The sequence below is a fragment of the Actinopolyspora mortivallis genome (assembly GCF_003001495.1).
GTDB lineage: Bacteria > Actinomycetota > Actinomycetes > Mycobacteriales > Pseudonocardiaceae > Actinopolyspora > Actinopolyspora mortivallis_A.
Window position 1 is genome coordinate 1 of sequence record NZ_PVSR01000029.1, and the last position, 52,445, is coordinate 52,445.

Here is a 52,445-nt window from a genome sequence, read left to right on the forward strand (position 1 = left end):
GGACGGGAGGGTTTCCGGTGCTCCCCGGACACCTCGTTCGCCGAGCTGCGTGCCGGCCAGCTCGACGCCCTCGGTGACATGGTCGAGCGGCACCTGGACACCGCGGCGCTCCTGCGGTTGCTGGACGAGGGGGTTCCCCGGGGGCTGCCGAGGCTGTCCACGCATCCGGTGCGTGCGGAAACTCCTCGGAGCGGCTCCTGAAGCCACGGCCGGTGTGCTCCGCGCCCGATCTCGGGAGCTCGTCGAGCAGCGACCGGCCACGTGTCCCGCGCTCGGCGAGGTCCTGCGACCACGTGTCGGCCACCCGAGCCCTGCGGCGGAACCGCGTCCGGGCTCCCGGCCCGTGCGTGCGGGTGGGACACGTGTGCGGACCGGGGAAACACGTGTCCGGTCGTTCGCCCCGATGTCCGCGTGGCTCGGTTCAGGTTTCCCGGGCGGAGGTGTCGGTTTCGGGGAGTCCTTCGACGTCCGCCAACAGCTCGTCGAGGAATCCCCCCGCCTCGGCCGCGGCGCGTTCCGGATTCCCGTCACGGACGGCTTCGAACAGCTCCGTGTGTGACACGGTGCGCTCCGGGGGCACGGTGGGGTCGAAGGTGGTGGCGACGCTGGAGAGCACCGCCTCGCTGATGCCCTGGTAGAGCTGTATGAGAACCGGGTTGTGCGAGGCCTGGACCAGCCGGAGGTGGAAACTGCTGTCGGTGTGGGCCACCCTCTCCGGGTCGCGTTCGCCGATGGCCGCGTCCCGTTCCCGCAGGGCCACCTCCAGCTCGGCCACGTCGGTGTCGGTGCGTGCCGTGGCGGCCAGACGCGCGCTTTCGACCTCCAGGGCCCGGCGTACTTCGAGGACCTGACGCAGCTCCGTGGTGCAGAGCTTGCCGACCGCCCCCGATATCTCGCTGGTGGCCCGCACGAAGGTCCCGTCGCCCTGACGCACCTCGAGCAGTCCCGCGTGGGCCAGGGCCCGGACGGCCTCGCGGACCGTGTTCCTGCCGACGCCGAGGGCCTGCACGAGTTCCGCCTCCGGGGGAATCCGTTGTCCGATCGGCCATTCCCCCGAGGCGACGAGCTGGCGCATCTGGGCGATGACCTGTTCCACCAGGCCGGTCCGTGTGGTCGTGACCAAAGGCACAGGGTGGTCCTTTCATCCAAACATCCTACGTTTGCGATACTAGTACGCGATGTCTTACGAGTCGCATACAGAAGCCGTTTCCGACCGGCTGACCGTTCAGGATGCCAGTTCCACGGTGGGCCACCCCAGAAACGATGCGACTTCGCAAGCCAATGAACGCAGGACCGAGACCGTGGGGGACGGCCGCGTCTCCGCCGTGGGCGGTGGCCTGCTGCTGGCGGGAGTGGCGCTGGCCGCCGCGAACATGCGCCCCGCCGTCACCAGTCTGTCCTCGATCCTGGGGGGCGTGCGGGAGTCGCTCGGGGCGAGTGCCACCTGGGCCAGCATGCTGACCTCGGTGCCGACCCTGTGCTTCGGGGTCGCCGGGATCAGCGCTCCCGTGCTGGCGCGCCGCTGGGGGATGCAGCGCGTCGTCGGAGTGGCGCTCGGACTGCTGACGGCGGCGATGGTGGTGCGCGTCACGGGGGCGGCCACCACGGTACTGGCCGGAACGGTGGTCGCCTGTGCCGCCATCGCGATGTGCAACGTGCTCATCCCGGTGGTCGTCAAGGAGTCCTTCCCGAACCGGGTGGGCATGGCCACCGGGCTCTACACCACGGCCATGGCCGCCGGTGGTTCCGCCGGGTCCGCCTTCACTCCGTGGCTGCGTGCCGAGCTGGGGGGATGGCGACTGGCGCTGGCCACCTGGGCCGTGCTGGCGCTGGCCGCCTTCGCGGTCTGGGTTCCGGCCAGTCGCGGACACGGGAGCAACACGGCACCGAGCGCGCCCGGCAGCTCGGCGGAGTCGGGCAGGTCGCTGCTGCGCAGTCCGCTCGCGTGGGCGGTGACCGGCTACTTCGGCCTGCAGTCCCTGGTGGCCTACGTGATCATGGGGTGGCTGCCCGAGGTGTTCAAGTCCGCCGGGACCAGCGCCTCGACGGCGGGAGCGCTGGTCGGACTGGTGCTGTTGATCGGCGTGCCCGTCAGTATGGTGCTGCCACCCCTGGTCACGAGGACCGAGGGACAGTCCGCGTGGACGGTGGGACTGGCCGCCACGGCGATAACGGGTTTTCTGGGTGTGCTGGTGGCTCCGCTGGCCGCCCCGCTGCTCTGGTCCCTGTTGATCGGCGTCGGTATGAGCGCCTTTCCTCTGGCGCTGGTGCTGATCTCGTTGCGTACCCGCAACGCGGCCGAGACGAGCAGGCTGTCCGGGATGGCCCAGAGCGTGGGGTACCTGATCGCCTCCACGGGCCCCTTCCTGTTCGGGATGCTGCACACCGTGACCGGATCCTGGCAGGCCTCCCTGCTCGTGCTCATCGGTGTGCTCACCGCCCAGGGACTGCTCGGAGTGTTCGCCGGACGTCCACGCACCGTCTGACGGGCGTGGCGCGTGCGAGCGGAGCCCGCGAAGACGAGGACGTCGCCTGCGGGCTCCAACCGCGCGTCAGGGAGGACGGACGCCGGGAGGGGTGCGGTCTCGTGCCGTCCCCGTCAGTCCAGCTCCAACCCGAGCAGGGCGTTCTCCACCAGTTCGGGCATGGCCGGGTGTATCCAGTACTGCCCCCGGGGCAGGGATCGGGCGTCGAGTCCGAAGGACATCGCCTGCACCAGTGGTTGGATCAGAGTGGGAGCCTGGGGACCGATGATGTGGGCACCCAACAATCGCCCGGAGGCGGGATCGGCCAGCAGCTTGGCGAAGCCGGTCCGGTCCTCCATGGCCCATCCGTAGGCAATGCCCGCGTAGTCCTGTACCGAGCTGGTGTAGGTGATCCCCCGCTCCCGCGCCTGCTGTTCGGTGAGGCCGACCGAGGCTATCTGCGGTGCGGTGAACACCGCGTGCGGGACGAACCTGTGGTCGCTTTCGACCGGATCGTCCGGGTGCAGCAGGTTGTGCTGGACCACCCGTTCCTCGTGGTTGGCGACGTGTTTGAGTTCGTGCTCGCTGCTGATGTCGCCGAGTGCCCACACGCCCTCCACCGAGGTCCGCTGTGTGGAGTCCACCCGGACCTTGCCGTTCTCGGCGGTGGCGATCCCGCCCGCGGCGGTGTCGAGCAGATCGGAGTTGGGTCGTCTTCCGGTGGCCACCAGCAGGGTCTGGGCGTGCACGGTCTCGGTGCCGTCCGGCCCTTCCAGCACGAGTTCGACACCGTCCCCGCTCGGGGCGACCTTCGTCTGGGTGCGGTTGAGGCGTAGGTCCCACCGACGAGCGGCCGTTTCGGTGAAGCGTTCCGAGACGTCCACGTCCTCCCCGCGCAGCACCCGCCCGGAGCGGCCGACCATCGTCACGCTCACCCCGAGGGACGAGAAGATGTGCGCGAACTCGGCTCCGATGAAGCCCGTTCCCAGGATGATCATGCTCTCGGGGAGCCGTTCGAGACGCATCACGCTGTCGCTGGTGTGGTAGTCGACGTCGTCGATGCCGGGGATGTCGGGGATGAGGGGGCGCCCGCCCGCAGCCACCACCACACGGTCGGCGCTGATGGCCTCCTGGCCGGTGCCGGTGTCGACCACGAGTTGGCGCACTCCGGTGAACCTGGCCACGCCCTCGTAGAGGGTCACGTTCGGGTTCTGCTCCGCCCGGAAACGCCGGCCGCTCTCGGCGATCGTGTCGATACGTCCGAAGATCCGGTCCCGGATCTCCTCCCAGCGCACCTCGGTGCGACGCAGGCCGACCCCGAGCGTCTCCCCGGCGGAGGGGGAGTCGGCCACGTCGGCGGTGTGCACGAACATCTTGGTCGGTATGCACCCGACGTTCAGGCATGTCCCCCCGTAGGAGGAGGCGCTGCCGACGCCCTTCTCCACGACGGCCACGTCCCAGTCGGAGAACCGGTCGTCCAGGATCGCGTTGCCCGAACCGGTGCCGATGATGATCAGATCGAAGTGTCGCACGTGTCCATCCCGTCTCGGTTGTGTTGCCGGAACGTACAACCAGCGGGAGAACGGCGGCATTCCTCCGCGCTGTTCCGGGCGGGAGGGGGTCCGGGTGGCCACGGAACCTCGTTCGGTCTCCCTCTCGGAGTCGTTCGTGGGGAACTTGAGCGAAAAATGGCGAATTGTTATTCGTTCGTTCCGAATTCGGAACGATTTTCCCGAAGGTTTTTACGGGTGGTGTGACCAGGTTTTTCCCCGGTTCAGCGGTGCGTTCGTGCGCTGTAACGCGACATGAAAAAGCTTCGAAAAATGGGGACGGGATCTCGGTTCACTCCGGCGACGGAACGGCGCTGCGCGCTCGGGTCGTCGGCGGCGTGTCACGGATGAGTGGAGTTCGTATGCGGATGTCTCGGCCACGGCCGTGGGAGGACACCGAAGAACCGCACGACACCCCGTCCTTCCGGCACGAGGCTGCTGACGAGGACGACAGGGGGGACGGCGGCGGACCGACCGCGACAGGGGGGATGCGATGGGAACGGCTGTACCGACTCGCTGTGGCGGGAAGCGACACGGGCGCCGCGCTGCTGTGCGTGGGCGGCGGGGCCGTGTTGCTCGACCGCCCCGGGGGAACTCGGGGGCTGCTCCTCCTCGTCGGGGTGGCCGCCGCGTTGGTGGTTCCGCTGGTTCCCTCCTGGGACCAGCGGATTCTCGGCCAGGGGACCGAGGAGTTCCGCAGACTGGGTCGAGCACTACTGACCACGGCCGTGGTCCTGGCCTTCGCGGCTGTGGCCTCCGGGGCCACGTCACTGCGTGACTGGATCTTCGGCGTGTTGCCCTGCACGGCGCTGCTGTGCCTGTTACAGCGCTACACGCTGCGCAAGATACTGCACCGGTACAGGGCCGCAGGCTTCTGCCTGCTCCCGGTGATCGCCGCGGGACATCCGGACGCCCTGGAGGACCTGATAGCGCGGACCCGCCGCGAGTCACACCTCGGCTGGCAGATACGCGCCGTGTGCACCTCGGGAAGGTCCGGCGACGGCCGGGCCCCGGACCGGATCGGCTCGGTGCCCGTGGTCGGGGGGTTCGAGGACGTGGCCACGAAGGCGCGGCTCGGCGGTTACCGGGTGGTGATGATCAGCGCCGACCGGTACTGGACCCGTACCAGGATGCAGCGGCTGTGCTGGGACCTGGAGGGAACCCCCACCGAGATGGTGGTGGCCCCCGTGCTGATGGACATCGCGGGTCCCCGGGTGCACGTCTCGGAAGTGCTCGGTATGCCGCTGCTGCGGCTGAGCGAACCGGTCTTCACCGGACCCCGGTTGTTCGTGAAGTCCCTGGTGGACAGGATGGGAGCACTGCTTCTGTTGGTGTTGTTGTCCCCCCTGCTGGGAGTGATCGCCGCCTGCGTCAAGGCGGACAGCGCGGGCCCCGTGCTGTACCGGCAGCGCAGGGTCGGCCACCACGGTGAGCCCTTCGTGATGCTGAAGTTCCGCACCATGGTCGAAGGAGCCGACTCCCTCCGGGAGGGACTCACCCACGACGAGGGAGCCGGACCGCTCTTCAAACTCCGTGACGACCCCAGGACCACCGCTGTCGGGAGCTGGCTGCGCGGCTACTCGCTGGACGAGCTTCCCCAGTTGGTCAACGTCCTGCGCGGGGAGATGTCCCTGGTCGGCCCCCGCCCCTCGCTGCCGGGGGAGGCCGCCCGCTACGAACCGGAAATGCGCAGGCGTTTCCTGGTGCGGCCGGGAATGACGGGGCTGTGGCAGGTCAGCGGCCGCAGTGACCTCTCCTGGTCCGAGAGCGTGCGCCTCGACCTGCGCTACGTCGAGAACTGGTCGTTGACCCTGGACGCGATGATCCTCTGGAAGACGGTGCGTGCCGTGCTGGGAAGACAGGGAGCCTACTAGTGCGCTCCCCTGCCCCGCTGCCGAGAACGGCCGAACGCCCGGAGGGGACTCCGACCGCTGTCGGCGGGACGGGTTCACGGGAACTCCCGTGTTCCTTCGTCCACACCGACCACTCGCCGAACACGGTGGCGATAACGTCGCGGGGAGAACAGCTCAGCCGCCTCGGCGCGGGCGGAGCGGGCCAGCGACGTCGCGGTCTCCCAGTCGTCGAGCAGCTCCGCCGTCCGGTCGGCCAGGGCCCGCGGATCGTCGGCGGGGACCACGTGGCCCCTTCGACCCCGGTCGACGGTTTCGGGCAGTCCCTGGGCGTCGGTGACGATCACCGGACGCATCGCCAGCTGCGCCTCCACGGCGGTGTTGCCGAACGGCTCCGTACGCGAGGGGACCAGGGCTATGTCGGCGGCGGCGTAGTGCGCCCACACGTCGTCGGTGAAGCCGTGCGTGGTCACGACGTGTTCGAGGCCGTGCCGGTGCACCAGCTCCTCCAGCTCCCGTTCGAACCACTCGTAACCGGGAAACGTCGAGCCCACCAGGTCCAGGCTCACCCGATACCCCCGGGCGTGGAGCAGCGCCACCGCACGCACCGCGACGTCGGTGCCCTTGCGGGGGGAGAGCCTGCCCACCACGAGGAGCCGTCGCGGCCTCCGCTCCGGAGGAGGCGGTTCCGGAGTCCGCTGCGGTCCCCGCACCCCGTTGCGCAGCACCCGGACGCGTTCCTCACGCAGCACCGGCAGACTGCCCGAGAGCACCTCCTTCGCGGCGTGACTGTTGACCAACACCGTGTGGCAGCACAACAAAGGGGCGTTCAGACCGAGTCGCACGGGCGACGGGGCGTCCTGTTCCGCCTCGTGCACGTGGGCCACCACCCGATGACCCAGCAGCCGGGCCAGCGGCGGCCACAGCGGAACGGTCACCGTGTTCACGTAGACCGTCTCGGGTCGGTACCGCAGCAGCAGCCGCAGTGCGGGGAGCACACCGAGCAGGCAGTCCCGCAGGACGGTGAGCAGTCCGCGTGGCCGCAGGGCGCTCTTGCGGAGCACGGGAGTGCGACAGCGCAGCACCCGCGCCCCCGCCGCGTGCAGTCGTCGGACCAAGGGGCCGCCCGTGGGCAGCACCACCAGGACGACACGCCCCGCCTCGGTCAGCGCGCGCACCGACTCCAGGAACATCCTGTCGGAACCGTAGAGCTCCGCCGAGGGGTGAACGAACAGGACGGGACGAACCATGACCACCTTCCGACCTCGTCTCCGTGGGGCACGTGTCTAGGGGCCGCCCCGGCCGGCCCTCACGGGGGAACCGACCGGGAGACGGCGGCGTGCGGGGGGAGGTGTCCCGCCGGTCCGTTCCCCGGTGCCGCGCCCGCCGCCCGGGAAGCGGAGCATCTCCGCCCAGGCCGCGAGCACGAACAGCCACACGGCCGCCACGTTCGTCGGAGCCCCGAGCGACTCCGCGAACATCGAGTTGGCCAGCATACCGATCAGCAGGGAGTGGACGAGTATCCGCTCCGGGTGGGAGCCGGGGGAGGAACGCGCCGAGCGTGCCGTGTTGACGAAGATCCCGACCACCAGGGCCGACCACGCGGCCAGCCCGAGCAGCCCGGAGTTCACCAGCAGGTTGACCACGGCGTTGTGCCCGCCTCCGAGCCCGATCTCGTCCAGGAACAGACCACGGGTGGCGCTCTGGCCGTGTCCGTAGAGCGGTCTGGTGGCGAACTCCTCGAGGGCGTATCCCCACAGCTCCGTGCGGGAGTTGAGGGTCAGCAGCCGCGTCGTCGAGTGACCCCGAGTGAAGAACGCGACGATCGCGGGCGCCGCCAGCAGGAACACCGCCAGCATCCCGACGGAGAGGAAGGCCGCGATCTCCACACGACGTGCCCCGCGCCACCGGATCCACAGGGCGACCAACGACCCCACGGCCGCACCGAAGGCCGCTCCACGGGTGTTGGTGGCCATCAGGCCTCCCGCGCAGACGAGGAGCATGCCGAGATACACCGGGAACGGCCACCGGGATCCCCCGTGGCCGTGCCTGCTGCCGAGCAGGTAGGCGAGCAGGACGACAACCGCGATGGCCAGGAACTGGCCCGCCGTGACGGGGTGCAGGTACAACCAGGTGAACCGGTCCGGCTGGCTCTCGCGCCGGGGGAACGGAACCAGCACTCCGAACACCACGGAGGCGGTGACCAGAACGCAGTAGGCGTGCGCGAAACGGTGCATCGTCGGACGACCGGTGTGCCGGACCACCGCACGTGTCAGGGCGAGCAGGACGACCATCTGCCACGAACGCACCAGCGCCATCTCCGGGTACGGCGTGTAGGCCGTGGACAGGCACAGGACAGCCACGTAACCGTAGGCGGCCAGTGTGGTCCAGTGCGCGGTGCGAAGTCGCGGCGTGGGACGGAACCGCAGGAACAGCCACGCGGCGACCAGGGCGTAGACGGCGATCTCCAACAGTACGAACAGGTCCGGGTTTCCCGACACGGACTGGTCCTGTTCGCGGATCCGGAACTTGTACTCGCTGGATACGATCAACGCCAGCAGACAGGCGGCCAGTGTCCAGCTGTCGGTGTCCGGACGGGGCTCGGACGAGTTCCAGAGGAAACGGCGTGAGTCGGGCACGGGATTCCTTCGCGGAAGGGTGCTGCCCCCGCGGTGGCGGAGGAGGGCTGTCGGCGAATCGGGACCACCCTAGAAAGTGCGAGCGACGTTCGGGGAGGGTGTCGGTACACGAACACACGAACCCCACCGTGCGGCGGCAGAGCGGCCACGCGAACGTCCGGCGACTTCCGCTCACCGCCGCCCCGAACGCGGAGAGGGACCACCCGGACGGACACGGGAATGGATGGCGATGCGCATAGCGATGTTCGGCACGCGCGGAGTTCCCGCGCGCTACGGCGGATTCGAGACCTGTGTCGAGGAGGTGGGACGGCGACTGGTCCGGATGGGACACGAGGTCACGGTGTACTGCAGGCACGGCAATGACCCACGGGGGGAGGCCGGTGAGCACCTGGGGATGCGCCTGGTGCACCTGCCCGCCCTGCGCAGGAAGTCCCTCGAGACGTTTAGCCACACCGCCCTGTCGGTGGGGCACGGGATGCGTCGCCCACCGGATTCGGCCTTCGTGTTCAACGCGGCGAACGCGCCGTTCCTGCCGTTGTTACGGGCTCGTGGTGTTCCCACCGTCACCCATGTGGACGGACTCGAGTGGCAGCGGGCGAAATGGGGCGGAGCGGGCAAGCACTACTACCGGGCGGCGGAGGCGATGTCCGTACGCTGGTCCGACGCGTTGATAGCCGACTCACGCGGAATACAGGACTACTACTCGCACCGTTTCGGCGTCGACACCGACTACATTCCCTACGGCGCTCCGGTGCTGCGGGCGGCCGGATCGGACACCCTGTCCGAGTACGGACTCCGTGCCGGGCACTACCACCTGCTGGTGGCCCGTTTCGAGCCGGAGAACAACATCCACCTCGCCGTGGAGGGCTATCTCGCCAGCGGGGCACGTCACCCCCTGGTGCTGGTGGGCGCGGCTCCCTACGCGGACTCCTACACCGCTCTGGTACGCCGACGGGCCTCACGCGGCCACGGCGTCCTGTTCGCCGGGCCCGTGTGGGACCAGCGTGTTCTCGACCAGCTCTACGCCAACGCACTGTCCTACGTGCACGGGCACTCCGTGGGAGGGACGAATCCCTCGTTGCTACGTGCCATGGGAGCGGCCACCGCGGTCTCCGCCTACGACGTGAGTTTCAACCGGGAGGTGCTCGGTCCCTACGGGGCCTATTTCTCCGACGCCACGGAGCTGGCCGAGTGCTTCGACGCCGCCGAGCGGGCACCGCACCGGACGGCGGAGCGCGGCAGGCTCCAGCTGACCAGGCTGACCCAGTACTACGACTGGGACCGCGTGGCGCGGGACTACGCGGACCTCGCCGAGCGGGTCCGCCATACCGGCCCCTCCCCGCGTGCGGGGAGGAGACCGTCGTTGTTCGCGGGGTTGCGCGCGGGCACGACGGAGGAACAACGGGAGCAACGGGCGAAGAGGGAGTGAACTGGTGACCCGAAGCCGAAGAATCGGGGCTGCACTGGCCGGTGCCGTCCTGTTCGGAGTGTTGACGCCCCCGGCAGTGGGGGCCGCCGAGGAGTCCCCGCGGCCGGTGACGGCGGGTGCCCTGCCGACCCCGCAGACCGACGGGATCGTGCTGTCCGTGGAGATCGTGGGCGACACCGTCTACGCGGGAGGGCACTTCGACAAGGCCCGTCCGGCGGGAGTGTCCCCAGGAGGGGCCGGGGAGGTTCCCCGGGACAACCTGATGGCGTTCGACCTGCGTACCGGGGAGATCCTCCCCTGGTCCCCCTCGGTGACCGCCACCGAGTTCGAGTCCTCCACCGATCCGGGGGCGTTGTGCGACTCGGTGGGTACCGACCGCTGGCGTTGCGACAGCGTGTTCGACATCACCGCGGGACCGGACGGGAAGCGCGTCTACGTCGGAGGCGACTTCGACAGGATCGACGGTGCGTGGCGATCCCGGGTGGCGGCTTTCGACGCGGCGGAACGAACACTCGTCGACGACTTCGCCCCCCGGGTGGCGGGGCGGGTGCGCGCCGTCTCGGCCACCCGCGAGGCGGTCTATCTCGGCGGGGCCTTCGACGCGGTCGACGGAGTGGAACGCACCAGGCTGGCTGCTGTCTCCCCCACCGGGGGACTGCTGGACTGGACCCCGGAGGCCGACGCCACGGTGCACAGCCTGCGGGCCGTGCCCTCCCACGGGCGGGTTCTGCTCGGCGGGGCCTTCGACACGGTGAACGGACAACGGCGGGTCGCCCTGAGTGCCGTGGACACCGACTCCGGGGCGAACGTCTCCTGGCAGTGGCAGGCCCCGTCCGTCGAGGACGTGGTGACCGACATCGTCACCGACGAGAAGGGCAACGCCTACTTCGGTTCCTACAACTGGCACGGCACGAACCCCCGCTTCGAGGGACGCGGGGCGGTGCGGATCGACGACGGATCCACCGTCTGGATGGACGGCTGTTACGGGGACACCCAGTCGGTGGCGGTCGCGGACGGGGTGGTCTACGCCGCCTCCCACACGCACTCCTGCGCCGCGCTGGACGCGATCCCCGAGGACGGTTCCATCGACTACCAACGGTTGACCGCGGAAACCGCGGCCGTGGGAGGCAGCGCCGTCAGGGACACCAACCACGTCAGCGAGGGCGACCCCGTGCCCGAACTGTTGCCGTGGTTGCCGAACACCAACGGGGGGCCGCAGGACAGCCCCTGGAAGAACGGTCCGTGGGCGATCGACGCGAACTCGGAGTACGTGGTGGTGGGCGGCGAGTTCACCACCGTGAACGGGCAGCCCCAGCAGTCGTTGACCCGGTTCGCCGCGCGGTCGGTGCCGGGGGCGGTCCATAACGGCCCGCAGGTCCCCTTCGGTGCGCCCGAGGTACGGCGGAACTGGATCAGTCGTGACGTGACGATCGAATGGCAGGGAACCTGGGACGCGCAGAACAGCGCGATCCGTTACGAGGTGATCCGGGTGGGCACCTCGGAGCCGATCCACACGGTGACCAGGGAGTCGTGGCCCTGGGAGATCCCGAGCATGAGCTTCACCGACACCGACGCCCCCAGCGGGGACACCGAGTACTGGATCCGGGCCGTGGACGCCGACGGGGCCTCCATCGGTTCCCCCAGAGGCAGCACCGGTTGGTGACTCCCCGCCCGGGCCCGCGCCCCACGGGATCCCGCGCGGGCCCGGGCGGGTCCTTCTCCGCCTCCGCGCTGCGGGAAGGGTTGGGTCGCTGGTCAGGCCCGTCCGGGCGGAACCAGCAGCCCCACGTCGGGGTGCCGCCGCGGCGGCACCCCGAGCCTCTCGGCCGTTTCCGGAGGGGTCGGACGCCCCGCGCCCTTGCCCGGAACACCGTCACGCAACAGGTGGTTTCCCCGCTCCGGGGCGCGGAAGGGGGTCCCGGGAAATCGGGTGTGGACACTGTGTTCGCCGTGACCGGTCCTCTCGGTGAGCTCGGACAGGTCCTCGATCCGCTCGGTGACTCCCGATCCGAGATACCAGTCCCCCAGGTGTTCCTCCTCGCCCCGGAGATAGACGTTCCCGTCACTGTGCGAGACGAACTCCGGTGTCGGTACGCTCTTCGGTTTGTGGTCGGCTGCGGAGAAGAAGGGATGCCGCCCGGCGGTGCCCGCGAAGTAGTTGTTCACGAGCCTCGTCTCGCCGGTGATCCAGCTCAACCCGCGAGCGGCGCTGTAACGGTCCGACTCCGGCGGACGCGGATCGTTGTACAGGCCGAGGGACCCGTGGTTGCCCGTGAAGGTGTTGTGGACCAGGCGCACCCGGTCGGAGCTGGACAGTTTCACGCCGAACCCGTCGTTGTCCGCGATCAGGTTGGAGGCGAGCAGCGCCGCCGAGGAGACCTCGTAGAACAGGCCGTGCTTGAGGTTTCCCCGGGTGACGTTGCCCAGTACCAGCGCGTTCGTGCATCCCAGGTCGCACCACCATCCCGTGCCGAGGTTGTCCAGGAAGGAGTTCCGCCGCACCACGGGATGGTCGGTCCGGGTGATCTTCATCCCGGCGGCCCCGATGGCCGGTCCGCTCAGGGCGAAGCGCTCGCGGTTGTTGCGGGCGGCAAGATTGCCGGAGAGTCGTATCCGGTGCGCCTTGTTGGCCATCAGTCCGACGAGACCGTTGTCGCTGAAAACGTTGTCGACGACCTTCGCCTCGGGGGCGAACACGGCGGTTCCGCTGGAGGCGGACCACACGAACGCGTTGCCCTCCAGGGTGACCCCGGGTGAGTTGACCACCACCATGGCTCCCCGGCGCCCGTATTCCTGGCGTGAGGCGTAATGGGCCACCCCGATCCCCCGCAGACTGCTCCCCGCCGCTGCGGGGCCGTCGAACTGGAGCAGCCAGGGGCGGGTCGAGACCTCGACGGTGGCGCCGTTCGGGTCGCTGCCGAGCAGCAGCACCCCCGCCGAGGGGTCGGAGAGGAACGTGCCGGGTTCCAGCTCCCGGCGGGTGCCGACCTGACGCAGTGGCGTGCCGTCGCGGAAAACCATCTCGGGCAGCCCTGCGTGCGGGTGGGCGGGGTCGATGATGGCCGGAAGGAAACAGTCCCGGCAGAAGTCCGGGTTCCATCCCGTGTGGGCCCATCCCCCGGACGTCCTGGTCCAGTCGGTGACGATCCGACTGCCCTTGAACCAGACCCGTTCTCCGGGAAACGACCTGATGTGCAACCGCTTCCGGACGATGCCCACGCTCTGCCGGTAGGTGCCCTCGCGCAGCACCACGGTGGTTCCGGACTCCGCCCTGCGGACCGCTTCGTTCAACGTGCGCAGCGGGTCCGTCCGCCCGCCCGTCGCGTGATCCGCGCCGTGCGGGGAGACGAAGAGCGCCGTGGAGGGTACGGGCGTGTCGGTTCCCGGAACGCGGGGCAGCGAGTTCTCGAACGGTGGAACTCCTCCCGGGTCGGAACTGCCCGGTCGAGGGGGAGCGGCGGAGAACAGCAGGAACACGCACAGCACCGCCGTCGCCAGCACCGCGGGGACACGGCGCCACACCCGTCGCCGCCCTGGTCCCATGTGTCGGTCCACCTTTCACGGGTCGGGGCTTTCCCGTCCTCGACGGACCGCGATGTTCACTCGGTCACGGACAGCCGCCTACGCAACAGTGTGCTCGAAACACTGTCGGTGTAGGGAAAGTACACGACCCGGACCCCGACCCTCGCGAGTTTGGCCTCCAGTTCGCGTCCCCGCGTGGTGCCTCGCCAGTCGTCGCCCTTGAACAGCACGTGGAAACCGATCCGTTGCCAGGTCAGGTACTTGTCGACGTGCGGGTCCGGCACGGCCTGGTCCACGTAGCGGATGCTGGAGACGATCTCCAGCCGTTCCTCGAAGGGAATCACGGGCGGGCGTTCCTTGGCGCTGGAGACCACGTCGTCGGTGGCCACCCCCGCGACGAGCAGGTCGCACTCCGAACGCGCCCGTTCCAACACCCGAAGATGGCCGACGTGGAACATGTCGTAGGCACCCGGCGCGTAACCGACCACAGGTCTGTTCACGGTTGTCCACCCCCGATGGTCAACCGTCGCATACGCAGGAACCAGGCGGGCAGTGCCGCACAGGCGAACAGCGCGTGGGCGAGGAACAGGGCGGTGTAGACCGTCCGGAACACCATCGGGAAGCCGAGCAGCGCGAAGGACAGGCAGAGCACTCCGTAGTCGGTGGGAGCGACCAGCAGGGAACGCCACACCGAGGAGGCCTGCGCGGGGCCCGTTCTGCCGCCGTGCACCCGCCGGAGCTGGTCGTTCAGGATCATGCCGAAGAAGAGGACACTTTCCACCACGGCGAAGCCGAGCGGAACCAGCGACCAGCCGACGGGCTGTTCCACGAAGGAGTACCAGGACACGAGCACGGCCACGTGCACCAGGGGGATCTTGGCGCTGTCGACCACGTGGTCCAGCCACTCACCGGCGGGCCCGCCACCTCCACGGAGCCTGGCCAGCTGCCCGTCGGCGGAGTCCAGGGCATAGCCGAGCAGCAGGGCGAGACACACCGCCACTCCCTGGGCCGGTGAGGGGGGAAGCAGTGCCACGGCCAGCACACCGAGGAAGGTGCACAGTGCACTCACTCCGGTCACCTGGTTGGGAGTCCGCCCCCACAGGTGGGCCAGCGCGGCCAGCAGACCTCCCGCCCTGCGGTTGACGAAACGGGAGTACGCGGGGGCTCCCCGTGCGGACTTCTGCACGTCCGGCAACCGGGCGAGCGTGGCTTTCCATCCCGCATCGGCGGACCGGTTGTCTCTCGTCGACGGGGAACCGAGCACGGAATCTCCTTGGTGTGCCGCGTCGCCTCACATGGAGGACCTTCGTGAGGTCCCTGCCGGGACCACGTCCGAAGATCGTCCGAAAGGCCCTGTTCGTTACAACGTTGGTGGGATCGACGTGTTCGCCGACGGTGACCCGTTCCGTGACATGATCCCCCCGGTGGGGGACTGCCGGAACTGCCGACCGTGGGACCGTTACCCTCCCGTGGGCACCTGGCGGCGGGCTCTCGTGCCGTGCCGCGTGCTGAAGGGACCGTGGATGGAGCCGCGATGAACGAACTGCTGCCCGCCCCGAACATCATCGGTGCCCTGTGGCGGTACAGGTGGAGTTCGTCGCTCGTGGTTCTGGGCACCGTGCTGGTGAGCGTGCTCGTCGCTCTCACCGTGGGCGGAGCGGGCTCGGCGCAGGCGCGGATCGTGCTGAAGTCCCCGGACTCCGTGCAGGCCCTGGGGTTCGAGGTGAACAGCGAGTCCGGGTTCGTGCGTTACGTCAACCAGCGGGCGCTGTTCGTCACCTCGGACCGGGTGCTCGGTGCCGCCCGTGAACGGCTCGACGACCCGGAGAGCATCGAGGAGCTGCGCGACTCGGTGCGGGCACGGGCTTCGGACAACGGGGACTCGGTGACGGTGGAGGTCGATCTCGGGGACGCGGCCCGTTCGGCCGAGGTGGCCAACGCCGTCGTGGCCGCCTACCAGCGTGAGTCGGCCGCTGAGGTGCGCAAGGCCGCGGAGGAGGCCCTGAACGCTCTGCGGTCGCGTCGTGCGGAACTGGCCGAGCAGCTCGAACAGGCCGGAAGTGCCACCTCCACGGCGGCCGAGCGCACGGTCAGCGAACTCGACCAGCGGATCACCGAGATCGACATCTCCTCGGAGCAGTTCGGCGACGGGGTGGCCTTCGTGGACAAGGCCGTCACGGACTCCTCGGGTGTGCTCGCCCTGTTGCTCCGCAACACGGCCGCCGGCCTCGCCGTGGGCTTGGTGCTGGCCGCCACCATCGCCTGGGTGCGGGCCGACCGGAACCGCAGGGTCCGCAACGCGACGGATCTGACCCGGCTCGCCGAGGAGCCCCTGCTGGGTGAGATCGAGGCCCTCGGGGAGGAGGAGTCCGCCCGGCTGCACAATCTCGTGGTGCCCCCGCTCGGTTCCTACCGCCTGGTCGCCTCCGTGCTGCGGAACACCGTGCGGGGCGGGCTGGTCGCCGTCACCGGAGTGAGCGTCGGTGACGGGGCGACCACGACCGTGTTGCAGGTGGCCGGAGCGGCGGCCCGGGACGGTCTGCGCGTGCTGGTGGTCGACGCCGCCGTGCGTACCAAGGAACTCTCCCACAGCGTGGCCTTGCAGAACGACTGGTACGGGATGGCCCCCATAGCCGCGGGAGCCGCCACCCTGCACACCTCCACTCGCACCATCGAGGTGAACCCCGGTATCCAGTTCCGGGTTGTTCCCGCCGGACGTGCGGGGGAGGGCGCTCCCGACTACTTCCGCTCCTCGTTGCTGCGCAGGGCCATGGCCGAGGCCAGGGCGGGCTACGATCTCGTGCTCGTGGACCTGCCTCCCCTGGAGAGCGTTCCGGAGATGAGCGCGCTGATACCGGCCGCGGACGGCGTCGTGCTCACCGTGCGCCGGGAGGGTTCGGTGGCCGCCTGGCACAGGGCACGGGAGAGGATCGAACTGCTGGGAGGACGGGTCGCCGGGCACGTGTTCACCTTCGCCCAGCCCGTGGCCTCCGAGGGAACGCGGGAACAGCCGGAGACACGTGGCGGTGTGGCGGCCTCCCCGGAACACCGCGGGTGAGTCCGGTGACGCTGGCGAGACGTCTCGTCCCCACCGGCGGGGCCTCGAAGGACGGGATGGCCGGGATACTGTCCCAGGGAGCCACCGCGGCCGCGAGTTTCGCGGTGCAGTTCGTGGCGGCCGCGAACCTGGAGCTCGCCGAGTACGGCGTCTTCGCCGTGTTGTTGGCGATGTCGGTGGGAGCCAACGCGCTCTACGTCGGCTTCGTCTGCGACGGTTTCGCCGTTTTCGACCGGCACGATCCCGCGAACCGGGCCGGGCTGGTGACCAGCGCCGCACTGGTCACGGGGCTGTGTGTGGTCTGCGCGGTGCTGTTGTGCGCGGTGCTGACCCCCGAGCGTCGGTGGTTGCCTCCGGTCTACGCCGGGCTGGTGGTGTCCAGGTTCCTCGCGGAGACGGTGCGCAGGATCTTCGTGACACGACTGGACTTCGGTTCCCTGCTGAGAACCGACCTGTGTGCCCTGGTGGTGACCGTGCTGGCGTTGGCCCCGGCCACCGGCGGCTTCGACCGGGCCCGTCTGGCGGTGCTGTTCGGGGTGATGTGCTGCGGGGCGCTCACCACGGTTCTGGTCGGGTTGGTGCTGCTTCCCCGGCGGGAGTGGACCCGGCTGCGTCCCGGTGTCCGGGCGTTTCCCACGCTGTTCGGATTCGCGCTGTGGCGCGCGTTGCAGGCCGGTCTGCGTCCGTTGAGCCTGCTGGCGGCCCGACTGCTCGTGGCACAGCTGGTCTCCACCGCCGCGGTCGGTGCGCTCGAACTGGCCCGACTGGTGGTGGCCCCGGTACAGGTACTGATCAACGGTTGCGGGAGCCTGTTGCTGGGCAGGATGGCGGCCAGGCGGCGGAACGGCGGGGAGAACGACCCGCGCGCGCTTGACGGGGTCGGTCGGAGCCTCGGGGCGGCCGCGGCCGCCTGCGGGGCCGCCTCCGGGGTGCTCGCGATGGGACTGGGCCCTGTTCTGCTGGGGAAGTCGCCGATGGTTGCGGTGGTGCTCGGCTGGGTGGTGTACCAGGTGAGCTGGGCCGTGGGGCTTCCCTATGTCACCGAGCTCGTGACTCGACGCATGTCCCGTCGGGTGTTCGTCATCCGGGGGGTCGACTCGGTGCTCGGACTGGGACTGGCGACCTGCGTCGTACTGGTCACGGGAGAGGTCACGCTGCTTCCCCTCGCGCTCGCCGCTGGGGGGCTGTGGACCGTCCTGCTCGCTCGTCGTGCGGTGGTGCGTCCACTGTGAGTGCTTTCGTTCCGGCGATCCGTTCGGGAGGGGAGCGCCGCGGCTCACCCCGACCGGGGTGAGCCGCTTTCCCCGGAACAGGGGAACGGGTGGGTCAGTGCGCGTAGGTGGGGGCGATGACCGCTCGTCCGACGGCGTGGAAGGCGAGCATGAAGTTGACCACCGCCGGGGTCGCGTCCTCGTCCACACCGAGTTTGTCGCTGTCCACGGCGGTCACGGCGAAGTAGTAGCGGTGCGGACGGTCCCCTTCGGGCGGGGCCGCGCCGCCGAAGGCGCGTTCGCCCATGTCGTTGCGCACGTGGAAGGCCCCGGAGGGGACTCCGCTGCCGCTGCGGTCTCCGGCACCGGTGGGGAGTTCGGTCACCGAGGCGGGTACGTCGACCAGCACCCAGTGCCAGAAACCTCCCGGGATGGGAGCGTCGGGGTCGAAGCAGGTGACCACGAAACTCTTCGTGCTGTCCGGGAAGCCGTGCCAGGAAAGCTGCGGTGAGATGTTGTCCCCGCCCGCGCCCATGCCGTCGAAGGCCTGGGCCTTCGACATGGGTTGGCCGTCGGTCACGTCGTTCGAGGTGACCGTGAAGGAGGGGATCCGGGGAAGAAGGCTGTACGGATCGGGGTCGATGGGACGTTCCAGGCTCATGGTCTCTCCCCTTCTCGTGGTTCGGAGTTCGGTGCCGCTCTCCCCGCGGAGAGATCGACCGGTTCCACCCTATTGACGGGCGTGGCTTCCTGTGCCGTGGGGACGGGCCGGTCGGGGTGTCGTGTCCGTGTCGGACGGTGGAGGCACGCCACCTCCCGGGGTTACTCACCGCTGTGACACGGAAAGTATCCCCACCCGATCGGGTGGTAATCGTTCGTTCTTGTCGCTGAGGCGCGCTGGTCCGGAACCCTTCGTGGACACTGGGTTCCGTCGGTACGGCCGATGAACTCGATCAGGCGATCACTCCGAACGGGGATCGCGTGAGTGCCGTGGAGCTGTCACGACGGCGACGGGGGGCGAACATGCGAGGAAGATTGTGGCGTGACCGGTGTGCGGTGCTGCTCGCCGCTCTGTTGTGGACCGCGCTGACGCCGCTCGGCACGGCGGTCGGGGAGGCCCGGTTCGGGAGCCTCGCGGCGGAACGACCCGTGGTGGGAGGCGAACCGGCCAGGGTGGCCGATCACCCCTGGGTAGTGTATCTGACCGACCGTCGTGGCGAGCAGTTCTGTGGCGGGACCCTGGCGGCCCCGGACAAGGTGGTGACCGCGGCCCACTGCGTGGCCGAGCAGCGCCCGGCCGACGTGCGGGTGGTGGCGGGACGCACCGACAAGAACTCCGGTGCCGGAACAGTGACGGAGCTCGCCGGGATCTGGACGCATCCCGACTACGGCAGCGCCTATGGGGGAGCGGACGTGGCGGTGCTCACGCTGCGGAGTTCGCTGTCACGTCCCACCCTTGTCCTGGCCGACGAGCAGGACGACCAGCTGTACCGGCCGGGCAGGACGGCCACGGTGCTCGGCTGGGGAGCCACCTCCGAGGGAGGGGTTCCGGCGGACGTCCTGCGCAGGGCCGAGGTGCCGATCAGGGCGGACTCCGAGTGCTCGGCCGCCTACGGCGGGGATTTCGTCCCCGGTGCCATGGTCTGCGCCGGCTATCCCGAGGGTGGTGTCGACAGCTGTCAGGGTGACTCGGGAGGGCCCCTGACGACCGGCGGCAAGCTCGTCGGGGTGGTCTCCTGGGGAATCGGCTGTGCCCGTCCCGGCAATCCGGGGGTCTACACCGAGGTCGCCGCCTACGCCGACTCGCTTCGGGCCAGGGTCGGTTCCCGGGGGTGACCTCTCACCCACCACACGGGTGCCGTGGAACGGGTGGCGGTCAGCTCGCCACCAGCCCCACCGAGATACCGATGAAGGCGAGAGCGCTCACCAGGTCCAGGGAGTTGCGGAATCCCGGGTTGCGCAGTTTGTCCGCGATCCGCGAGGAGGTGAACACGATCGCGAACTCCCAGACCGCGGCCAGCAGGAGGAAGACCCCGCCGAGCATCGCCAGCTGGATCGCCGGGCTCGCCGCCGAGCCGACGAACTGGGGCAGGAAGGCCAGACTGAACAGCAGCATCTTCGGATTGGTGATGTTGCTCAGCAGCCCACGCAGGAAGGGGTTGGCATCGGGACGGGCCGTTTCCTCGGGGACCGGTGCGTTCGCGGCCTCCCGTCGGGTCAGCCACAGGCCGCGCAGGATGCTGACGGCCAGGTACACCAGGTAGGCGGCACCGAGCCATTTCATCACCGAGAGGACTTCCGGGCTGCTGGTGACCAGTGCTCCCAGCCCCGAGACCACCACGGCCACCTGGATCAGGCTGGCCGTGTGTATGCCCGCCAGCGCGTACACGCCGGGGCGGGTGCCGAAGCGGACCGAGGTGCGCAGCAGCAGGAAAGTGTCCACGCCGGGCGTGAGTATGACCACCGCACTGGCGAGCACGAAGGCCGGCAGCGTGCCGAGATCCAACAGCATGGCGTTCCCTTCCGCTGGTGACGTGGTGTGATCCGGGTCCTCCGGCACGGCACGAACGAAGTCACTCGATCGTGCGGAATTACTCGCTCGATCGAGTGATCTCGGGTGCCACCGGGATGGGAGCTTCCTGGAGCCGACAACAAGCCGTTGAGGACGAACGGCGCAAATATGGTCTATATCCAGGAAACTTTCCTGTATATACCCATACTAACGCAAAAAATTATTCGAAAGCTGTGAGCTGTCCCTCCTGTGAGCAGTCCTACATCGGGGCTACAGTCCCGCCGGGTTCGGAACAGGCCGGAGCGGGGTGACGGTTGATGCGCTTCAGAAGGCGACGCCGGGGGACGACGCACACGGCGGGGGCGTTTCTGCGAGTGCTGGTGGTCGCTCTGGTGACGCTGCTGGGCACCTCCACCGCCGCGGCGTCCGCGCCGGGTGCTCGGGCGCCGGTGCGGGCCCGGATCGTCGGTGGGGAACAAGTGGTGCGTGGCCAGGTGCCGTGGGTGGTCGCTCTCACCGACGTGGCGGGAAGACAGTTCTGCGGAGGTGCTCTCGTGGCCGTGGACCGGGTCGTCACCGCCGCGCACTGCACGATGGACCCGGCCAGTGGTCGGGCCCGTCCGCCACGGGACCTCCGCGCGGTGGTCGGGAGGAAGGACCTGCGGAGCCCACAGGGCCGAACGGTGCGGGTCGCACACGTGCGGCGCCCCGCGGACTACGAGCACTTCACGCGCGGATCCGATGTGGCCGTGGTCACGCTGGCCGAGCCCGTGGACCTGCCCACCGTGGACATGGTCCGGCAGGGTGAGACGGCGCCTTACCGGCCCGGTGTGACGGGAACCGTCTACGGCTGGGGCCGCACCGGCGAATCGGCCCCGGCCGCCGCCGTGCTGCGTTCGGTACGTCTTCCCGTGATGGCGGACTCCGCGTGTGAGCGCGCCTACACCACCTTCGATGAGACCGAGATGTTCTGCGCGGGCTACCCGGAGGGGGGAAGGGACGCCTGCACCGGCGACTCCGGAGGGCCCTTCGTGGTCCGAGGGCGTCTGGTCGGAGTGGTCTCCTACGGCAGCGGCTGCGCACGGGCCGGTTTTCCCGGTGTCTACACCAGGCTGGCCCACTACGCCGACGAGATGAGCGAGCGCTGAAACCGGTACTGGTTTCCCCGGGGAGGAGGACGGCCAGGGCCGCCGGTCGTCGCCCGCCCCGGGTCGGCGACGACCGGCGGAGCCGTTTCCGGTCCCGGTCAGTGCGTGGCCGTCTGCTCCCGGAGCCGCTCGCGCTCGGACTCGGGCAGGAAGGACGCCTCGACGGAGTTGACGGCGAACTCCCGCAGTGCGGTGGTGTCGAAGCCCAGCTCACGTTCGATCTCGGCGAAGTTGTCCCCGACGTAGCCGCCGAAGTAGCTCGGGTCGTCCGAGTTGATGGTGATCGGGATCCCGGCGTCCGCCAGCCGGGGCAGGCAGTGTTCGGACAGACTGTCCACACAGCGCAGACGCACGTTCGACAGGGGGCACACGGTCAGCGGAACACGGTCGCGGGCGAGCCGCCTGACCAGCTCGGTGTCCTCCACCGCCCGGATTCCGTGGTCCACCCGGTCCACCCCGAGCACGTCGAGCGCCTGCCACACGTACTCGGCGGGACCCTCCTCCCCGGCGTGGGCGACCAGCCGCAGTCCCTCCTGGCGGGCGCGGGAGAACACCCTCGCGAAGTCGGCGGGCGGATGTCCCAACTCGGCGGAGTCCAGTCCCACACCGATGACGCGGTGTTTGTGGGCGAGCAGCTCGTCGAGCGTGCGCTCCGCCTCCTCCGGTCCGCGGTCCCGGAGGAAGCAGGCGATCAGCGCGGTGCTGACCCCGAAACGTCGCCTGCTGTCGGCCAGGGCGGCCTCCACACCGTCGAGCACGGTTTCCAGGGCCACACCGCGTGAGGTGTGCGCCTGGGGGTCGAAGAAGATCTCCGCGTGCCGCACTCCCTGACGGGCGGCCCTGGTGAGGTACTCCTCGGTCAACGCCGTGAAGTCCTCCGGGGTTCGCAGCACGTTCATGCCCGTGTAGTACAGGTCCAGGAACGACTGCAGGTCGGTGAACTGGTAGCGTCCTCGCAGGTCGTCGACGTCGGCGTAGGGCAGGGTCAACCCGTTGCGCCGGGCCCGGTCGAAGATCAGCTCCGGTTCGAGCGCTCCCTCGATGTGGATGTGCAGCTCGGCCTTGGGCATCGCCGGTACCGTCGTCGGTGTCTCGGGACTCACCGGGTCTCCTTCCTGTGACGGGCGGGCCGAGCGCACAACGATACCGTCACCCGCCGGTGCGGCGGCCCCGAGTGCGGGCGGAGGGAGCCCGGAGGGCGGAACCGACCCCGTGACCGGTGCGGACCGTGCGGGCCGCGCGGTGTGATAGGCAGGGAAGGGTGAGTCTGCAGCCCCTTGCCACCGCCGTACACCGGGCCTACACCGCCGACCTGGCCGCCGAGGACCTCTACCGCATGCTGCGGTTGCGGGTGGACGTGTTCGTGGTGGAACAGCGGTGTCCCTACCCGGAACTGGACGGACGGGACCTGGAGGACTCCACCAGGCACTTCTGGATCGACTCCGGCGGAGCGCGGGTGCTCGGTTACCTGCGGCTGCTGGAGGAGCCCGACGGCAGCTACCGGATCGGACGGGTGTGCACCGCCCGCGACGGACGTGGTGTGGGGTTGGGCAGGAAACTGATGCACGCGGCGGTGGCCGAGGTGCGCAAGTCGTGTGCGGTGCTGTCCGCCCAGAGCTACGCCGTCGGGTTCTACCGTTCCTTCGGTTTCGTCGAGTACGGCGAGCCCTACGAGGAGGACGGCATCACGCACGTGGACATGCGCAGAAGTCCCGGGAACGTGACCGGGCTAACGAGATAGCACACAACGCTTGGTCGCCGGGTCGGCTTCTGCGACCATGCACGTTGGTCCAAGCGAGCAACGGTGAGGAAGCCGGTGGGAATCCGGCACGGCCGGCGCCACTGTGACCGGGGAGCGGCCCTCCCGTACGAGTTGCCACCGAAGTTCTTCAGGGAAGGCCGGAGGGGCGTGCCGATCCGGGAGTCAGGACACTGCCGTTGTCTCGTTCCGCAACCAGGGGCGTCCGAGACCCTAGGAAGGAATACCGGCGATGACCGCTGTCACGTCGACGTCGTCGACAGTGCGTTACCCCTTCTCCGCCGTGGTCGGCCACGAGGATCTGAGACTGGGACTGCTGCTCAACGCGGTCAACCCCCGTATCGGTGGGGTGTTGGTGCGCGGAGAGAAGGGAACGGCCAAGTCCACCATCGTGCGTGCGCTCGCCGCGCTGCTGCCCGCCGTCGATGTGGTGGAGAACTGCCGGTTCGGTTGTGATCCGAGTGCCCCCGACCCGCGTTGTCCCGACGGGCCGCACGACGGGACGGCCCCCGCGACGAGACGGCCCGCTCGACTCGTCGAACTGCCGGTCGGAGCCTCCGAGGACCGTCTGGTCGGTTCGCTGGACGTCGAACGTGCGCTGACCGAGGGGGTGAGCGCCTACCAACCGGGGCTGCTCGCCGCCGCGCACCGTGGAGTGCTCTACGTCGACGAGGTGAACCTGCTGCACGACCACTTGGTCGACCTGTTGCTCGACGCGGCCGCCATGGGACGGGCCCACGTGGAACGCGAGGGCGTGTCGCTGTCCCACGCCGCCTCGTTCCTGCTGGTCGGCACCATGAACCCGGAGGAGGGGGAACTGCGGCCCCAGCTGTTGGACCGGTTCGGCCTGACCGTGCAGGTGGCCGCCTCCCGGGAGGTGGACACCCGGACCGAGGTGGTACGGCGTCGACTGCGGTTCGACTCCGATCCCGTCGGTTTCGCCGCCGAGTGGGCCGAGCAGGACGCCGAGCTGGCCCACCGGATCGCCGAGGCCCGCGCCCGTGTGGAGTCGGTCGAGCTCCCCTCCTCCGAGGTGAAGCGCATCGCCTCGGTGTGTGCGTCCTTCGAGGTGGACGGGATGCGGGCGGACCTGGTGCTGGCCCGCACCGCCGTGGCGCACGCCGCCTGGCGCGGTGCCGACGCCGTCGCCGCGACCGACGTGGAGGCCGCGGCCCGGCTGGCCCTGCCGCACCGGCGCAGGCGCGACCCCTTCGACGAGCCGGGTATGGACGAACAACAGCTCCAGCAGGCACTGGCCGACGCGGCGGAGGAGGTCGAGGCGGAGGAACCCTCCGAACACGGAACGAACCAGGACGGTGCGACCGAGGGAGGATCCTCCGCGGCCTCCGAGGAACGGACGGACACCGGCGACGGGGACTCCGAGGGCCCCGAGGATGAGGGACCCGGTGGGGGCGTCGGCGGGAGTCCCGACGGGAACGGTCCGGACCAGGGACCCGGTGGCGGAGCGGCCGGGGAACCGCCCTCCGGCCCGCAGAACGGAGGGGCCGAGGACGACTCCGCCAAAGCTCCCCGGGAGCGCACCTCCACGGCCGAGGAGCCGGATTACCGGGCGCGAATGCTGGAGATACCCGGACTGGGGGAGGGTGCCCCGGGGAGGCGCTCGCGCTCCCGGACCCGTTCGGGACAGGTGGTGCGTGCCTCCGCTGTGGACGGACACGGTATTCACCTGCAGGCGACCCTGGCCGCCGCCGCTCCGCACCAGTGCGCCCGGGGGCGTACCGGCTCGGGACTGCGGCTGCGCCCCGAGGACCTGCGCCACAGCGTCCGGGAGGGGCGTGAGGGCAACCTCGTGCTCTTCGCGGTGGACGCCTCGGGCTCGATGGCCGCGCGGGAGCGCATGTCCGCGGTGAGCGGTGCGGTGCTCGCGCTGCTCAGGGACGCCTACCAGCGCAGGGACAAGGTGGGGGTGGTGACCTTTCGGGGGAACTCCGGCGAGGTCGCCCTGCCCCCGACCTCCTCGGTGGACACCGCAGCAGCGCGGATGCGCCGCCTGCCCACCGGTGGCAAGACCCCGCTGGCCGACGGGCTGTTGACCGCCCGCCGGGTGATCCGCACCGAGCGGATGCGTGACCCGCAGCGTCGCCCGTTGCTGGTGGTGCTCACCGACGGCAAGGCCACGGTCGGCGTCGATGCGGGAGGAGAACAGCGGGGACGGAGTCGCAAGGCCGTCGACGACGCGATGCGTTCGGCCGCGTTGCTGGCCGATCTCGGGGTGGCCTCGGTGGTGGTCGACTGCGAGAACGGCGCCGTCCGGCTGGGCATGGCCGAGCGCATAGCCAGGGTGCTGGGTGCTCCCAGTCTGCGACTGTCCGAGCTCTCCGCCGACAACGTGGCCGGAGTGGTGCGGGCGGCGCGGACACCGGGCCCGGTGGGGGTGTGATCCTCCGTCGGTGCGTCGGAGTCGCCGGCCCCGTGTTGTTCACTGGTAGAGTGCGCGACGTCCATCTTTCCCCAGCGATGGACCCCCGCGCCCTCGCGCTCCCGGCGACCCCAGGCCGGTCGAGTGCGAGGGCGTTTTTCCGAGCCCCGTGTCCTCGGGAGTCCCGCCGGTCACGGGGACGAAGTTTTCCCACGGGCGTTCCTCCGCGAGGGGGACGCCGTCGTCGAGTTCCCGGGAGAGTCAGCGATGCCGCAAGGACAGCCGAACAGTGTGCCCGAGGACGGGCTGACCACCAGACAGCGCCGTCACCGTCCCCTGCTCGCCGTGCACACGGGAGAGATGAAGGGAAAGTCCACCTCGGCCTTCGGGATGGCCCTGCGCGGATGGAACCAGGGTTGGTCCATCGGCGTTTTCCAGTTCGTCAAGTCCGCGAAGTGGCGCGTGGGCGAGGAGTCTGCGTTCCGTGCCCTGGGGCGGCTGCACGAACAAACCGGTGAGGGGGGACCGGTCGAGTGGCACAAGATGGGGGAGGGCTGGTCCTGGGCGCGGAAGAAGACCGGAGAGCAGGACCATGCCGCCTCCGCGTTGGAGGGCTGGCGTGAGATCGCGCGTCGGATCGAGAACCAGCAGCACGACCTGTACGTGCTCGACGAGTTCAGCTACCCGCTGCACTGGGGCTGGGTGGACGTCGAGGAGGTCGTGCGGACCCTCCGGGACAGGCCTGGGTTCCAGCACGTGGTGATAACCGGGCGTTACGCCCCCCAACGGTTGATCGAAACGGCCGATCTCGTGATGGAGACGAACAAGGTCAAGCACCCGATGGATTCGGGCCAAAAAGGACAGAAAGGCATCGAGTGGTGACCCTCTCGGGTTTCCCGGCGGATGCGGAGGGGGACTCTCCCCGGCTGGTCGTGGCCGCTCCGGGCTCCGGACACGGCAAGACCACCGTGGCCACCGGCCTGTTGGCCGCCCTGCGCCGCCGGGGGACGCGCGTGGCCGGTTTCAAGGTCGGTCCCGACTACATCGACCCCGGCTATCACGCCCTGGCCTCCGGCGGTCCGGGGCGCAACCTCGACCCCGTGCTGGTCGGCGCGGACTCCGTGGCACCGCTTTTCCGTCACGGTGCGCGTTGCGCGGAACTGTCCGTGATCGAGGGAGTCATGGGACTTTTCGACGGACGGCTCGGAACGGCCGAGGAGGTCCCCTCCTTCGGTTCGACGGCACACGTGGCCTCCCTGCTGGAGGCCCCGGTGGTGCTCGTCGTCGACGCCAAGGGACAGAGTCACAGCACGGCAGCTCTGCTGCACGGTTTCCGTTCCTTCCAACCCGACCTGCGGCTGGCCGGAGTGATCTTCAACCGTGTGGGCTCCCCGCGTCACGAACAGGTGCTGCGGGAGGCGGCGGCCACGGTCGGGATCCGGGTGCTGGGTGTGCTGGGCCGCGCCGAACCCCTACGGGTCCCCTCGCGTCACCTGGGGCTGGTCACCGCCGCCGAACACGGTTCGGAGGCGGAACGGGCCGTGCAGGCCATGGGGGAGGTGGTGGCCGAGGGAGTGGACCTGGAGGCGGTGGCCGCGCTGGCCCGACAGGCTCCGCCGCTGTCCGCGCGGCCGTGGTCGGCGCAGCGGGCGCTGGAGCACGGAGTTCCTCCGCCACGGACTCCCCGGATCGCCGTGGCCGGGGGAGCCGCGTTCACCTTCGGCTACACCGAGCACGCCGAGTTGCTGCGTGCCGCCGGGGCCGAGGTGGTCTCCTTCGATCCCCTGCGTGACGAGCGACTTCCCCCCGGCACCGACGGGGTGGTACTGCCCGGTGGGTTTCCCGAGCAGCACGTGGCGGAGCTGTCCGCCAACGTGGGGCTGCGTCGGCAGTTGGCCGGGCTGGCCCAGGACGGTGCGCCCGTCCACGCCGAGTGCGCCGGCCTGCTGTACCTGACGTCGAGTCTGGACGGTTATCCGCTCTGCGGGGTGCTCGACGTGACCGCGGAGATGTCCCCACGACTCACCCTGGGCTACCGCGCCGCCGTGGCGGCCACCGACTCCGTGTTGTTCCGGGAGGGACAGCGGGTGAGCGGCCACGAGTTCCACCGGACGGTGCTGCGGGAGGCCGGGAACCCGGATCCGGCCTGGTACTGGCGGACGACGGAGACGGTGGCCGAGGGGTTCGTGCACGGCGGTGTGCACGCCTCCTACCTGCACACCCATCCCGTGGGGCAGCCCGAGTCGGTGTCCCGGTTCGTGCGGGCCTGCGCGGAGCGTTGAGCGACGCGCCGGTGCGGGACGGCGCGGAGTCGCGAGCGGCTCGCCGAAGGTCCTCCCGAGCCTCTCCCCTTCCGGAATCCCCTTACTCCCACGGAGTACCCGCCGCTTCCGCGGGACCGCGTACCGTGGCGGTACGGTCGAAGGGCGTCCCTTCCGGACGCGTCATGTCCGTGTGACGCGCCGGGCGTCACGTGTCCCCCGAAGAGCTCCACGGGAGAACCTGTGGCGCCGGTCCCAGTGGTATCAGTTGCACCGCGAGGCGGGAGAGGAGAACTAGCGCATGACTCGGGGAACACGCACCGGGACGGTCTCGTTCGTCGGGGCCGGACCCGGGGCGGCCGATCTGATGACGCTGCGTGGCGCGCGCCGGATAGCCGAGGCGGACGTCGTGCTCTGGAGCCCGAGCCTGGTGGCTGCGGAGTGCGTGCGTGAGCACGCACGTGGGGACGCGGAGCTGGTCGACACCACGACTGCGGGGGCCGAGGAGGTACTGGAGGTCTACCGCAGGGCCGAGCGGGAGCGTCTGCGGGTGGTGCGGCTCTACGCGGAGGACCCGGCGTTGTGGAGCGGGGTCCAGCAGCAGTACGACGCGTGCTCACGCATGGAGCTGGAGGTGGAACTGGTTCCCGGTGTGGCGGGTTACTCGGCGGCGGCCGCCGTGGTGGGCAGGGAGATCACCGGTTCCTCCGAGGACCGTTCGGTGCTGCTGGCCAGACCGGACGGAGGGGGGCAGTCCCTGCCCGCTCCGGAGCGGATCCGGGAGTTCGCCGAACGCGGCGGGACGATGGCTCTGTCCGTGTCCGCGGCCCGGACCGGCCAGCTCGTGGAACGGCTCCTCTCCGGGGGCTACGGCGCGGACGTTCCGGTGGTGGTCGCCTACAAGGTCACCTGCCCGGACGAACTGGTTCTGCGTACCAACGTCGGCGAGGTCGAAGGCGTGGTGAAGCGACACCGCTTGTGGCGCCACGCGCTCTTCCTGGTCGGACCCGCGCTGCGGCGGACTCCGGTCCGGGCACGTGCCTACGGTTCCGGGCAGTGGGAGACGACGAGGAGCAGCGGGCGGAGCCGGGGGAGCCGGCGCGGCACGGACGGGGATTCGCCGCGGGACCGGAGCTACTCCGCCTCGGGTTCCTGGGAGGGACCCACGGGGGAGGACTCCCGGGACGGTCCGTTGTCCCGCGGGGGCGGACGGGGACAGCGCGGTGCCACGGGTGCCGAGGCCGACGTGGCCTGGTGGGCGGTGCGCGACTGGCAGCGAAACGCCCGTCACACGGCGCGTCCGGAGATCCGTGGTGCGGCGGGGCGTTCCTCCGTCAGCGGTGAGGGGCAGGCCCCCGATCTGTTCACGACCTCCCAGGACCCCGAGGTCGCCGGGGTGCTCGGACACTCCCTTCCCGAGGCGGAGCAGAGCTCCCCGGTGGACTCGTCACGGAGTTCGGAGGCCCCGCCCGAGGACACCGTTTCCCACGGAACGGTGAATCAGGTGGACGGAGTCTCCGGAGCGGGTGAGAATGACCATGGTGATTCCGGTGGGGCCGACCGGGAGACCGAACAGGTGAACGAGGTGGAGAAGGCCACACACTCCGCGACGACGGACGGTGCTCCCTCAGGGGCGGAACCCGCCGATACGGCGGAGTCCGAGGTGGACGAAACCGTGCGCTCGGAGGAGAAGGAAAGCGCCTCACGGCCCAAACAGACCGCGAAAACGGGAGCCAAGGGCGCCACCGCGAAGAGTTCCGGCAAGGGCTCGGGCACGAAAACGGGTGGCAGAGGCAAGGGACAGCGCAAGACCACGGGTTCGGACGCTTCCGCCACGAGCAGCGGGGGAGCGCGCAAGAGCGGCACTTCACGGAGGACCGCGTCGGGCACTTCGGAGTAGGGGCCCCGGTGGAACGGTTCGTTGTGTCCACCGGAGTGCCCGAGCCCACGGCTCGGAGCGCTCCGCCCGGTGACACGGGTGTCCCGACGAACCGTTCCGGACGAACGTCCGGGAACGAGCGGTCCGCCGGATGAGGGGAAGTCCGGTGATCCTGTGGTGAGGGCGAGTACGCGGACGGAGAGCGCGACGTGACGGTCACGGTGATCGGGGTTGACGGCGGGTCGTTGCCGGAGGGGGCGACCGAGGTGTTGAACGCGGCCGAACTGGTCGTGGGAACACGCGAACAGCTGCGTTCCCACGCTCCGGAAGGCGCGCGAACCGTCGAGCTGGGTTCGCTCGGCCCGGCCATGAGCGCGCTGTCCGCCCTCACCGGTGACGAGGTCGGAGTGGTCTTCGCCTCGGGGGATCCGGGGTTCTTCGGGGCGGTTCGCGCCCTGCGTTCCAAGGGGCTGCGGTGCTCGGTGCTGCCGGCTGTCTCCAGCGTGCAACGCCTCATGGCGCGGGTGGGGCGGTCCTGGGACGACGTCACCGTGGTCAGTACGCGCGCCGGGGGACTGCGCCGTGCGCTCAACGTGTGCCGGGCCCATCAGGCGGTGGTGGTGCTGACCTCCTCGGGGGCGGGCCCCGCGCAGTTGGCGGCCGGTCTGTCCGGCTGGCGGCGCACCATGGTCGTCGGGGAGGATCTCGGCGGGGCGCACGAACGGGTCACCACCGTGGATCCCACCGAGGCGGCCGGGCGAACCTGGCTGGAACCCAACGTCGTCTTCTGCGTGCGGGACCCCGACGCCGTGCCGGTTCGGGGGTGGCACGGCGGGGGAGAACCCGTTCCCCCCAGCGGTTGGGGGGTCGCGGAGGAGGAGTTCTCCCACCGACAGGGTGAGGTCAGTGGTTCCGAGCTGCGGGCACTGGCCCTGTCCCGGCTGGCCCCGCGCCCGGGAAGTCTGGTCTGGGACGTCGGTGCGGGATGCGGGGCCGTGGCTGTGGAGTGCGCCCGCATGGGTGCGGCCGCCGTGGCCGTGGAGGAGGACGAGGCACAGGCGGTGCGGCTGGTTTCCAACGCCACCTCGCACGGCGTCGACGTGCGCGTGGTGGAGGGGCGGGCTCCGGAGGTGCTGCGTGAACTGCCCAAACCGGACTCCGTCTTCGTCGGCGTCGCCGATCCCGAGGTCCTCGCAGGCTGTGCCCACGTGGGGGCCGAGCGGGTGGTGCTCGTGTTGGAGGAGTTCGACCGCGTGAAGCCGAGCAGGGACATACTGCGCAACGCGGGTTACGTCGTGGACGGGATCCAGTTCTGCGCGCACCGGATCGCCGAGACCGAACAGGGACGGTCCCGTCTCTCCGGGGCGGAACCGGTCCTGCTGCTGTTCGGTCGGCGCTTCGGGGAGGAGGGGACGTGACCGGGCCCCTCCGAGGCGCGAGGGGTCCCGGCAACGCTCGTTTTTCCTCCGGCCGCAGCGCTCGGGTTCCGGGGAGTGGCGTGCTGTGAGGAACGATCCGCCGCTGGTGCTCGGGATCGGTGCTTCCTCCGGTGTCTCAGCGTCCGCCGTGCTGAGCGCGTTGCTGGGCGCCGAGACGTTGCTGGGGCGTGGGGAGGGTTTCCGGGCCGTGGCCACGCTCGACCGGCGGGCCGAGGAGCCGGGGCTGGTGGCCGCGCTGCGACAGTACGGGGCACGTGGTCGGCGAGGAGAGCCGCCGTTGTGCTCCCTGACCGCCGCGGAGCTGGCCGGGGTGGCGGTTCCGAATCCGGGTTCCGCCGCGGGGGACTCGGTCGGCACGCCCAGTGTGGCGGAGGCGGCGGCCCTCGTCGTCGCCCGTGGTCTCGGCGCGGGAGAGGGGCGGCTGGTGCTGGCCAAGAGGGTTTTCTCCGGGGTGACCGTGGCGGCGGCGGAGGCGGGTGCCTCCTCCTGACGGCGTCCTCCCCTCGGGATGCCGCCCGCACGGCCGGCTCACCCGCCGTTTTTCTGTGACATTCTCAACACGTCTCGCACGAAGCCTCGTGAAATCCCGATTTCGCCTTACGGAATACGCCGTGCCCAGCGGCGATCCGCGTCAAGTGGGTGTGGCCGCTGCGCTGGGAAGCTGTGCCTAGGGTTGGAGTCATGGCACTGGTTGAACGCTCCCTGCTGGGACCCGGACCGTCGAACACGTATCCGGAGGCCACCGCGGGACTGGCCGCCCCGCTGCTCGGCCATCTGGACCCGGAGTTCCTGGCGTTGCTCGACGAGACCGGAAGTCGCCTGCGGACCGTGTGGGGCACGCAGAACCTGCGGACACTCCCGTTGTCCGGTACCGGCTCCATCGGCATGGAGGCGGCCTTCGTCAACTTCGTACGTCCCGGCGACGTCGTCGTCGTAGCGGTGAACGGGCTGTTCGGCGAGCGCATGTGCGACGTCGCCTCCCGCTACGGCGCCGAAGTCGTACGGGTCGACCACTCCTGGGGTGACCCCGTGGACATCCAACGGGTGCTCGACGCTCATCCCGAACCATCCCTGGTCGCGGCCGTGCACGCCGAGACCTCCACCGGCGCGCGCAGCGACATAGCCGGCCTCGGCGCGGCCCTGCGCGCACGGGACGAACGCACCCTGCTGCTCGTCGACTGCGTCACGTCGATCGGCGGGGAACACATCGACCTCGACGCCTGGAACGTGGACATCGCCTACGCGGGAACCCAGAAGTGTCTGGGTGTCCCTCCGGGGCTGGCCCCGTTCACCGTCTCCGAGCGCGCCTGGCAGCGCAGGGTGGACAAGCCCACCACCTGGTATCTGGACCTGGGGCTCATCGGGAACTACGTGACCGGGGGTTCCTCGGGTGGGCGCGCCTACCACCACACCGCTCCCACGGCGATGGTCGCCTCCCTGCACGCCGCGCTCGGCAGGGTGCTGGACGAGGGCATGGAGTCGGTCGTCGAGCGCCACCGTGCTGCGGGAGAGGCGTTGCAGTCCGGACTCCAGGAGATGGGACTGAGCCTGTTCGCCGCCGAGGGACACCGGCTGCACCAGCTCACCAGCGTGTGGGTCCCGGACGGCGTGGAGTCCGCCGACGTGCGTAAGCGACTGCTGAACGAGTACGGAATCGAGATCGGCTCCGGGGCCGGTCAGTTCGCCAACAGCGTGTGGAGGATCGGTCTGATGGGGCACAACGCCCGTCTCGACCGGGTGGAGATGCTGCTGGGCGCGTTGCGTTCGGTCCTGCGTCGCTGACGAATTCCTGTCCCGGCGGTCGCGCGTCCTCCCGGCACCCGGTGCGGATGCGCGGCCACGGGGTGCAGTTCGGCAGGTCTCCCGCGGTCCGTCTCCCGTCCGGCGGGGTGCGGAACCGCCCTCGCGGCGGGGAGGTTTCCGCCCCGGTGTTCTCCCCGGGAGTATCGGGGATCACTTCGGGCTTCTCGGAGGTCCCACCGCGGCGGTCTTCATGGCAGGATGGGGGCTCGCCGCGTTCGGGTGACCGTTCCCGCGGTGGGGAGTGCGGTTTCCGCGTGTCCCCACACCCGCGGGGAGAACGCCGGCACCGACGGCCGCAGTCGGACCCCGCCGATGTCGCCGGGGGTGCGCAGAGACCTACAGGAACGATTGACTCACATGAGCTCGCACAGCCAACATCACTACTTCGCCGGACTCGACCTGCAGGACAGACGAGTGGTCGTCGTCGGTGCGGGAACCGTGGCACAACGACGGATCCCACGGTTGATCAAAGCGGGAGCGCGCATCGAGGTCGTCGCCCCCGAGGCCACCCCGGCCGTGGAGGGGATGGCCGAGTCGGGCGAGGTGGTGTGGCACCGGCGGAGCTACGTCGAGGGGGATCTGGAACGGGCCTGGTACGCGGTGGCGTGCACCTCCGATCCGGAGGTCAACGCGTCGGTCGTCGCCGAGGCCGAACGGGAACGCGTGTTCTGTGTGCGGGCCGACGACGCCTCCCGGGGAAGCGCCGTGACACCCGCCGTGGCCGAACACAACGGGCTGCTGTTCGGAGTGCTCGGCGGCGGTGACCACCGGCGTTCGGCAGCGGTCAAGGAAGCCCTGCTCGAAGCGTTGCGCACCGGTATGGTGGACGAACACGCGCAACCGCACCAGCCCGGCGTGGCACTCGTGGGTGGGGGACCCGGTGCCGCCGATCTCATCACCGTGCGGGGGCGGCACCTGCTCGGGAAGGCCGACGTGGTCATCACGGACCGCCTCGCCCCCCGGGAGCTGCTGGAGGAACTCGGCCAACACGTCGAGGTGATCGACGCCTCCAAGATTCCCTACGGACGCGCCGCCAACCAGGAGGTCATCAACAGGCTGCTGATCGAACGTGCCAGGGCCGGAAACTTCGTGGTGCGGCTCAAGGGCGGTGATCCCTACGTGTACGGGCGCGGCTTCGAGGAGCTGCTCGCCTGTGTGGAGGCCGGTGTCGCCGTCACCACGGTGCCGGGGATCACCAGCGCCTTCGCCGCCCCGGCGATCGGGGACGTGCCGGTGACACATCGTGGCGTGGCCCACGAGGTGGTCGTCGTCTCCGGGCACGTGGGGCCCTACGACGAGCAGTCTCTCGTCGACTGGCCCGCCCTGGCCCGGCTGAGGGGGACGCTGGTGCTGATGATGGCCGTCAAGAGGATCCGCGAGTTCGCCGACGTGCTGCTCGAACACGGCAAGGACCCGCAGACCCCGGTGGCGGTGGTCCAGGAGGGAACCATGCGGGGCCAGCAGACGCTGCGCAGCACGCTGGCCGAGATCGCCGGGGAGGTCGAGCGGCGGGAAGTGGCTCCTCCGGCGGTCATCGTCGTCGGAGCGGTGGCGGGGCTGGCCCCGGACCGTGTCGCGTGACCTCGGTCCGCACGGGGCCGTTCCGTGCGGCCCCCGTCCCGGACTCCGGTCCGAGGTAAGGGGCCGTGGCGGGACGGCCCCGGTGCGGAACCGGGGCCTCGCTCTCAGCGTGTTCCGCCGTCCTCCAGATCTCCCTCGACCTGCAGGTAGATCTCCCGCAACCGCTGGATCGTCTCCGGGTCGGGTTCGGCCCACATGTCGCGGTCCGCGGCCTCCAGCAGGCGTTCCACGATGCCGTGCAACGCCCACGGGTTGGACTCGGTGAGGAACTTCTGGTTCTCCTCGTCGAAGACGTAGGTCTCGGCGAGCTTCTCGTACATCCAGTCCCCGACGACCTCGGTGGTGGCGTCGTAGCCGAACAGGTAGTCCACCGTGGCGGCCAACTCGAAGGCCCCCTTGTAGCCGTGCTCGCGCATCGCCGAGACCCAGCGGGGGTTGACCACGCGGGAGCGGAACACCCGGGAGGTCTCCTCGTGCAGGGAGCGGGTGCGTATCGAGTCCGGGCGGGAGCTGTCCCCGATGTAGGCGGCCGGGGAGTTGCCGGTCAGCGCGCGCACCGTGGCCACCATCCCCCCGTGGTACTGGAAGTAGTCGTCCGAGTCGGCGATGTCGTGCTCACGGGTGTCGGTGTTCTTGGCGGCGATCGAGATGCGTCGGTAGGCGTTCTCCATGTCCGCGCGGGCGTCGACCCCGTCCAGGTCCCGGCCGTAGGCGAAGCCACCCCACACGGTGTAGACCTCGGCGAGGTCGGAGTCGTCGCGCCAGTTGCGACTGTCGATCAACGACAGCATCCCGGCCCCGTAGGCTCCCGGTTTGGACCCGAAGATCCGCATGGTGGCGCGTCGGTGGTCGCCGTGCTCGGCCACGTCGGCACGTGTGTGTGCCCGCACGAAGTTCCACTCGTCGGGTTCGTCGAGTTCGGCGACGAGCCGGAAGGCGTCGTCGAGCAGTGTGACGACGTGGGGGAAGGCGTCCCGGAAGAAGCCGCTGATGCGTACGGTCACGTCGACCCGGGGACGCCCGAGCTCCTCCAGCGGGACCACTTCCAGCCCGTTCACGCGCCTGGAGGAGTCGTCCCAGGTGGGCCGTACCCCGATCAGGGCGAGGATCTCGGCCACGTCGTCGCCCGAGGTCCGCATGGCACTGGTGCCCCACACCGAGAGGCCGACCGAGGCGGGCCACTCGCCGTTGTCCCCCCGGTAGCGCTCCAGCAGGGACTCCGCGATCGCGTAACCGGTGTCCCAGGCCAGTCGGCTCGGGATGCCCTTGGGGTCGACCGAGTAGAAGTTGCGTCCGGTGGGCAGCACGTTGACCAGGCCGCGCAGCGGGGAACCGCTCGGCCCGGAGGGGATGTAGCCGCCGCGCAGGGCGTGCAGCGTCGAACCGACCTCGTCGGTGGTGGCGTTCAGGCGCGGGACGATCTCCTCGGCGGCGAACCGCAGCACTTCCGCGACCCTGCCGGAGTTCTCACCGAGGATCTCCGCGCACACCGATTCCGCCTCCGCGGACTGCCACGCGCGCCGCTCCATCTCCTCGACCAGCGCGTGCGCGGTGGACTCGATCGCGTCCACGCGTTCGCGGGCCTCCGAGCCGTCCTCGGAAAGACCGAGGGCCTCCCGCAGTCCGGGGACGGCGGCCTGCTGGCCTCCCCACATCTGCCGGGCGCGCAGCATGGCGAGCACCAGACTCACGCGGGCCTGGCCGGTGGGCGGGTCACCGAAGACGTGCAGCCCCTCCCGGATCTGGGCGTCCTTGACCTCGCACAGCCAGCCGTCGACCTGCATCAGCATGTCGTCGAACTCGGCGTCGTGCGGGCGTTCCTCCAGCCCCAGGTCGTGGTCGAGCTTGGCCGCCTGCATCAGCGTCCAGATCTGGCTGCGGATGGCGGGCAGCTTGGCCGGGTCCATCGCCGTGATGGTGGCGTGCTCGTCGAGCAGCTGTTCCAGGCGCGCGATGTCGCCGTAACTCTCGGCCCGGGCCATGGGCGGAACCAGGTGGTCCACCAGCGTGGCGTGCACCCGGCGTTTGGCCTGGGTGCCCTCACCGGGGTCGTTGACCAGGAAGGGGTAGACCAGCGGGAGGTCGCCCAGGGCGGCGTCGGGCGCGCAGGAGGCCGACATGCCCGCGGTCTTCCCGGGCAGCCACTCCAGGTTCCCGTGCTTGCCCAGGTGGATCATGGCGTGGGCGTCGAAGTCCTCGGCCAGCCACCGGTAGGCGGCCAGGTAGTGGTGGCTGGGCGGCAGGTCGGGGTCGTGATAGATCGCGATGGGGTTCTCGCCGAAACCACGCGGCGGCTGGATCATCAGCACGATGTTGCCGGCACGCAGCGCCGCGAGCACGATCTCGCCCTCGGGGTCCCGGGAGTAGTCCACGAACAGCTCTCCGGGGGGCGGTCCCCAGTGCTGTTCGATGTCGGAACGCAGCGACTCCGGCAGGGAGTCGAACCACTCGCGGTAGCGTCTGGCCGGCACCCGGATGGGGTTCCCGGCGAGTTGTTCCTCGCTCAGCCAGTCCCGGTCCTGGCCTCCCGCCGCGATCAACGCGTGGATCAGCGCGTCCCCGTCCTGGGAGAGGACACCGGGAAGCGCGTCGGGCCCCTCGGTGGGGCCGATGTCGTAGCCCTGCTCGCGCAGGGCCCGCAGCAGCCGTACCGCGGACAGGGGGGTGTCCAGCCCGACGGCGTTGCCGACCCTGGCGTGCTTGGTCGGATAGGCCGACAGCATCAGCACGAGACGCTGCTGCTCGGGGGGAACGTAGGCGAGTCTGGCCTGCCGGACGGCGATTCCGGCGACCCTGGCGGCTCGTTCCGCGTCGGCGACGTAGACCGGCAGTCCCTCCGAGTCGTTCTCCTTGAACGAGAACGGAACGGTGATCAGCCGCCCGTCGAACTCCGGCACGGCCACCTGGGTGGCCATGTCCAGAGGGGACAGTCCCTCGTCGTTGTCCTCCCAGGCGGTGCGGCTGCTGGTCAGGCACATTCCCTGCAGGATCGGAACGTCCAGCTGGGCGAGCGCCCCGACGTCCCAGGCCTCGTCATCGCCTCCGGCGGTGGCCACGGCCGGTTTGCTGCCGCCCGCGGCGAGGACGGTGACCACCAGCGCATCCGCTCCGCGCAGCGTCTCGATCAGCTCGGGGTCGGGGGAACGCAGTGAGGCGCAGAACAGCGGCATGGCCTGGCCGCCCGCGCGTTCGATCGCCTCGCACAGGGTGTGCACGAAGGCCGTGTTGCCCGCCACGTGGTGCGCGCGGTAGTAGAGCACGGCCACGGTGGGGCCGTCCGTGCGCTGCGGTGTTCTGTCCAGCTTCCCCCAGGTGGGTGTCTCGATCGGTCCGCTGAACCCGTGTCCGGTGAGCAGCACCGTGTCGGACAGAAAATGGTACAGCTGTTCGAGGTTCTCGGGCCCGCCGTTGGCCAGATAGGCGTGCGCCTCGGCGCACACCCCTCCGGGCACGGTGGAGCACTCCATGAGCTCGGCGTCCGGTTGCTGTTCACCACCGAGCACCACCACGGGCCGGGACCCGCTGAGCAGGAAGTCGATGCCTTCCTCCCAGGCCCGGCGTCCCCCGAGCAGCCGTACGACGACGAGGTCGACCCCGTCGAGCAGTTCCGGCAGCTCCTCCACGCCGACCCTGGCCGGATTGGCCAGCCGGTAGTCGGCGCCGCTGGACCGTGCACTGAGCAGGTCCGTGTCTGAGGTGGACAGCAGTAGGATCATGCGACTCGCTCCTCGGCATCGGGAACCGGGGCGGCCGACCAGGACGGGACGCGCGATGCACGCGCGGTCGTACGGCGCATCAGGAACCTTCCCAGGGGTCCTCGCCCCTTTGCTGACGGTCGCGGCGGTTCGGAGTCTCCTGGCTTCCGGATCCTCGCTTCCTCCGGTCTTCCCATCGCCGTGCGACAGTGACCCTGTTCGGAGTTCGCTCCCCGGTGACAGTGGCGGGACCGCGCCGGACTCACACCGGCTTCCTCCGTTCACCGCCGTGGATACGGCGTCCAGTCTCGGGAACGGGACGATCTTTCGTCAAGTTGACGTGAGATGCCCCCGTTCCCGGCGTGTTTCGTGGCACACCGAGGACGTCCGTAGCATCGTCGGAGTGTCCGACAGCTCCGTTCCCGAACGAGACAGGCCCGACGCGTGCCCCGGTGCGGTCCAGGTCCATCCGGCCGCCGACGGGGGTCTCGCCCGCGTTCGTGTTCCCGGCGGAGTCCTGAGCGCGGAACAGGCACGCGTGGTGGTCGGGGCCGCCGTGGAACTGGGCAACTCCACCGTCGAACTCACCTCCAGGGCGAACCTGCAGCTGCGTGGCGTCGAGGATCCCGGTGAGCTGGGGCGCCGACTCGGCGAGGCGGGACTGCTGCCCTCGGCCACCCACGAGCGGGTGCGCAACATCGTGGCCAGCCCCTATGCCGGCCTGGACGGTCCCACCCGCTTGCCGGTGTCACGGGTGGTGGAGGAGCTGGACCACGGACTCCGCTCCGTGCCCGCCCTGGCCGAGCTGCCCGGACGCTTCCTGTTCACCGTCGACGACGGCAGGGGGGACGTCTCCGCGTTGGGCGGCGACGTCGGACTGCTGCCCGTCTCGGCCCACCGGGTGGCCGTGCTGCTGGCCGGCGCGGACTCCGGGGTGCGGGTCCCTCCGGAACGGGCCGCCGCCGCGGCGGTCACGGCGGCCGAGGGGTTCCTCGCCGAACGCGCCCGGAACGGCAGCGGTGCCTGGCGCATGGCCGAGCTGGCCACGACACGCCCCGTCTCCGACACTGTGTGTGCCCGCCACGGTGCGCGGGAAGCCGACGTTGTCGAAGTCACACCGGCCTCGTGGGCGGAATCCGGTCAGCAGGGAAAACCCCGTCCGGGAGTCGTCGGGCGGGACGAGGACGCGGTGGCCGTGGAGGTGGGGGCGCCGCTCGGCCGCTTGTCCCCAGCGCAAACGCATAGCATCATACGAGCGGCCGAAGCCGCGTCCGGTTTCGTTCGACTGACCCCGTGGCGGACCGTGATCCTCACGGGAGTGCCGGAACGGGACCACCGGTCGTGGCTTTCCGAACTGCACTCGTGCGGTTTGCTCGTCGAGCCGTCCGCACCGCTCAGCGGTGTGACCGCCTGCGCGGGCTACCCCGGCTGCGCCAAATCCCTGGCCGATGTCCATCGGGACGCCGCGCGTGGCACGTCCCGCGGCGAGGCGGCCGCGCCGGGGGCTCTGCCGGTGCACTGGGTCGGCTGTTCGCGTCGCTGCGGCCTTCCCCGGGGGCCGGTGGTGGAGGTACTGGCCGAACCCTCCGGGTACCGGGTCAGCGCGGGGACGCCGCAGGAGCGGGTGACGTGGGCCTCCGAGGCGGATCCCGACGTGGCGGCCGAGGTCGCGAACCGAGCACGACACGCTGGTGCGGTGCGCACCGCCGGGACGCCACGAGCCGGGTTCGGGAACGGCCGAGCGAGCAATGATCGGGACACGACGAACGAGGACGACCGGTGATCGAGTACATCCGGGACGGCAGGGAGATCTACCGTCGCTCCTTCGCGACCATCCGCGCGGAAGCCGCTCTCGACGGGATGCCGGCCGACGTGGCCGGTGTCGCCGTGCGCATGATCCACTCCTGCGGAATGGTGGACCTGGTCGACGACCTGGCCTACTCCCCTGACGTGGTCCGTTCGGCGCGGGAGGCGTTGAACGCGGGTGCTCCGGTGCTCTGCGACGCGGAGATGGTCGCGGCCGGGGTGACCAGGCGCAGGCTTCCCGCGGACAACGAGATCCTGTGCACGTTGTCCGACCCCGCCGTGCCCGGGCTCGCCGAGCGGCTGGGAACCACCCGCAGCGCCGCCGCGATGGAGCTGTGGCGACCACGGCTCGACGGGGCCGTGGTCGCGATCGGAAACGCGCCGACCTGCCTCTTCCGGCTGTTGGAGCTGGTCGAGCAGGGCGCGGGGGTTCCGGCGGCGGTGCTCGGGATCCCGGTCGGTTTCATCGGGGCCGTCGAGTCCAAGCAGGCACTGGCTTCGCACCCGCGCGGTCTGGAGCACCTGGTGGTGCACGGCAGACGCGGCGGTAGTGCGATGACGGTCGCCGCCATCAACGCGATCGCGAGCGAGGAAGAGTGAGCAGCGAAGACAACGACTCCGCCGCCGGACGCCTGTTCGGTGTGGGCCTGGGCCCCGGTGACCCCGAGCTGGTGACGGTCAAGGCGGCGCGGTTGATCGGGGCGGCCGACGTGGTCGCCTACCACAGCGCCCGACACGGCAACAGCATCGCCCGTTCGGTGGCCGAACCGTACCTGCGTGGGGACCAGATCGAGGAACCGCTGGTGTATCCGGTCACCACCGAGACCACCGATCACCCGGGCGGGTACCAGGGAGCGATCGACGAGTTCTACGCCGAGTGCGCCGAACGGCTGGCCTCCCATCTGGACGCGGGCAGGGACGTGGTGCTGCTGGGGGAGGGTGACCCGTTCTTCTACGGGTCCTACATGCACATGCACAAGCGGTTGTCCTCGCGTTTCGAGACCGTGGTGGTCCCGGGGGTGAACTCGGTGAGCGCGGCCTCGGCCGAACTGGGGCGGCCCCTGGCCGAACGCGACGAGGTACTGACCGTGCTGCCGGGGACGCTGGACTCCGAGACGTTGGCACGGAGGTTGGACGAGACGGACGCGGCCGCCGTGCTCAAGCTGGGGCGAACCTTCGAGGGTGTGCGCGAGGCCTTCGAGAAGGCGGGATGTCTGTCCGAGGCCTACTACGTGGAACGGGCCAGCACCGACAGGCAACGGGTGGAACCGTTGTCCGAGGTGGATCCGCGGACCGTGCCCTACTTCTCGCTGGCTCTGCTGCCCAGCCGTTCCGGGGCGGAGATCCCTCTGCCGGAAGGCGGCGGAACTTCGGAGCACCGGGGTGGTGAACTGGTGGTCGTGGGACTGGGCCCCGCCGGCAGGGAGTGGACCACACCGGAGGCCCAGGCCGCGTTGGCCACCGCCGACGACCTGGTCGGTTACGGTCCCTACCTGGACCGTGTCCAGACCAACCCGCGCCAGCGCAAACATCCCTCCGACAACCGGGTCGAGGCCGAGCGCGCCCGGCAGGCACTGGACCTGGCCGCCTCCGGGCGGAGGGTGGTCGTGGTCTCCTCCGGGGATCCCGGGGTGTTCGCCATGGGCAGTGCCGTCCTGGAGGTTGCCGAGGAGCCGCGCTACGCGGAGGTGGACGTCCGCGTCCTTCCCGGTCTCACGGCCGCGCAGGCGGTGGCGAGCAGGGTCGGGGCCCCGTTGGGACACGACTACTGCGTGCTCTCCCTGTCCGACCGGCTCAAACCCTGGGAGGTGATCGAGCGGCGGTTGCGCGCGGCGGCCCGGGCCGATCTCGCCCTGGCCGTGTACAACCCTGCCTCCCGCAGTCGTCAGTGGCAGGTCGGGGCCGCCCGACAGGTGCTGCTGGAGGAGCGCTCCGCCGACACCCCCGTGGTGATCGGTCGGGACGTCGGGGGGCCGGAGGAACGGGTCTCCGTGGTCCGGCTGGGAGAGCTGGATCCGCGGTGGGTGGACATGCGCTGCCTGGTGCTGGTCGGTTCCTCCACCACCCGAGTGGTCACCCGGGGGGACGAGACCACCGTGTTCACCCCCCGGCGTTATCCCGCGTGAACGGGCCGATCCGCCTCCGCAGCCATTCCAGGGCCTCCTCGACCCCGGAGACCACGGGTGCTCGCGGCGGAGGCGGTTGCTCCACCATCACGACGGGGACCCCCAGATCCCGGGCGGCCACGAGCTTGCCCTCCGTCATCGTCCCTCCGCTGTTCTTGCTCACCAGCAGGTCGATGTCGTTGTTCCGCAGCAGCTCGCGTTCGGCGTCCGCGTCGAAGGGACCACGTGCGGACAGCGTCGTCGTGTGGGGAGGCAGCGGGGGCTCCGGGGCGTCGACCGTCCGGACGAGGAACCACACGTGGTCGATCCCGGCGAAGTGGTGCAGTCCCTGCCTGCCGGTGGTGAGCAGCACCCTGCTCCCGAGCCGCCGAACGGTTCCGGCGGCCTCGGCCAGGGAGCGCACCGACCTCCAGTCGTCCTCGGGTCCCGGCGACCAGGGGGGACGGCGCAACACCAACAACTCCACCCCGCGCTCCCGCGCGGCGACAACGGCGTTGGCGCTGATACCGGCGGCGAAGGGGTGCGTGGCGTCGACCACGGCCGTGATCCCTTCGCGGGAGAGGTACTCGCCCAGCCCCTGGGCCCCGCCGAAGCCGCCCACCCGGACCTCTCCCGCCGGGAGCTTCGGATCGCGTACCCGCCCGGCCAGCGAGGACACCACCGAGACCCCGAGCTCGGTAAGCTGCTCGGCGAGACGTCGTGCCTGCGCGGTCCCCCCGAGGACGAGTATCCGCGTCTCCATCACACACCATCCCCCGGAACAGTGAATCCGAACTCGCTGGAGTGCATTCTCCCGTGGTGAACGATCGTGCTGAACAGTCGGGTGGTCCGCGCTATGGGTGGACCACCGGGGCCTGCGCCCTGGCCTCGACCGCCGCGGCCTACACCGCTCTGCTCACCGGACGGTTCCCCGATCCGGTCAGCGTACGGCTGCCGAAGGGACACGAGCCCGCCTTCGCGCTCTGCCGGGAGCGGCTGGGGGAGGGCTGGGCCATGGCCGGTGTCGTCAAGGACGCCGGGGACGACCCGGACGTGACCCACGGGGCGGTGGTGGGCGTGACCGTCTCCCGAGGTCGCCCGGGAAGCGGGGTCACCTTCCGCGCGGGAAGCGGGGTGGGGACGGTGACCAAACCCGGTTTGCCGCTGGCGGTGGGGGAACCGGCCATCAATCCGGTTCCCCGACGGTTGATCAGCGAACTCGTCGCCGACACGGCCGCGGCCCACCGGGACGACGGCGACCTCGTGGTGGAGGTCTCGGTGGAGGACGGCGAGGAACTGGCCAGGCACACCTGGAACCCCCGTCTGGGCATCCTGGGTGGGCTGTCGATCCTGGGAACCACCGGAGTGGTCGTTCCGTACTCGTGCTCGGCCTGGATCGACAGCATCCGACGCGGGGTGGACGTGGCCCGGGCCGAGGGGCTGCGACACGTGGCGGGCTGCACCGGCAGCACCTCGGAACGCACGGTGACCGAGCTCCACGGGCTCCCTCCGGAGGCGCTGCTGGACATGGGGGACTTCGCGGGAGCGGTGCTGAAGTACCTGCGCAGGCACCCCGTGCCCCGACTGACCATAGCCGGTGGGATCGGGAAGCTGGCGAAACTGGCCGACGGTCATCTCGACCTGCACTCCAAGCGTTCCCAGGTGGACTTCGCACGCCTGGCCGGTCTCGTCACGCGGGCGGGGGGAAGTACGGAGCTGGCCGACCGCGTGAGCCGGGCCAACACCGCGCTGGAGGCGCTCGAGATCTCCGCAGCGGAAGGGGTTCGGCTCGGTGAGCTGGTCGCCCGGCAGGCCCGGGAGGTGGCGCTGGAGACTCTGCGGGGGGCTCCGGTGGAGGTGGAGACCGTCGTGATCGACCGCTCCGGCACGGTCCGGGGGCGCTGTCCGTCCCCCTGACCGTGCCGGGCCGCACGTGATCAGTCCCGGCAGCGGTACACCGAGTACAGATGGCTGTCCGGGAACCGGTCCGCGGCGAGCACCCGCCCCACCACGACCACGGCCGTGCGCTCGATTCCCGCCTCGCGGACGCGTCCGGCCACATCGGCGAGCGTTCCGCGCAGCACGCGCTCGTCCTCCCTGCTCGCGCCGGCGACCACGGCAACGGGGCACTCCGCCCCGTAGTTCGGTACGAGCCGCTCCACGAGCTCCTCGATCCGGTTCACCGCCAGGTGCAGCACCAGGGTGGACCGACTGCGCCCCAGGGTTTCCAGGTCCTCCCCCTCCGGCATGGGGGTGGCCCGGGCCGCCGTTCTGGTCAGCACCACGGTCTGGCCGACTCCGGGGACGGTGAACTCCCTGTTCAGCGCGGCCGCGGCGGCGGAGAAAGCGGGTACGCCGGGAACCATCTCGTAGTCGATCCCGACCTCGTCGAGCCTGCGCATCTGCTCGGCCACCGCGCTGAACACGGCGGGGTCCCCCGAGTGCAACCTGGCCACGTCGAGACCGTCGCGGTGGGCCCGCTCGATCTCGGCGAGGATCTCGTCCAGGTTCATGCGTGCCGTGTCGACCAGCCGCGCTCCCTCCGGGCAGTTGTCCAGCAGGTCACGCGGAACCAGGCTGCCCGCGTACAGGCACACCGGGCAGGAGGCCATGGTGCGTTGTCCCCGGACGGTGATGAGATCCGCCGCTCCGGGGCCGGCACCGACGAAGTAGACCGTCACTGTTTCGTCACCGCCCACTGGGTCACGCGCAGAGCCGGGCGCCAGGCGGTGAACCCTCCGACCGCCCCCGCCCGTTCGACTCCGATCCTCGTCAGTTCCCCGCCCAGGCGGGAGTACCATTCGGTCACTGTCGACTCCGATTCCATGGTGACGGCGTTGACCACGAGACGCCCGCCCCGCGGAAGGGCGTCCACACAGGTGTCCAGTACCCCGGGAACGCTCACGGCCCCTCCCACGAAGACCGCGTCCGGGGTCTCCAGCCCGCGCAGTCCCTCCGGGGCGGACTCCCGGACGAGCCGGATCCCGCCTGCGCCGAGGGCCGCCGCGTTCCGGGTCACGCGTTCGGCACGCCGTGGGTCGTGCTCGACGGCGATCGCCGTGCCCCGGGTCGCGCGTATCCATTCGATCGCGACGCTGCCGGAACCCGCGCCGACGTCCCACAGCAGCTCTCCCGGGCGGGGGGCCAGTCTGGCCAGGGTGCTCGCGCGGACGTCGCGTTTCGTGAGCTGTCCGTCGTGTTCGTACAGCTCGTCGGGCAGTCCCGGTGCCACGGCGACCTCCGCCGGGGCGGAGGAGTCCGCACGGTCGATCGCGACGATGTTCAACGGTCCCGTGCGGTCCCGCAGGCGCGCCGCGAGTTCCCGGTGGATCCGCTCCCCGCGCCCGCCCAGGTTCTCCAGCACGACCAGCTCGCTGTCACCGAAGCCGTGCTCGCTCAGCAGGGCACCCACCTCGGCAGGGGTGTCCCCGTCGGAACTCAGCACCATGATCCGGTTGTTCCGGGCCAGTTCGGGCAGCAGGTTCTTCACCGGCCGACCCACCAGGTTGACCACGCGGACCTCGTGGGCGGGCCATCCGAGCCGGGAGCAGGCCAGGCTCACCGAGGAGGGATGAGCAACGACGTGCAGTCTCTCCGGTCCCACCATCCTGGCCAGGGTCGCTCCGATCCCGTGGAACATGGGGTCTCCGCTGGCCAGTACGCAGATCGAACGCCCGGCGTGCCTGTCCAACAGCTCGCCGAGGGCGGGCAACAGCGGGGAGGGCCAGCTCACGCGTTCGGCCGAGGTCTCCGGGATGAGGTCGAGCTGTCTGGAGCCGCCCATGACGACCTCGGCGTTCTCGATGGTGCGACGTGCCACGGGGGAGAGACCCTCCCACCCGTCCGCGCCGATACCCACCACGTGGATGGGTTCCCGTGTTCCGCTTTCCTCGGTGCTCACGGGCGCCCCACGGGGTCGGGGCCGCCGCACGAGCCGGTGGCCGCCGTGGACCCTCGACGGTCTCCGCTGTTCGGGGTGTCTGTGCTCACGTTCGGCGGGCCTCCTGGAAGGTCTGGGATGTCGCGGGCCGAACGGGCCCGCCCACGGGAGGGGAGCACTCCGTGGGGAGGGTGTCCGGTCGACGGACACGGTGCGCTCTCCCGGCGTCTCGTGGGGGACACTGCGACTCTCGCGGAGGAACTCCACGGGCCGGGTGCGGAAGAACGGGCGAGCCCGTCCCGGACGTCGAGCGGGGGAGAGCGCGGTTTCCGGATACTAACGCACCTCCGTGGAAGGTCCGAGGACTTCCCACCGGATGGGGGAGAACTCACATCAGCTGACCACGAGGGTCAGACTCCGCCGTCCCGGCTGCTCCACCCGCAGTCCTGCCCCGTGTGCGATCTCCGCCACCTCGGCGGGGCTCTCCGGTTCCCGTTCGGCGAGGGCCAGAGCCCTGGCCAGCCTGCCCTTGTGCGTCTTGTTGTGGTGGCCGACGGTCTTGCGGGAGCCGTTCCCGTCCTCGGTGACCACGCGGACCTCGACGGGGTCGGGAAGCGCGGCCAGGGCGGCGTAGGCCCCGGAACGCAGATCCACCACGGGTCCGGGGACGGACTCCAGCACGCGGCTCAGCTCGGGACGCCACAGTCGACGGAGGCTGCCGACCTCCGGCAGACGGGATCCCGCCGACAGGCGGTAGGCCGGCACGGGGTCGGCGCCGCGCAGCACACCGAACAGGGCGGAGACGACGGCGAGTCTCTCGTCGGCCCGCCGGCGTTCCTCCCCGGAGAGGGATCCCACGTCGAGCGCGTCGTAGAGCACTCCGCTGTAGCGGTCCAGGGCGGCGAGGGTGGGGGAGTTCCACAGCGCCCCGTTGCGTTCGACCTCCTCGGACTGTCGTGGCGACAGGCCGAGCGCTTCGAGGCTGGCCGGAAGGTCCTCGCTCAACCGCACCAGCGTTTCGACGAGTCGTTCTCGGGTGGGGGTGAGTTCGGGGAAGGACAGCGTGTCCAGCCGCAACGGCGGCCCGGTCCCGCCGGGCGACTTGGTCTCGGAAGGAGGCAGGAGTACGAGCATGTGCGGGCAGTCTAGTCGCCCACCGGTGGCGGTTCGGTGGGGAGCTCGGCGGGTGACGGGGGGACGTTCTCGCTCAGCAACAGCTCCCAGCACTCGGGGCAGGTCGGATACAACAGCCACTCCACCGAGGAGACGGGGGAGGGATCGAGGTGGCGGCCGCACAGCGTCTCCCGCGGGGACCACCCCTCCGCGGGCGGCGCTCCGGCGAAGAGGTGCCTGGCGCCGTCGGCTCGGCGCGCGGGGTGCCAGAACCGTTCTGTGGGCCGCTCGGTGCCCAATTCCTCGCCTCCTCCGAAACGGGGACAGTCCCCCTGATTGAGCCACATTCCCGTGGGGAGGAAACCACGGAGGAGGGAAACTCCCCCGAACGTGGGGTTCGGGGGTCGGCGGGGAGAATGGGATCTTTCCGCTGCCGGGCGTGTGTGCCGCGATCGCCCACGACGCTCGGGGCGTGCCCGGCGCGGGAGTCGTCGACACCCACGGTCGTAACACCCGCTAGGCTCTCCCGCGAGACGCGAGGAGAGCGCGAGGCGTAAAGGAGCGCGCAGCCTTGATCACGAGGATGTCCACGTTGTTCCTGCGTACCCTGCGTGAGGATCCGGCGGATGCCGAGGTGCCCAGCCACCGGCTGCTGGTGCGCGCCGGATACGTGCGCCGGGTAGCACCAGGCATCTACTCCTGGCTGCCGCTCGGGCTGCGCGTCCTGCGCAACATAGAACGCGCCGTGCGGGAGGAGATGGAGGCCATCGGCGCCCAGGAGATCCATCTCCCCGCGCTGCTGCCGAAGGAGCCCTACGAGGCCACGGGCCGTTGGACCGAGTACGGGCCCAACATGTTCCGCCTCAAGGACCGCAAGAAGGCGGACTACCTGCTCGGCCCCACGCACGAGGAGTTGTTCGCCCAGACGGTGAAGGGCGAGTACAACTCCTACCGGGACTTCCCCGTCATCCTGTACCAGATCCAGACGAAGTACCGGGACGAGGAACGCCCGCGCGCCGGGATCCTGCGCGGTCGGGAGTTCGTCATGAAGGACTCGTACTCCTTCGACCTGGACGACGAACAGCTGATGACCTCCTACCGACTCCATCGTGAGGCCTACACGAGGCTGTTCGACCGGCTCGGTCTGCGCTACACCATCGTGGCTGCCACGTCGGGGGCGATGGGGGGGTCGGCCTCCGAGGAGTTCCTGGCCGAGTGCCCCACGGGGGAGGACACGTTCGTACGCAGCAGCGAGTCCGACTACGCGGCCAACGTGGAGGCCGTGACCACTCCGCCCGCCCCGGAACGGTCCGTCGAGGGACTCCCTCCCGCCGAGGTGCACCACACCCCGGACACCCCGACGATCGAGACGCTCGTGGAGTTCCTGAACGGAGCGGGTTGGGAGCGGACGTTCACCGCCGCGGACACGCTGAAGAACGTGCTGGTCAAGACGCGGCGTCCGGGTGACACGGAGTGGGAGCTGCTCGGAGTGGGGGTTCCCGGTGACCGTGAGGTGGACATGAAGCGGCTGGAAGCCGCCCTGGAACCCGCCGAGGTAGCCCTCGTGGACGACGAGGACTTCGAGGCCCGTCCCTTCCTGGTCAAGGGCTACGTCGGACCGAAGGCACTCCAGCACAACGGGGTGCGTTACCTGGTCGATCCCCGGGTCGCCCGGGGCACCGCCTGGGTGACCGGGGCGGACAAGACCGACCACCACGTGGTCGACCTGGTGTGCGGCCGGGACTTCGTCCCGGACGGCACGATCGAGGCGGCCGAGGTGCGGGAGGGCGATCCCTCGCCCGACGGGCGGGGGGTTCTGCAGTCCGCCCGGGGGATCGAGATCGGACACATCTTCCAGCTCGGACGCAAGTACACCGACGCGATCTCGCTGGACGCCCTCGGGCAGGACGGCAAACCCAAGCGGGTGACCATGGGCTCCTACGGAGTGGGGGTGTCCCGGTTGGTCGCGGCGATCGCCGAACAGCACCACGACGAGCAGGGACTGGTGTGGCCGCGTGCGGTGGCCCCGGCCGACGTGCACGTGGTCGTGGCGGGCAAGGACGAGACCGCCGCGGGCGAGGCCGAGCGCCTCTGCGCCGAGCTGGACACCGCCGGTGTCCGGGTGATCCTCGACGACAGGAACGCCTCGCCCGGGGTGAAGTTCGCCGATGCCGAGCTGGTGGGGGTGCCCACCATCCTGGTGGTCGGCAAGGGGCTCTCCAGGGGAGTCGTGGAGGTCAAGGACCGCGCCGGCGGTGAGCGCGTCGAAGTGTCCACCGACGGCGTGGTGGAGCACCTCGTCGAGCTGGTGCGAGGCTGAGGGCGCCCGTAGGTGCGGGCCGGCCCGGCCGAGTCATGCGCGGAAGCCTCCCGGCGCGCGGGCGGGTCAGCGCACCGGCCGTGCGCTGTCCAGGATGCGGGGGACGAGTTCCTCGCCCTCGGCGGGCGGGGAGGAGTCCGGGCGCAGACTGTCCGCTGCGGCGAGAAGCACGACGTAGGTGTCCTTCGCCCGGATGACCAGGGTCGCGATCCTGGCCTTGGTGGGCAGACAGGGGGAGCTCTCCGGTACGCGCACCGTGCCGGAGAGCCGTACCGCCTCGAAACCTCCGACGTCGGTCGTGCTGGGGGCGCCCGTCTCCACCGAGACTCCGCCCCCCCGCGTCCCCGGCGGTGTAGAAGTTCCGCCCGGAACGACGGAGGAACTCGCGCGCGGTCTCGGCCATGCTCCGGTCCGGTTCGACGGCGGTGCTCACCACCCTCCCCGCCGTGCGGTGTTCTCCGGCGCACTCGTAGTAGGGACCGTCGACCAGGCCGTGGAACGTGACGTCTCCGAGGGCGGGTACCGAGTATCCCCGGGAGGGGTCCAGCACGTTCCAGTCGGAGGGAACGTCGTAGGCGAGCCGGTTCCGCGGGTTGTAGCCGACCTGCCAGCCGTGTATCCGGGGTGCGGGGGCTTCCGGAGCGTTTCGGGCGGTCGAGGGGGACTCCGTCCCGCTGGCGGGGGCCGCATTGTTGTGGGAGGGCCGCAGCGCCCCGTAGTAGACCCCGAGCCCCACGGCACTGGCCAACAGCACGGCGGCGAGCGTGAGAGCCACGAGCACTCCCCGGTTCGGTCCTCCGGGAGGTCTGCTGCTCGCGGTGGGCTCCTCGAAAGTGCCGAAACCCCGGTAGACGGAGCCGCCCCCGGAAGGGGAGCGCGTCGGATCCGCCTGCCACCCGTAGGGACTGGGGAGTCCTCCCGCGGAGTTCTTCGCGGGGGTGGGCCACCGGGCGGGGTCACCGCCCCGTGGGCCGAACCCCGGTTTCCCGGAGGTGCCGTCGTACCCACCGTATGGCTGTCTCACGAGATCGAGACTACCGGTGCGCGGTACCCGTTCCGGACGGGTGCGGTCCGTGCGGGAGGCCCGGGGATCAGCCCGACAGGAAGCTCAGTCTGACCCGCCGCACGGGATTGTCGGTGTTGGTGTCCACAAGGCACACCGACTGCCAGGTTCCGAGTGCCATCCTGCCGTCGAGCACCGGAACCGAGACGTGCGGGGGTATCAGGGCGGGAAGGACGTGATCCCGGCCGTGACCGGGGGATCCGTGTCGGTGCTTCCAGCGGTCGTCGGCCGGCAGCAGGTCGTGCAGCGCCGCGAGCAGGTCGTCGTCACTGCCCGCTCCGGTCTCGATGACGGCGATTCCCGCCGTGGCGTGCGGCACCCACAGGTGCAGCAGCCCCTCGTCCCCGCCGATCTCGCGCAGGAACCTCGTGCACTCCGCGCTGAGGTCGCGAACCGTCTCCCGGCCGCCGGTGTGTACCTCGACTTCCTCACTGTGCATGGTCGCGAGTCTAGGTCCGGTGCGACGGTGACACGCGGCACCGTGCGGGGGGTGATCGGTTAGGTTCCGGATATGAGAGAAACCTTCGGAACATTCTTCGACCTGGAACCGGGATACCTGAACACCGCCAGTATCGGTGTTCCTCCCGCCGAGGTGGCCGATTCGGTGAGCGCGGTCGTCTCCGGCTGGCGGGGTGGCCGACTGTCCCCGCCCGAGTTCGACGAGTACGTGGCGCGCGCCCGCGAGGGTTTCGCCGCTCTCGTCGGTGTCAGCCCGGAACGGGTGGCCACGGGATCCTCGGTGGGACAACTGGTGGGCACGGTCGCCGCGAGCGTGCCGGACGGCAGCAGCGTGGTGGTGGCCGAGCGGGAGTTCACGAGCGTGACCTTCCCCTTCGCCGCCCAGCACGGACGCGGGGTGCGGGTCACCGAGGTGGCCCCGGAACGGCTGCTGGACTCGTTGTCGGGGCACGACGTGCTCGCGGTGAGCCTGGTGCAGTCCTCCGACGGACGGGTGTTCGACCCCGAGTCCCTGCGGGAGGCGGCCGCACGTCACGGGGTGCGGGTGTTGCTCGACGTCTCCCAGGCGGCCGGTTGGATGCCGTTGGAGCTGGACTGGGCCGACTGGGTGGTGGGATGCGCCTACAAGTGGCTGCTGGCCCCACGAGGAGCGGCCTGGCTCGCGCTCGGCGCGGACGTGGCCCGGTCGACGCGCCCGGTCGGGGCGAACTGGTACGCGGGCGAGGACCCGTGGCAGAGCCTCTACGGGCTGCCGTTGCGTCTGGCCCACAACGCGCGTGCTCTCGACGCCTCCCCGGACTGGTTCGCCCAGCTCGGGGCCGCCGCCGCGCTGGACTGGTTGCGAACCCTCGACCTCTCCGCCGTCCGGGCCCACTGTCTGGAACTGGCGGGCAGGCTGTGCGGGAAGCTGGGGATGGCTCCGCCCGCGTCCCCGATCGTCACCCTCGACGTGGCGGAGGCCCTTCCGGAGCTGCGTGCCGCCGGGATACGTTGCGCGGAACGCGACGGACGGGTGAGGTTGTCTTTCCACCTCTACAACACGCGGGAGGACGTGGATCTCGTGCTGGACGCGCTGTCCCGGGTGGATCCGGGGTCGTCGCGGTGACGTCCTGTTCTGCCCCCGATCGTTACCCGCTACGGTAGGTGCCTGTGTCGGATCACCACGGCGCACCCGAACAGATGACAGGGTCGCAGCAGAACTTCGAGCGCGGGGACACGGCGCCACTCAACGCGATCCGTGACGGAGGGGCAACCCCACCTGATCGGATGAGGCAGGGGTGGGGTTCGGAGGCGCGTTCCGAGGGCGCGGCCGGCGAGCGCACTCGCCCGGCCTTTCCCCTGTCCAACCAGGTGAGTCCCCACGCCGCCTCCTCTCCGGCGGGGCCCGGTCCGGTGCCCGCGCCCGGCCCCGGGCCGGCGGCGAACGGTGCCGGCCTCGTCTCTCCGACGGCGGGCACGGGAGCCGGCAGCGGAGGGGCACCGGCCGGTCCCGGCGGTGGGGGGAGTCCGGGGCCGGGG

The 52,445-nt window shown here is 70.3% G+C and carries 41 protein-coding genes, 1 pseudogene and 2 riboswitches; of the genes and pseudogenes, 24 read left to right on the top strand and 18 right to left on the bottom strand.

Features of this window, described 5'->3' with window-relative positions; all coding sequences use genetic code 11:
- Positions 1 to 201: pseudogene (locus CEP50_RS14635) on the top strand (cobyric acid synthase); the annotation flags it as partial.
- Between the two features lie 220 nt (positions 202 to 421).
- Here CEP50_RS14635 and CEP50_RS14640 read toward each other — a convergent pair.
- Positions 422 to 1,129, bottom strand: coding sequence for a FadR/GntR family transcriptional regulator (locus CEP50_RS14640; protein ID WP_106114517.1), 708 nt, complete (start codon positions 1,127 to 1,129; stop codon positions 422 to 424).
- A gap of 172 nt (positions 1,130 to 1,301) precedes the next feature.
- Here CEP50_RS14640 and CEP50_RS14645 point away from each other — a divergent pair, with 172 nt between their 5' ends.
- Positions 1,302 to 2,486, top strand: coding sequence for a CynX/NimT family MFS transporter (locus tag CEP50_RS14645; RefSeq protein WP_106114518.1), 1,185 nt, complete (start codon positions 1,302 to 1,304; stop codon positions 2,484 to 2,486).
- 113 nt (positions 2,487 to 2,599) lie between these two features.
- Here the strand turns inward: CEP50_RS14645 and CEP50_RS14650 are convergent, their stop codons facing one another.
- Positions 2,600 to 3,997, bottom strand: a complete 1,398-nt coding sequence (locus tag CEP50_RS14650; protein WP_106114519.1) for a mycothione reductase — start codon at positions 3,995 to 3,997, stop codon at positions 2,600 to 2,602.
- Between the two features lie 506 nt (positions 3,998 to 4,503).
- Between CEP50_RS14650 and CEP50_RS14655 the strand changes: the two genes are divergently transcribed.
- Positions 4,504 to 5,889 carry a sugar transferase gene (locus CEP50_RS14655; RefSeq protein WP_106114552.1) on the top strand — a complete coding sequence of 462 codons (1,386 nt, stop codon included), beginning with the start codon at positions 4,504 to 4,506 and terminating at the stop codon, positions 5,887 to 5,889.
- Between the two features lie 74 nt (positions 5,890 to 5,963).
- Here CEP50_RS14655 and CEP50_RS14660 read toward each other — a convergent pair whose 3' ends face one another.
- Both CEP50_RS14660 and CEP50_RS14665 read right to left on the bottom strand, forming a co-directional pair.
- Complete coding sequence (locus tag CEP50_RS14660; protein ID WP_106114520.1) at positions 5,964 to 7,115, bottom strand: glycosyltransferase; 1,152 nt, start codon at positions 7,113 to 7,115, stop codon at positions 5,964 to 5,966.
- A gap of 36 nt (positions 7,116 to 7,151) precedes the next feature.
- Positions 7,152 to 8,504, bottom strand: coding sequence for an O-antigen ligase family protein (locus CEP50_RS14665; protein WP_106114521.1), 1,353 nt, complete (start codon positions 8,502 to 8,504; stop codon positions 7,152 to 7,154).
- Between the two features lie 223 nt (positions 8,505 to 8,727).
- On the opposite strand from CEP50_RS14665, the gene CEP50_RS14670 reads away from it, so the two are divergent.
- Positions 8,728 to 9,933 (top strand): DUF1972 domain-containing protein, encoded by a 1,206-nt coding sequence (locus tag CEP50_RS14670; RefSeq protein ID WP_106114522.1) that lies wholly within the window; start codon positions 8,728 to 8,730, stop codon positions 9,931 to 9,933.
- Positions 9,934 to 9,937: 4 nt separating this feature from the next.
- Complete coding sequence (locus CEP50_RS14675) at positions 9,938 to 11,596, top strand: hypothetical protein (protein WP_106114523.1); 1,659 nt, start codon at positions 9,938 to 9,940, stop codon at positions 11,594 to 11,596.
- Positions 11,597 to 11,688: 92 nt separating this feature from the next.
- Here the strand turns inward: CEP50_RS14675 and CEP50_RS14680 are convergent, their stop codons facing one another.
- Genes CEP50_RS14680 through CEP50_RS14690 form a run of 3 tightly spaced genes read right to left on the bottom strand, consistent with a single transcriptional unit; the run spans position 11,689 to position 14,719 of the window.
- Positions 11,689 to 13,476 carry a right-handed parallel beta-helix repeat-containing protein gene (locus tag CEP50_RS14680; RefSeq protein WP_258175264.1) on the bottom strand — a complete coding sequence of 596 codons (1,788 nt, stop codon included), beginning with the start codon at positions 13,474 to 13,476 and terminating at the stop codon, positions 11,689 to 11,691.
- Positions 13,477 to 13,532: 56 nt separating this feature from the next.
- Complete coding sequence (locus tag CEP50_RS14685; protein WP_181188403.1) at positions 13,533 to 13,955, bottom strand: adenylyltransferase/cytidyltransferase family protein; 423 nt, start codon at positions 13,953 to 13,955, stop codon at positions 13,533 to 13,535.
- Positions 13,952 to 14,719, bottom strand: a complete 768-nt coding sequence (locus CEP50_RS14690) for a CDP-alcohol phosphatidyltransferase family protein (RefSeq protein ID WP_106114526.1) — start codon at positions 14,717 to 14,719, stop codon at positions 13,952 to 13,954. The genes CEP50_RS14685 and CEP50_RS14690 overlap by 4 nt, the downstream gene beginning before the upstream one ends.
- A 270-nt stretch (positions 14,720 to 14,989) precedes the next feature.
- Between CEP50_RS14690 and CEP50_RS14695 the strand changes: the two genes are divergently transcribed.
- Both CEP50_RS14695 and CEP50_RS14700 read left to right on the top strand, forming a co-directional pair.
- Positions 14,990 to 16,513: an AAA family ATPase gene (locus CEP50_RS14695; RefSeq protein ID WP_106114527.1), complete on the top strand. Its 1,524-nt coding sequence runs from the start codon at positions 14,990 to 14,992 to the stop codon at positions 16,511 to 16,513.
- A gap of 5 nt (positions 16,514 to 16,518) precedes the next feature.
- Positions 16,519 to 17,745: a hypothetical protein gene (locus CEP50_RS14700; RefSeq protein WP_258175266.1), complete on the top strand. Its 1,227-nt coding sequence runs from the start codon at positions 16,519 to 16,521 to the stop codon at positions 17,743 to 17,745.
- Between the two features lie 94 nt (positions 17,746 to 17,839).
- Here CEP50_RS14700 and CEP50_RS14705 read toward each other — a convergent pair whose 3' ends face one another.
- Positions 17,840 to 18,385 carry a YbhB/YbcL family Raf kinase inhibitor-like protein gene (locus CEP50_RS14705; protein WP_106114528.1) on the bottom strand — a complete coding sequence of 182 codons (546 nt, stop codon included), beginning with the start codon at positions 18,383 to 18,385 and terminating at the stop codon, positions 17,840 to 17,842.
- Positions 18,386 to 18,747: 362 nt separating this feature from the next.
- Here CEP50_RS14705 and CEP50_RS14710 point away from each other — a divergent pair, with 362 nt between their 5' ends.
- The gene (locus CEP50_RS14710; RefSeq protein WP_258175268.1) at positions 18,748 to 19,560 is read left to right on the top strand and encodes a S1 family peptidase; all 813 of its coding nucleotides are present in this window, start codon (positions 18,748 to 18,750) and stop codon (positions 19,558 to 19,560) included.
- A 40-nt stretch (positions 19,561 to 19,600) separates the two neighbouring features.
- Here the strand turns inward: CEP50_RS14710 and CEP50_RS14715 are convergent, their stop codons facing one another.
- Entirely contained in the window at positions 19,601 to 20,236 is a 636-nt protein-coding gene (locus CEP50_RS14715; RefSeq protein WP_106114530.1) for a LysE family translocator, read from the bottom strand.
- A 317-nt stretch (positions 20,237 to 20,553) separates the two neighbouring features.
- Between CEP50_RS14715 and CEP50_RS14720 the strand changes: the two genes are divergently transcribed.
- Positions 20,554 to 21,384, top strand: coding sequence for a serine protease (locus tag CEP50_RS14720; protein ID WP_106114531.1), 831 nt, complete (start codon positions 20,554 to 20,556; stop codon positions 21,382 to 21,384).
- Positions 21,385 to 21,482: 98 nt separating this feature from the next.
- Here the strand turns inward: CEP50_RS14720 and CEP50_RS14725 are convergent, their stop codons facing one another.
- Complete coding sequence (locus CEP50_RS14725; protein ID WP_106114554.1) at positions 21,483 to 22,454, bottom strand: adenosine deaminase; 972 nt, start codon at positions 22,452 to 22,454, stop codon at positions 21,483 to 21,485.
- 191 nt (positions 22,455 to 22,645) lie between these two features.
- Here CEP50_RS14725 and CEP50_RS14730 point away from each other — a divergent pair, with 191 nt between their 5' ends.
- The 9 genes from CEP50_RS14730 to cobA all read left to right on the top strand — a co-directional run bounded on the left by CEP50_RS14730 (position 22,646) and on the right by cobA (position 34,486).
- Positions 22,646 to 23,125, top strand: coding sequence for a GNAT family N-acetyltransferase (locus tag CEP50_RS14730; protein WP_106114532.1), 480 nt, complete (start codon positions 22,646 to 22,648; stop codon positions 23,123 to 23,125).
- Between the two features lie 28 nt (positions 23,126 to 23,153).
- Positions 23,154 to 23,338: riboswitch (cobalamin riboswitch) on the top strand.
- 37 nt (positions 23,339 to 23,375) lie between these two features.
- Entirely contained in the window at positions 23,376 to 25,544 is a 2,169-nt protein-coding gene (locus CEP50_RS14735) for a putative cobaltochelatase (RefSeq protein WP_106114533.1), read from the top strand.
- Between the two features lie 246 nt (positions 25,545 to 25,790).
- Positions 25,791 to 26,405 (top strand): cob(I)yrinic acid a,c-diamide adenosyltransferase, encoded by a 615-nt coding sequence (gene cobO / locus CEP50_RS14740; protein ID WP_106114534.1) that lies wholly within the window; start codon positions 25,791 to 25,793, stop codon positions 26,403 to 26,405.
- Positions 26,399 to 27,805, top strand: a complete 1,407-nt coding sequence (locus CEP50_RS14745; RefSeq protein WP_106114535.1) for a cobyrinate a,c-diamide synthase — start codon at positions 26,399 to 26,401, stop codon at positions 27,803 to 27,805. Before cobO ends, CEP50_RS14745 begins: the two co-directional genes overlap by 7 nt.
- A gap of 280 nt (positions 27,806 to 28,085) precedes the next feature.
- Positions 28,086 to 29,684, top strand: coding sequence for a cobalt-precorrin-4/precorrin-4 C(11)-methyltransferase (locus tag CEP50_RS14750; protein WP_106114536.1), 1,599 nt, complete (start codon positions 28,086 to 28,088; stop codon positions 29,682 to 29,684).
- A 188-nt stretch (positions 29,685 to 29,872) separates the two neighbouring features.
- Positions 29,873 to 31,081 (top strand): precorrin-6y C5,15-methyltransferase (decarboxylating) subunit CbiE, encoded by a 1,209-nt coding sequence (gene cbiE, locus CEP50_RS14755; protein WP_106114537.1) that lies wholly within the window; start codon positions 29,873 to 29,875, stop codon positions 31,079 to 31,081.
- 85 nt (positions 31,082 to 31,166) lie between these two features.
- Positions 31,167 to 31,592 carry a cobalamin biosynthesis protein gene (locus CEP50_RS14760; RefSeq protein WP_219905492.1) on the top strand — a complete coding sequence of 142 codons (426 nt, stop codon included), beginning with the start codon at positions 31,167 to 31,169 and terminating at the stop codon, positions 31,590 to 31,592.
- A 191-nt stretch (positions 31,593 to 31,783) separates the two neighbouring features.
- Complete coding sequence (locus CEP50_RS14765) at positions 31,784 to 32,884, top strand: pyridoxal-phosphate-dependent aminotransferase family protein (RefSeq protein ID WP_106114538.1); 1,101 nt, start codon at positions 31,784 to 31,786, stop codon at positions 32,882 to 32,884.
- Between the two features lie 378 nt (positions 32,885 to 33,262).
- Positions 33,263 to 34,486 (top strand): uroporphyrinogen-III C-methyltransferase, encoded by a 1,224-nt coding sequence (gene cobA, locus CEP50_RS14770; protein WP_106114539.1) that lies wholly within the window; start codon positions 33,263 to 33,265, stop codon positions 34,484 to 34,486.
- A 104-nt stretch (positions 34,487 to 34,590) separates the two neighbouring features.
- Here the strand turns inward: cobA and cobN are convergent, their stop codons facing one another.
- Positions 34,591 to 38,202, bottom strand: coding sequence for a cobaltochelatase subunit CobN (cobN, locus tag CEP50_RS14775; protein ID WP_106114540.1), 3,612 nt, complete (start codon positions 38,200 to 38,202; stop codon positions 34,591 to 34,593).
- Between the two features lie 132 nt (positions 38,203 to 38,334).
- A riboswitch (cobalamin riboswitch) is annotated at positions 38,335 to 38,459 on the bottom strand.
- A 125-nt stretch (positions 38,460 to 38,584) separates the two neighbouring features.
- Between cobN and cobG the strand changes: the two genes are divergently transcribed.
- From cobG to CEP50_RS14790, 3 genes are read left to right on the top strand one after another with little or no spacing between them, the layout of a single operon-like run.
- Entirely contained in the window at positions 38,585 to 39,964 is a 1,380-nt protein-coding gene (gene cobG, locus CEP50_RS14780) for a precorrin-3B synthase (protein ID WP_106114541.1), read from the top strand.
- Positions 39,961 to 40,587, top strand: coding sequence for a precorrin-8X methylmutase (locus CEP50_RS14785; protein ID WP_106114542.1), 627 nt, complete (start codon positions 39,961 to 39,963; stop codon positions 40,585 to 40,587). The genes cobG and CEP50_RS14785 overlap by 4 nt, the downstream gene beginning before the upstream one ends.
- A complete protein-coding gene (locus tag CEP50_RS14790; RefSeq protein WP_106114543.1) occupies positions 40,584 to 42,113 on the top strand; it encodes a precorrin-2 C(20)-methyltransferase in 1,530 nt (509 codons plus the stop codon). The genes CEP50_RS14785 and CEP50_RS14790 overlap by 4 nt, the downstream gene beginning before the upstream one ends.
- On the opposite strand, the gene CEP50_RS14795 is transcribed toward CEP50_RS14790, so the two are convergent.
- Positions 42,088 to 42,855: a cobalt-precorrin-6A reductase gene (locus CEP50_RS14795; protein ID WP_106114544.1), complete on the bottom strand. Its 768-nt coding sequence runs from the start codon at positions 42,853 to 42,855 to the stop codon at positions 42,088 to 42,090. The two genes, CEP50_RS14790 and CEP50_RS14795, sit on opposite strands and share 26 nt — an antisense overlap.
- 53 nt (positions 42,856 to 42,908) lie before the next feature.
- Between CEP50_RS14795 and CEP50_RS14800 the strand changes: the two genes are divergently transcribed.
- Positions 42,909 to 44,009: a cobalt-precorrin-5B (C(1))-methyltransferase gene (locus CEP50_RS14800; RefSeq protein WP_181188404.1), complete on the top strand. Its 1,101-nt coding sequence runs from the start codon at positions 42,909 to 42,911 to the stop codon at positions 44,007 to 44,009.
- 20 nt (positions 44,010 to 44,029) lie between these two features.
- Here CEP50_RS14800 and cobM read toward each other — a convergent pair whose 3' ends face one another.
- The 4 genes from cobM to CEP50_RS14820 all read right to left on the bottom strand — a co-directional run bounded on the left by cobM (position 44,030) and on the right by CEP50_RS14820 (position 47,384).
- Positions 44,030 to 44,773 (bottom strand): precorrin-4 C(11)-methyltransferase, encoded by a 744-nt coding sequence (gene cobM / locus CEP50_RS14805; protein ID WP_106114545.1) that lies wholly within the window; start codon positions 44,771 to 44,773, stop codon positions 44,030 to 44,032.
- Positions 44,770 to 45,993: a precorrin-6y C5,15-methyltransferase (decarboxylating) subunit CbiE gene (gene cbiE, locus CEP50_RS14810; RefSeq protein ID WP_106114546.1), complete on the bottom strand. Its 1,224-nt coding sequence runs from the start codon at positions 45,991 to 45,993 to the stop codon at positions 44,770 to 44,772. The genes cobM and cbiE (CEP50_RS14810) overlap by 4 nt, the downstream gene beginning before the upstream one ends.
- A gap of 372 nt (positions 45,994 to 46,365) precedes the next feature.
- Positions 46,366 to 47,106: a peroxide stress protein YaaA gene (gene yaaA / locus CEP50_RS14815; protein ID WP_106114547.1), complete on the bottom strand. Its 741-nt coding sequence runs from the start codon at positions 47,104 to 47,106 to the stop codon at positions 46,366 to 46,368.
- A gap of 11 nt (positions 47,107 to 47,117) precedes the next feature.
- Positions 47,118 to 47,384, bottom strand: coding sequence for a hypothetical protein (locus tag CEP50_RS14820; RefSeq protein WP_106114548.1), 267 nt, complete (start codon positions 47,382 to 47,384; stop codon positions 47,118 to 47,120).
- Between the two features lie 272 nt (positions 47,385 to 47,656).
- Here CEP50_RS14820 and CEP50_RS14825 point away from each other — a divergent pair, with 272 nt between their 5' ends.
- On the top strand, positions 47,657 to 49,405 hold the full coding sequence (locus CEP50_RS14825) for a proline--tRNA ligase (protein ID WP_106114549.1): 1,749 nt from the start codon (positions 47,657 to 47,659) through the stop codon (positions 49,403 to 49,405).
- A gap of 66 nt (positions 49,406 to 49,471) precedes the next feature.
- Here CEP50_RS14825 and CEP50_RS20625 read toward each other — a convergent pair whose 3' ends face one another.
- Together CEP50_RS20625 and CEP50_RS14835 are read right to left on the bottom strand one after the other, a co-directional pair.
- Positions 49,472 to 49,726 (bottom strand): hypothetical protein, encoded by a 255-nt coding sequence (locus tag CEP50_RS20625; RefSeq protein ID WP_258175274.1) that lies wholly within the window; start codon positions 49,724 to 49,726, stop codon positions 49,472 to 49,474.
- Positions 49,727 to 50,496: 770 nt separating this feature from the next.
- Complete coding sequence (locus CEP50_RS14835) at positions 50,497 to 50,907, bottom strand: YjbQ family protein (protein ID WP_106114550.1); 411 nt, start codon at positions 50,905 to 50,907, stop codon at positions 50,497 to 50,499.
- A 72-nt stretch (positions 50,908 to 50,979) separates the two neighbouring features.
- Here CEP50_RS14835 and CEP50_RS14840 point away from each other — a divergent pair, with 72 nt between their 5' ends.
- Positions 50,980 to 52,032 (top strand): aminotransferase class V-fold PLP-dependent enzyme, encoded by a 1,053-nt coding sequence (locus tag CEP50_RS14840; protein WP_106114551.1) that lies wholly within the window; start codon positions 50,980 to 50,982, stop codon positions 52,030 to 52,032.
- The last annotated feature ends 413 nt before the right edge of the window (positions 52,033 to 52,445 follow it).

What these genes read in the sequence shown, in the direction of transcription:
- cobA (WP_106114539.1), top strand. Translation starts at nt 33,263, where the DNA reads ATGAGCTCGCACAGCCAACATCACTACTTCGCCGGACTCGACCTGCAG.
- CEP50_RS14670 (WP_106114522.1), top strand. Translation starts at nt 8,728, where the DNA reads ATGGCGATGCGCATAGCGATGTTCGGCACGCGCGGAGTTCCCGCGCGC.
- CEP50_RS14705 (WP_106114528.1), bottom strand. Translation starts at nt 18,385, where the DNA reads ATGAGCCTGGAACGTCCCATCGACCCCGATCCGTACAGCCTTCTTCCC.
- CEP50_RS14765 (WP_106114538.1), top strand. Translation starts at nt 31,784, where the DNA reads ATGGCACTGGTTGAACGCTCCCTGCTGGGACCCGGACCGTCGAACACG.
- cobN (WP_106114540.1), bottom strand. Translation starts at nt 38,202, where the DNA reads ATGATCCTACTGCTGTCCACCTCAGACACGGACCTGCTCAGTGCACGG.
- CEP50_RS14660 (WP_106114520.1), bottom strand. Translation starts at nt 7,115, where the DNA reads ATGGTTCGTCCCGTCCTGTTCGTTCACCCCTCGGCGGAGCTCTACGGT.
- CEP50_RS14710 (WP_258175268.1), top strand. Translation starts at nt 18,748, where the DNA reads ATGCGAGGAAGATTGTGGCGTGACCGGTGTGCGGTGCTGCTCGCCGCT.
- CEP50_RS14695 (WP_106114527.1), top strand. Translation starts at nt 14,990, where the DNA reads ATGAACGAACTGCTGCCCGCCCCGAACATCATCGGTGCCCTGTGGCGG.
- cobO (WP_106114534.1), top strand. Translation starts at nt 25,791, where the DNA reads ATGCCGCAAGGACAGCCGAACAGTGTGCCCGAGGACGGGCTGACCACC.
- CEP50_RS14715 (WP_106114530.1), bottom strand. Translation starts at nt 20,236, where the DNA reads ATGCTGTTGGATCTCGGCACGCTGCCGGCCTTCGTGCTCGCCAGTGCG.
- CEP50_RS14720 (WP_106114531.1), top strand. Translation starts at nt 20,554, where the DNA reads ATGCGCTTCAGAAGGCGACGCCGGGGGACGACGCACACGGCGGGGGCG.
- CEP50_RS14655 (WP_106114552.1), top strand. Translation starts at nt 4,504, where the DNA reads ATGCGATGGGAACGGCTGTACCGACTCGCTGTGGCGGGAAGCGACACG.
- CEP50_RS14725 (WP_106114554.1), bottom strand. Translation starts at nt 22,454, where the DNA reads ATGCCCAAGGCCGAGCTGCACATCCACATCGAGGGAGCGCTCGAACCG.
- CEP50_RS14835 (WP_106114550.1), bottom strand. Translation starts at nt 50,907, where the DNA reads ATGCACAGTGAGGAAGTCGAGGTACACACCGGCGGCCGGGAGACGGTT.
- CEP50_RS14680 (WP_258175264.1), bottom strand. Translation starts at nt 13,476, where the DNA reads ATGGGACCAGGGCGGCGACGGGTGTGGCGCCGTGTCCCCGCGGTGCTG.
- CEP50_RS14750 (WP_106114536.1), top strand. Translation starts at nt 28,086, where the DNA reads ATGACTCGGGGAACACGCACCGGGACGGTCTCGTTCGTCGGGGCCGGA.
- CEP50_RS14795 (WP_106114544.1), bottom strand. Translation starts at nt 42,855, where the DNA reads ATGGAGACGCGGATACTCGTCCTCGGGGGGACCGCGCAGGCACGACGT.
- CEP50_RS14840 (WP_106114551.1), top strand. Translation starts at nt 50,980, where the DNA reads ATGAGAGAAACCTTCGGAACATTCTTCGACCTGGAACCGGGATACCTG.
- CEP50_RS14735 (WP_106114533.1), top strand. Translation starts at nt 23,376, where the DNA reads ATGACCGCTGTCACGTCGACGTCGTCGACAGTGCGTTACCCCTTCTCC.
- yaaA (WP_106114547.1), bottom strand. Translation starts at nt 47,106, where the DNA reads ATGCTCGTACTCCTGCCTCCTTCCGAGACCAAGTCGCCCGGCGGGACC.